The sequence below is a fragment of the Arthrobacter vasquezii genome (assembly GCF_029455255.1).
Classification (GTDB): Bacteria; Actinomycetota; Actinomycetes; order Actinomycetales; family Micrococcaceae; genus Arthrobacter_D; species Arthrobacter_D parietis.
This window is the reverse complement of the sequence record NZ_JAROKN010000027.1, coordinates 1-43735: the sequence shown is the minus strand read 5'-3', so window position 1 is coordinate 43735 and position 43735 is coordinate 1. Positions and strand designations below refer to the sequence as shown.

Here is a 43735-nt window from a genome sequence, read left to right as displayed (position 1 = left end):
GCCGGCCGCGGCTCAACCGCGCGAGGCACAAGCAAGACCCAACCGTTGCCGGCAGCCGAGGAAAAGCTGCCGCTGCCGCTGCGCGCCGTCCGTGGCTTCTGGATGGGCCTGGCCCACCTGGTGGCCGGCGCTATCCGCAAATTCGGCCACGATGTGCAGCCGCAAAAGGACCTCCGCAGGGACGGCACGGGTTTCTTCCTTTTCCTGTGCGCGGCAGCCGTCGCCACGGTTGAGTGGTGGGCACTGCCCGGGCCGGTTGCAGGCGTCGTGCATGCTGTGGCCGGAGGTTCTGTGGGCTGGATGGCGCTGCTGCTGCCCTTCGTCCTACTGATTGGCGCGGTCCGGTTGTTCCGGTATCCGGAAAATCCTCGTGCCAACAACCGTATCGGCATCGGGCTCACCGTCCTGACTTTCGCGGGCGCGGGCATTGCCCATCTGGTGGGCGGCCGGCCCGAGCTCGCCGCCGGACTTGATGCGCTGTGGCGGGCAGGCGGTGTCATCGGTTACCTCGTTGCCGGACCCGTCGCTGCAATTCTCTCGGTGTGGCCGGTTGCCGCTGTACTCGCATTCCTCGTCTTCGTGAGCATCCTAATCATCACGGCTACTCCGTTCCGCCATATTCCGTCTCGGCTACGCCAGCTCTATGAGCACCTCATGGGACAGGACCTGCACGAGGGCAGCGCGGACGGCGACGCTCACGATCAGAGCTACCTGTCCGACCGCGAGCGCGCGGCGGCCAAGCCCAGGAAGAAGTCCGGTCTGTTCGGTAGAAAGAAGAAGAACACCGATCAGGATGATGACCTGGACGGCTATGTCGGCGATGAAGCCTTCGAACGCGCAGTGCTCGACGACGACGAGGGGAACGACGACGGCGGCACAACGTCCCCGTCGCCGGCCGTCCGACCGGGCGTGCGCCGTCCCACCCAGCAGGAGCTTGCCACCGAAAAGATCAAGCGCAACCAGGGGCTCGGGGAGACAGAACCTGCAACCGAAGCCATGGCGGTGCTTCCGCCTGCAAGCGCACCGGCCGCCCAACCCGTTCCGGTCCCGTCCAATCCGGTTCAGCCCCAGGCGCCCGTTACGCCGATCCCGCAGCGCACTGAGCAACTGTCCCTCGCCGGAGACGTGACCTACACGCTGCCGCCCTCGGACTACCTGCCGCCGGGGACTCCGCCCAAGGAACGGTCGGAGGCCAACGACGCGGTCGTCGCCGCCCTCACCCACACCCTGGAGCAGTTCAACGTCGACGCAAAGGTCACCGGCTTCTCACGCGGACCGACGGTGACGCGCTACGAGATCGAACTGGCGTCGGGAACCAAGGTGGAGCGTGTAACCGCGCTGTCCAAGAACATCTCCTACGCGGTCGCCAGCTCGGACGTGCGCATCCTTTCGCCGATTCCGGGCAAGTCCGCGATCGGCATCGAGATTCCGAACACAGACCGCGAGACTGTGTCGCTGGGCGACGTCCTTCGATCCGGCAATGCCCGCAAGACGGATCACCCGATGGTCATGGGCGTAGGCAAGGACGTCGAGGGCGGGTTCGTGGTCGCGAATCTCGCCAAGATGCCGCACCTGCTCGTCGCGGGTGCCACCGGTGCTGGTAAGTCCTCCTTTGTGAACTCGATGATCACGTCCATCCTCATGCGGGCCACCCCGGATGAGGTCCGCATGATCATGATCGACCCCAAGCGGGTGGAACTTACTGCGTACGAGGGCGTACCGCACTTGATCACACCGATCATCACCAACGCCAAGAAGGCAGCGGAAGCGCTCCAATGGGTGGTCCGTGAGATGGACACCCGCTACGATGACCTCGCCAATTACGGTTACAAGCACATCGATGATTTCAACAAGGCGGTCCGCAACGGCAAGGTGGTTCCGCCACCGGACTCCAAGCGCGTGGTGCGGCCGTACCCGTACCTGCTGGTGATGGTCGACGAGCTGGCGGATCTGATGATGGTCGCGCCGCGGGACGTCGAGGACTCAATCGTCCGCATCACCCAGCTGGCCCGGGCAGCGGGTATTCACCTGGTGCTCGCTACCCAGCGGCCGTCTGTGGACGTTGTGACAGGTCTGATCAAGGCCAATGTGCCCTCCCGCATGGCATTCGCCACTTCGTCGGTGACCGACTCCCGGGTGGTCCTTGACCAGCCGGGCGCTGAGAAACTGATTGGCCAGGGCGACGCGCTCTTCCTGCCCATGGGTGCGTCGAAGCCCATGCGCGTCCAGGGTGCCTGGGTGACCGAGTCTGAGATCCACCGAGTGGTGGAACACGTCAAGGAACAGTTGAAAGCCGTCTATCGCGATGATGTGGCGGTGGAAGCACCCAAAAAGCAGATCGACGACGACATCGGGGACGATCTCGAGGTCCTGCTGCAGGCGACCGAGCTTGTTGTCACGACGCAGTTCGGTTCCACCTCCATGCTTCAGCGCAAACTGCGCGTGGGATTTGCGAAGGCGGGCCGCCTGATGGATTTGCTGGAGTCCAGGGGAGTGGTTGGGCCGTCGGAGGGATCGAAGGCGCGTGACGTCCTGGTGAAGCCTGATGACCTCGGTCCTGTTCTCGCTGCTATGCGTGGCGATGACCCGCCGGCGCCGGCCGCATCGCCGGAGGTTGATCAGTCGCGCTACCAGCCGGGCGCCGCGGACCTGGTGGCGGAGGACCTGGACTCGCGTCCGCAGGCCGTGGACTACAACGATGATGATGACGACGGCGGTGAAGACGCCTGGGAGCTGACAGGCAGGTAGCCTTGAGCAGTGAGTAATTCTGACGCTGGAGCGGTGCCAGTCCTGAACGTCGCGAATGTGCTGACGGTCGTGAGAATCCTGCTGGTACCGTTTTTCGTCTGGTTCCTGCTGGCCGACTCCGGCGAGGGCGGGCTTTTCCGCTGGCTCGCGGTAGCCACGTTCGCAGTGGCAATCTATACCGACAAGCTCGATGGTGACCTGGCGCGCAGCCGTGGTCTCATCACAAATTTCGGGAAGATTGCAGACCCGATCGCGGACAAGCTGCTCATCGGTTCCGCTTTGATACTTCTGTCCGTACTGGGCGAGCTCTGGTGGTGGGTGACCATCGTCATCCTTGCCCGCGAGCTCGGCATCACCCTGCTCAGGTTCGCGGTCATCCGTTATGGAGTCATGCCTGCCTCCCGCGGTGGGAAGTTGAAGACCGTCGTTCAGACGCTGGCTATTTTCCTCTACCTGCTGGTGCCGGCTCTCGGCGACTGGGCGTGGTGGCCCGCCGTCGTCGTCATGATGGCTGCCTTGGCAATTACCGTGGTGACCGGCGCAGATTATGTCCTGCAGGCGCTCCGACTGCGGCGCTCAGCACGTAACACCGCACTGTGACAGCTGCCGCTGGGGTGTCAGGCGGGTTGGGCAGGGCCGCCCTTGAACGGGTTGTACTCCTCGCGCAGGAGCGCGGGCTCACCATTGCTACCGGAGAATCGCTGACCGCCGGGATGGTTGCGGCCGCGCTTGCTTCGGTTCCTGGGGCTTCGACTGTGCTTCGGGGCGGCGTCGTGTCCTATCACCGGGACGTGAAGGCGGCCTTGCTCGGTGTTGAACCAGAACTTCTGGAACGTGCGGGCGCTGTTGACGCGGAGGTAGCACGGCAGATGGCTCTTGGTGCCAGAGACAGCTGTGGCGCCGACATCGGCGTGTCCACCACAGGAGTAGCAGGCCCCGAACCGCACGATGGAAAAGCGGTGGGTACTGTGTTCATCAGCGTGGTGGCGGTATCTGTCAACCTGGTTCGAGAATATCGCTTCCGGGGAAGCAGGAGCCAGATTCGGGAAGCATCCTGTTCGGCTGCGGTGATCCTGCTCACGGAGGCGCTTGAGCTTGAGTCCGCGGGAACAAACGGAGTTCCGCAATAGTTATCAATAGTGTCCAGCACGGAGAAGCAAGACGGGCTAGGCTTAAATCAGACGGCAGCGAAAGCGGCCAGCACAAGGGAGTTAGGCGATACACATGGTAAAGCAACCCGTATCCGTGAACGGTGTCATCCGTTGGCGGGATGTGGGGTTGGCAGAAGATCCGCAACGTAAGCCGAAGGAGCGCAAAATGGTCGTTTTACGCCACGAGATCGGGGACGTCCTGCGTGACGTCCGCCAGCGCCAGGGCCGCACACTCAGGGAAGTGTCGCATAGCGCCCGGGTCTCCCTCGGTTACCTCAGTGAGGTGGAGCGGGGCCAAAAGGAAGCGTCCTCGGAACTGCTGTCCTCTATCTGCTCTGCACTCGATGTACCGCTGTCGATGATGCTTCGGGAGGTCAGCGACCGGCTGGCCGAAGCCGAAGGTGTTGCTGTCCCTGACACAGTCCCGCAGGAGTTTGCCCAGCAGTTCGGCGGGGACATGCCGGAGGATTTCACCGGTGGTTTCAGCAGGGGACTGGCAGTCACCAAGAACTGATACCGGCACAACCCACGTTCCACAGGGAGGTCCGCCGAATGCGGCGGGCCTCTTTCTGGTCTGCGGCTACCAGTTGTCTCTCGTATAGGTCTGGTTCAGCTGGGAAATGAGCTCCCCGAGTGTCGTGAGATCCGAAAGGCTCCAGTCCTCCATCAGCTGATGGAACGCCTCCTTGCGCGCTTCCTGTGCTGTGGACAGCTGCGTCAGTCCAGCCGCCGTGAGGCTGATCGACTGGGCGCGGCCATCCAGCGGATCTGCGGTTTTCTGAACCAGGCCCAGGTGTTCGAGCATGGCGATCTGGCGGCTGACGGAGGGCTTGCCGACGCCAATGCTGGCGGCCAGATCGGTCAGGCGCATGGAGCCCTCCCGCTGTAGGATGACCAGCAGCCCGTAGGCAGCAGGTTCCATATCCGGATGGACCCGCCGCGCAACCTTGTAGGAGTTCGACCGCGCACGCCGCCACAGCATACTGAGTTGTTGTTCCAACGCCTGCACGGCAGCATCGACGGAAGCATCGGGTTCCTGGCGGTCAACAGTCATGCGTTTCATTCTAGGGTTTATCTGGAGAAGGAGGATGCAGCATGCGCACGAGCGACTTCTGGCGGCTCATGGACGACGAATTCGGGCCGGCCTATTCAAGGACGCTGGCCCAAACACTGCATCTGTCCGGGCTCGGCGACCGCACGCCGGCTGGAGCCCTGCAGGCGGGAGCTGACCCGAAGGCCGTCTGGCTGGCGGTCTGCGAGATGCAGGACGTGCCCGAGTACAGACGGCTCGGACGCGATGTGAAACCGCGCTAGCCGGTTCAAACACGCCGGGCGAATCAATCGAATATGTGTTCGGATCCGGACTATGCTGGAATCAGAAGATTCCCATGCCACTCGCCCTCCACAATCCCGCCGCTTCAAGTGGGATGTCCACATCGGATGCCCCGCGGGGCAAACTGTCGGAGGGGGACGCTACGGTCAAGGGGAAGAGAAAAACAGGCCCTGGCGGCCATGAGTATACCGAGGTGAATGATGGCCGTACCAGCCGATCGTGAAAAGGCTCTCGAAGCCGCACTGGCACAGATTGATAAGCAATACGGCAAGGGCTCAGTCATGCGCCTTGGAGACGAGGTCCGCGCTCCTATCGAGACCATTTCCACCAGTTCGATCGCACTCGATGCAGCGCTTGGCATCGGTGGTCTGCCGCGGGGCCGGGTGGTGGAAATCTATGGTCCGGAATCGTCGGGTAAAACCACCGTTGCCTTGCACGCTGTGGCCAACGCCCAACGCAACGGCGGCATTGCCGCCTTCATTGACGCGGAGCACGCGCTGGATCCCGAGTACGCCAAGAAGCTTGGGGTGGACACCGACGCTCTTCTCGTCTCCCAGCCGGACACCGGTGAGCAGGCCCTGGAGATCATGGACATGCTCGTGGGCTCTGGTTCCATTGACATCGTCGTGATCGACTCCGTTGCCGCCCTCGTTCCGCGCGCTGAGATCGAGGGAGAGATGGGTGACAGCCATGTGGGTTTGCAGGCCCGGTTGATGAGCCAGGCGCTGCGTAAGATCACCGGCCGTCTGAGCCAGACCAAGACAACTGCCATTTTTATCAACCAGCTCCGCGAGAAGATCGGTGTGTTCTTCGGCAGCCCTGAAACCACCACAGGCGGCAAGGCGCTGAAGTTCTACGCATCAGTGCGGATCGACGTGCGGCGCATTGAAACGCTCAAGGAAGGTACCAATCCGGTTGGTAACCGGACCCGGGCGAAGATCGTCAAGAACAAGATGGCTCCGCCGTTCAAACAGGCGGAGTTCGACATCCTCTACGGCTTCGGAATCTCTCGCGAGGGTGGGTTGATCGATGTTGGCGTGGAGAACGGTCTCGTGAAGAAGTCCGGAGCCTGGTTCACCTATGACGGAGACCAGCTGGGCCAGGGCAAGGAGAACGCCCGCAAGTTCCTGCTCGACAACCCGGACCTGGCGGATGAGCTCGAACAGAAGATCCGGCAGAAGCTCGGCGTCGGAGGTGCGGTGGAGGAGACACCGGAACAGGATGGTCCCAAGCTGAAGGCAGTCGGCGGCGGGGACCGCTAGCGGTCCATGAACGGATTCTTCGGAACTCCGGGTGCAGCAACGCAGCGCAGTGCCCGGCGTTCAGCACGGAAGAGCGGCCCGCGGGCTCCTACGCCGGGCTCGCCTGCTGATCTCACGCCCGAGGCCGATCCCCATGAGGTGGCACGCGCTATCGTCCTGCGCCAGCTCTCCATGGCCCCGCGCAGCCGCCACCAGCTTCACACTAAACTTCGTGAGCGGGGTGTCTCAGAAGAGGTGGCGGCGGGCATCCTGGATCGCTACGAGGAAGTTCAACTGATTGATGATGCCGAGTTTGCCCGCATGTATGTACGAAGCCGGGCACAGACCAGGTCGCTTGCGCGGTCCGCCATCAAGCGCGAGCTCGCTGAGAAGGGCATCACTGGAGAGCTGGCCGAGGACGCACTGCTCCAGCGGACAGACGAAGACGAGCGGTCAGCGGCCGAGGACCTTGTGCGGAGAAAGGCGAGGCCCCTTGCGGATCCTGGTGACCGTGCATCCCGTGACAAGCAGGTGCGCCGGCTTGTGGCAATGCTCGGACGCAAGGGCTATGCGCCGTCGCTCGCGTTCTCCATCGTCAAGGATGTCCTTGACCAGCAGGAGTAATCTCAACCGCCCGTCTTCCCCGGCGGTAGTTGGCCGGGTTGGGGCTGCTCTCGGTGGGCCGTACCCTTAACAGGTGAGTTCCACAGTTGCCTACCCCTCCCCGTCAGCACAGCCGGCCGAGCCCCTCTCTGCCACGCAGCGCACCTATGAGGTGCGCACCTTCGGTTGCCAGATGAACGTCCATGATTCCGAACGGATCTCCGGGCTGCTTGAGTCCGCCGGGTATGTGAGCGCCGGCGGCGACGAGGCCGACGTCGTCGTCTTCAATACCTGTGCTGTTCGCGAGAACGCGGACAATAAGCTGTACGGAAACCTCGGCCAGCTCGCGCCGGTCAAGCAGTCACGGCCTGGAATGCAGATCGCGGTCGGTGGATGCCTAGCCCAAAAGGATCGCGAAACGATCCTCCGCAAGGCGCCGTGGGTGGACGCCGTTTTCGGCACACACAACATCGGAGCCTTGCCCGCGCTCCTTGAGCGGGCACGCCACAACGAGGAAGCGCAGCTTGAAATCCTCGAATCCCTGGACGTTTTCCCGTCCACCCTGCCGACCAAACGTGATGCCGTGTACTCCGGCTGGGTGTCGATCTCCGTTGGCTGCAACAACACCTGCACCTTCTGCATCGTGCCCTCGCTGCGCGGCAAGGAAAAGGACAGGCGCCCCGGGGATATCCTCGCCGAGATCGAGGCCCTTGTGGCGGACGGCGCTATCGAAGTGACTCTGCTCGGCCAGAACGTCAACTCCTACGGTGTCGAGTTCGGGGACCGCGGTGCGTTCGCGAAACTCCTGCGCTCCTGCGGAAGCATCGACGGTTTGGAAAGGGTCCGGTTTACGAGCCCCCATCCGGCCGCCTTCACCGATGACGTCATTGATGCAATGGCAGAGACCCCGAATGTTGCTCCGCAGCTGCATATGCCGTTGCAGTCTGGGTCGGACCGGATCCTGAAGGCAATGCGGCGGTCCTACCGTTCTGAAAAGTTCCTCGGCATCCTTGACCGGGTCCGATCGCGGATGCCGCATGCGTCGATTTCCACCGACATCATCGTCGGATTCCCCGGAGAAACCGAAGAGGACTTCCAGGAGACGCTTCGGGTCGTGGAGCAGTCGCGTTTCGCGACGGCGTTTACCTTCCAATACTCCAAGCGCCCAGGCACGCCTGCCGCGGACCTGCCGGATCAGCTCCCGAAGGCCGTGGTGCAGGAGCGGTATGAGCGGCTCACCGAGCTGCAGGACCGCATCTGCCGCGAAGAGAACGCGGCGCAGGTTGGACGGCAGGTGGAGGTGCTCGTTACTGCTCATCAGGGTCGCAAGGACCATGAGACCCACCGACTGAGTGGGCGGGCGCGCGACCAGCGGCTCGTTCACTTCTCCGTGCCCGAAGGAGCAGACGCTCCGCGGCCTGGCGATCTCGTGACGGTGACTGTCACCGGAGCTGCCGCGTTCCACCTCGTCGCCGATCCGTCGGCGTCGGACTATCAGCTCCGCCGCTCACGCGCAGGCGACGCTTGGGACCGATCTCAGGCAGAATCGTGCGGGGCGCCGGCCCCCGGCGTCGGCGCTGCGGCAGGCAGGTCAGTAGTGCTCGGCATGCCCTCGCTTCCTCTCCGCAGCAACTGAGGTGAGCCGCGCTGTTGCTGCGCCCGCGACGCCGGTGATCGCCGTCGTCGGGCCCACCGGATCCGGAAAGTCCGAGTTGGGCATCGCGCTGGCCGAGGCGCTCGGCGGTGAGATCATCAACGCCGATGCCATGCAGTTTTACCGCGGCATGGACATCGGCACCGCCAAGCTGTCAGTCGGTGAACGCAGAGCTGTTCCCCATCACCTGTTGGACATCCTCGATGTGCGTGAGGAAGCAAGTGTCGCCCGTTATCAGGAGCACAGCCGCGAGGTAATTGCGCAGGTGCGTGCGCGGGGAAACGTGCCCATTCTCGTCGGCGGATCAGGCCTGTACGTCCGTGCGGTGCTCGACGAGCTTGAATTTCCACCGACCGACGCCGTCGTTCGAGCCGGTCTCGAGGCTGAAAGAGACAAGGTGGGCCTTCCTGCACTGCGGGAGCGCCTTGCCGCAGTCGACGCGGTATCGGCGGAACGGCTGGGGGACGAGCGGCGGGTGATCCGCGCCCTTGAGGTGCACGAGCTCACGGGCCGGCCCTTCAGTTCGTACATGCCGCGCCGCGTCTATCACCAGTCTGCCGTCCAGATCGGATTGCAGGCCGATCGGGACGTCCTCAAGGAGAGACTCGCTCAGCGGGTGTACTCGATGGTGGAGCGGGGGTTGCTGGAGGAGGTCCGCAGGCTGGACGACCTCGGGCTGCGAAGCGGCCGCACGGCTTCCCGCGCGCTGGGATACAGCCAGTTTCTGCGGGTACTCGACGGAGGCTGGTCAGCAGCAGAGGCAGCCGAAGACACCGTCGCGGCTACCCGCAGGTTCGCCCGCCGGCAGCTGACGTGGTTCCGGGCCGACGAGCGGATTCAGTGGTTCAACTGGCATGATCCGGAGCTCCTCACGAAGGCGCTGGGCGCCGTCGCCGCGCACGCCCCCTATCCTAGGTAACGTGACTTCACACACTGAACCAGCATTGTCCGCAAGGCCGGGACTGACGGGACTCTCCTTCTCCAAGGGGCACGGTACCGGTAATGACTTCATTCTGGTGGCAGACCCGAACGGCTCGGTCGATGTGACCGCAGCCGATGTGGCTGCCGCCTGTGACCGCCACCGGGGTATCGGCGCGGACGGATTGATCCGTGCCGTGCCGTCGTCGTTCCTTCCCGAGGGACGGGCCCTGCTTGAGGACACTCCTGAAGCGCAATGGTTCATGGACTACCGCAATAGCGACGGCTCGGTATCAGAGATGTGCGGCAATGGTGTCCGCGTCTTCGTCCATTTCCTCCTCGAATCCGGTCTGGTTGAGTTGGCGGATGGCGCCTCGATGGCCATCGGCACCCGCGGCGGCGTCAAAGTGGTGAAGCGGTCAGTCGATGGGTACTCCGTGGACATGGGGCCGTGGGAGTTCATCTACCCGGAAGCCGCGGCCGCGCGTGCAACCGACTCGCTGGTCGAAGCAGACGGGCTGCAGGTCGCCCGGCCTGGACTGTCAATCAGCATGGGTAATCCACACACGGTCGTCGCCCTTGCCGAAATCGCGGAGCTTCGCGCCACGCGGCTGTTCGACGCGCCTTCGGTGGACCCGGCACCGCCGCACGGAACCAACGTGGAATTCGTCGTCCCGCATGATCCACTCATGCACGACGGCGTTGGACAGCTGAGCATGCGCGTGCACGAACGGGGGGTTGGAGAAACCCTCTCCTGCGGAACCGGAGCCTGCGCCGCTGCAATTGCCACCCGCTACTGGGCGGGAGCGGACGCGCCCGACGTCTGGAGCGTGACAGTGCCCGGCGGAATCGTCGGCGTCCGCTTCACAGTCAGCGCACAGGGGGGAGAGCATGTGCATCTCAGCGGTCCCGCGGTGCTCGTGGCGCGAGGTACGTTCAGCTAGGCCTTCCGGGCGTTTTCCGGTGCGGTCCGCTCAACCCGCAGAATGCGGAAAGACTTCGACGTGGTAGGGCGGTCGACTTCATAGTCGGGCGGCAGCTGCGCTGCAAGCCAACGCTGCAGCGAATCCGCACCGAGGTTCTTCTGGACTACCAACCATGCGCTCCCGCCGGGAGCAAGGCGCGGGAGCCAGCGCAAGAGGAGTTCGTGAAGCGCCTCTTTGCCGATCCGAATCGGTGGATTGGACCAGATCGTGTCGAAGGCAATGTCAGGGTTGACGTCGTCGGGCAGCATGGCCGCCACATTGCCCAGCTCCAGCCTCCGGGCGTTCTCCCTCGTCAACTCCAACGAGCGTTCGTTCACATCGATTGCGATGACCCGGGCGTGCGGTGCCTGAACGGCCATGGTCAGGGCAAGCGGGCCCCAGCCGGAACCAATATCAAGCAGAGTGGAACCGGTGACGGGAGGCACCTCCGACAACAGGATAGCTGTGCCTTTGTCGATGCCGTCGGGACTGAAGATGCCACCTGAGGTGATGAGGTCACGTTCCTGACCCGCAATGGGTACCCGGAGCGGCCGGCGCTTGTCGGGTCCGGAGGGGGCGGCGCTGAAGTAGTGCTGCGAATCCATAATGCTCCAGCCTAGTGCTCCGGGCCGTACCCGTGCGGCCGGGGACCGCTGGCTGTGCAGGAGTTGTCCCTCCGCGCTGAGAGAATTTTTGCCCATGCCGCGGGGGCAACGGACTACCATGGAAAGACGATCACCAAGGGAGAGTATGACCACACATAACGGAGCGTCCGCAACGCCCGAGCCGGAAATGGGCCCGGATGAAATCCAGGCCGTCATTGATCGGATACTTGCCAAGGACTCCGCCTCGTCTTCGAGCGGTTCCCAACGGCGTTTCGGTAGCGGGCCCGGTGGCCGCGCGCAGGCGCTGTCTGATCTCGACGAAGAGCACACGGGTTACGACGGTGAACAGCAGGATCGTGAGGAGCGGCGCGCACTGAGGCGTGTGGCCGGGCTCTCCACCGAACTCGAAGACGTCACCGAAGTCGAGTATCGCCAACTTCGCCTTGAGCGGGTGGTGCTGGCCGGCATCTGGGGCGAAGGGACGGTTGATGACGCTGAAAATTCACTGCGTGAACTCGCTGCCCTGGCTGAGACGGCGGGATCGGAAGTGCTTGACGGCATCATCCAGCGGCGCCTGAAGCCGGATCCCGGAACGTTCCTCGGGGCCGGCAAAGCGGAAGAGCTCAAGAACATTGTGATGGCCACTGGTGCGGACACCGTTGTCGTTGACAGCGAACTGGCCCCCTCCCAGCGCCGGGGGCTTGAGGACATCGTCAAGGTGAAGGTCATCGACCGCACGGCGCTCATCCTGGACATCTTTGCCCAGCATGCAAAGTCCCGTGAAGGCAAAGCGCAGGTCGAGCTTGCGCAGCTTGAGTACCTCCTTCCGCGGCTGCGCGGCTGGGGCGATTCGATGTCCCGTCAGGCTGGCGGCCAGGTTGGCGGCGCCGGTGCCGGTATGGGTTCACGCGGGCCGGGTGAAACCAAGATCGAACTCGACAGGCGGAAGATCCGCACGCGGATGGCCAAGCTGCGGCGCGAAATCGCGGGCATGAAGCCCGCACGCGAGACCAAGCGCGCCAACCGTCGTCGTCATGAGGTTCCATCAGTGGCAATTGCCGGGTACACGAACGCCGGAAAGTCGTCTCTCCTCAATCGGTTGACCGATGCGGGCGTGCTGGTGGAGAACGCGCTGTTCGCGACCCTGGACCCCACCATCCGCCGGGCACAGACGCCTGACGGACTCGAGTTCACTCTTGCTGACACCGTCGGTTTTGTCCGGTCGCTCCCCACCCAGCTCGTCGAGGCGTTCCGTTCGACGCTCGAGGAAGTTGCTGATGCGGACCTGATCCTCCACGTTGTGGACGCATCCCATCCGGATCCGGAGGGGCAGATCACAGCGGTCCGCGACGTCCTGACGGAAGTCGACGCACGCAAAGTGCCTGAGATCGTCGTCCTGAACAAGGCCGACGCGGCAGATCCGTTTGTGCTTGAACGCCTCAGGCAGCGCGAACCCCGCCATGCAATTGTTTCCGCCCGCACAGGTCAGGGGATCGAGGAGCTGCTGGAACTGATCAGCCAGTCCATCCCGCGTCCAAGCGTGAAACTGACTCTGCTCGTGCCCTACCAGCGCGGAGACATCGTGAGCCGACTGCATCAGCCGGACGCAGAGATCCTCGGCCTGGAGCATGTGGAGGACGGCACTCGGGTAGATGTGATGGTCAGGGAAGGTCTGGCGGCAGAACTGGAGCCGTTCGTCACGCATGGCTGAGGGAAGCATCAGTCCCCTTCGACTGCTTGATGACGTCGTAGCGGCGATGGGCGGGCAGCAGCGTAGCGGGCAGCATGAAATGGTACGCCAGGTCGAGAAAGCAATCGGCAACGGCACACACCTGTTGGTGCAGGCCGGAACCGGAACAGGGAAGTCACTGGCCTATCTGCTTCCGCTCATCGCGCATGCCGTGAAGGGTGACACAACCTCGATCGTCTCGACGGCCACCCTTGCCCTTCAGTCCCAGATCGTCAACCGCGATCTGCCGAGACTTCTCGAGACCCTGCGTGGTTCGCTTCCTCGGCCGGTCGACGTAGCGCTTCTGAAAGGCCGGGGGAACTATGTCTGCAGGCATAAGACGGCAGGAGGTTTCCCCGACGAGGATGATTCGGGAGCCCTCTTCTCCCTCGACGGTGACACCGCGGCGCCGCATCCTGCGGCAGGACCTTCCACCCCGCTCGGACGGGAAATCGTGCGGTTGCGGGAGTGGGCGGAAGAAACGGAGACCGGGGACCGGGACGAACTCCTTCCCGGTGTCAGCGACCGGGCCTGGCGCCAGGTATCGGTGTCCAGCATGGAGTGCCTTGGTGCGCAAAAGTGTCCCGTTGCTGAGGAATGCTTCAGCGAGCGCGCACGGGAGAGGGCAGGAAAAGCGGACATTGTCATCACCAACCATGCGCTGCTGGCGATCAACGCTTTCGAGGGGCTGGCGGTCCTTCCGGAGCACGACGTAGTGGTCATTGACGAGGCGCACGAGCTACACGACCGCGTCACGTCTGCGGTGTCTGGGCAACTGTCAGGAGCACTGATCGGCGCTGCGGCCTCAGCGGCGAGGCGCCATCTCGGTTCCAACACGGACACATTGGCGGCCGCGCAGGATGCCTTCGAGAACGCGTTCGACGCTCAGCCCACGGGTCTGATGGCTGGGGGACTGGACGAGTTGCAGGAACTCGCGCTCGTGCAATTGCGGGAGTCATGCCGCCTGGCGCTGTCCGAATCGAGTTCCGACGGGTCCTCCCAGTCGGCAGACGGTGGCCGCCAGATGGCACGCTCACGGCTGTTGGTATTGCTCGAATTGTCCGAACGGATGGTCGCAGCAGGTGGCGCGGGCGAAGTGCTCTGGGCGAGTCGGCCAAGTACCTTTACACCGGGCTCCGGTTACTCCGCGGCTGATGACTCCTCGCCTGCCACGATCAGCATTGCGCCGCTGTCGGTTGCCGGGCGTCTGAGGCGGGGATTGTTCGAGGACCACACGGTTGTGCTCACGTCAGCTACGCTCGCAATCGGCTCGGAGTTCGGACCGGTTGCCGGGTCCCTCGGTTTGACGGGCGAGGGAGCGCCGTCATGGACCGGCGTGGACGTTGGCAGCCCATTCGACTATCCCCGTCAGGGTGTCCTGTACGTTGCCAAGGACCTGCCCAAACCGGGCCGCGGGACTTCCGGGGAACAACTGGATGAGCTGGAGGCGCTCATCAAAGCCTCCCGGGGAGGAGCGCTGGGACTGTTCTCTTCGCGGCGTGCGGCGGAGGACGCTGCTGACGCGTTGAGGGACCGGCTCGACGTTGAGATTCTCTGTCAGGGTGAATCTTCCATGTCCGCGCTGGTGAAGCAGTTTTCAGAGGAGCCCGACACCTGCCTGTTCGGCACTATGTCGCTGTGGCAGGGCGTCGATGTGCCTGGAACTGCCTGCCGGCTTGTCACCATCGACCGCATACCGTTTCCCCGACCTGATGATCCGCTCATGACTGCGCGGACCCGAGCTGTCGCAAAGGCCGGAGGCAACGGATTCATGAATGTTTCCGCTACCCATGCCGCCGTTCGTCTTGCGCAGGGAGCCGGCCGCCTCATCCGCGCCCACGATGATCGAGGCATGGTGGCAGTACTGGACTCCCGGCTGGCAACCGCGGGCTACGGCGGCTTCCTCAGGGCTGCGCTACCGCCGTTTTGGTCGACGACGGACCGCGCAACGGCGCTCGGGGTCCTCTCCCGGCTCGCTGAGACGCAGCGCGCCTAGCACCATGCCGCGCGCCTCGGTCAGAGCGCACGCATCACCGAGACAACTTTGCCCATGATGGTGGCGTGGTCACCGAGTATCGGCTCGTAATTGGTGTTCTGCGGCAGAAGCCAGGTGTGACCGTCACGCTGCCGGAAGGTCTTCACTGTGGCCTCATCATCGAGGAGTGCTGCCACCACATCGCCGTTCTCGGCTGTGCTCTGCTGGCGGACCACTACCCAGTCTCCGTCGCAGATCGCTGCATCAATCATGGAGTCACCTGAAACACGCAGCATGAACAGATCGCCGTGCCCGACGAGCTGCCGGGGCAGTGGCATGACATCCTCAACAACCTGATCCGCCAGAATAGGACCTCCGGCTGCAATCCGTCCGACCAGCGGGACCATTGCCGCGTCGACGGCCGACGATGCCCGCGCAGGTTCCTCCCTTTCGGCGGAGGAGGGCAGCGCACGCGGTGTGCTGTCACCGAGCGTGAGAGGAAGCAGGATTTCCATCGCTCGCGGGCGCTTGGGATCGCGGCGGATGTAACCCATGCGTTCCAGCTGTGAAAGCTGGTGCGTGACGCTGGACAGACTCGCAAGCCCTACGGTGTCACCGATCTCGCGCATTGAGGGCGGGTAGCCGTGCGCAGCTACGCTGCGCTGAATTGTCTCGAGAATTTTTGTCTGACGTGCTGTCATTCCCTTTGGCATGGCCCTGCCGCGCGGCCTTCCGCGTCCGCGCTTCGCATCGGGCGAAGGCACCTCTGCCATGTCCTTTGCCGCACTGAGATCTGCCACGAGATGCATCCCTTCCTCCGGCCGGGCCCGGACTGCCGGCTCGCCAACCATTTTTGTCAGTGGCGGGTGATGAGCTGGTTTGTGAAGCAGCCGGACCGTCACCCTTGACAGCAACGCTAGGGGAGGCGGGACGTGTTTTCAAACATTTGTTCGAGTGAGTCTCGACAATATTAGTTTACAAGTGCTAATAATAAGTGCAGAGGAATAGAACACAGCTTCGAACAAAGCTGTGGGAGATCCACACAACGAGAAAGGTGGACGCCATGTCTACGCTCCATATCGCAGGATCAGCTTCCGTACTTCACCCAGAGGACCGTGAGAATAACGGGCCGGCTGCGGCGCCGCGCCTTCATCTCACCCGTCGCGGCTGGGTGGTTCTGGTGGCAATTCCGGTCGCATTGCTTGTTGCCGTACTGCTGGTGGTTGCTTCGTTCTTCACCTCCCAGGCGCAGGCAGCGACAGCCGGCGGTGACCTCACGGACACTGTCCGGGTCAGTGTTGCATCGGGGGAGACACTCTGGGCTCTTGCTGCCGAGTACGCGCCGGAACGTGATCCGCGAGCCGTCGTTGAGGAAATCGTCGAACTGAATGTTCTAGGCTCGTCGACCGTGCAGGCCGGGCAGTCGCTTCATATTCCGGTTGGAAATCCATAAGGAGCGGATCTGCTTCCGCACAGCGGTAGGCGCGCTGATTCTTCACAGGTTGGCTCGTAACAGTTCGCCCGGCTTCAGCGGAATTCTTCGTGGCGGATGGGGCGGCCTTAAACTCTCATGGTGACCGATCCGCTAGAACGCCTTAACAGACTGCCGATCCGCGAGAATCTGCGCGGCCTTCGACCATACGGTGCGCCCCAGATCGATGTGCCCATTCTGCTGAACGTCAATGAGAACACCCATGGCGTTCCGGAGGATGTTCGCAGTGCAATTGTTGAAGCAGTCGAGGGCGCCGTGGCGGGGCTGAATCGCTACCCTGACCGGGAGTTCACCGTGCTTCGCGAACATCTCGCCACGTACCTAGGGCACGGACTCACCGCGGACAACATCTGGGCGGCGAATGGATCCAATGAGGTTTTGCAGCACGTCCTCCTCGCGTTCGGCGGACCGGGCCGGACTGCGTTGGGATTTCCTCCCACCTACTCGATGTATCCGCTGCTCGCAGGCTCCACCGGTACTGGATACCTGACAGGTTCGAGGGATGAATCCTTCGACCTGGACGCTCGTACCACCGCCAGCGAGGTAGCCGCCACGGGCGCAAACATTGTCTTCCTGTGCAGCCCGAACAACCCGACCGGCACAGCGCTTCCCCTGGAGGTGGTTTCCGAGGTCTACGATGCAGGCGAAGCGGCGCAGGCAATCGTCATTGTGGACGAGGCGTATGCAGAGTTTTCCCACTCCGGCACTCCGAGTGCGCTGGAGCTCCTGCCCGGCAGGGAACGGCTTATCGTCTCGCGCACCATGAGTAAAGCCTTTGCGCTGGCCGGAGCCCGTCTCGGGTACTTGGCCGCAGCGCCGGAAATTGCGGATGCGCTTCGGCTCGTGCGTCTCCCGTACCACCTGTCGGCGATTACGCAGGCCACGGCTGTCGCGGCGCTGACCCATTCGGCGAAGCTGCTCGCCAACGTGGATGAGATCAAGCGGCAAAGAGACCGCATTGTGTCCGGGCTGACGGGGATGGGTCTGCCCGTTGCACCTTCGGACTCCAATTTTGTGCTGTTCGGAGGGCTCGATGATCCGGGCGCCGTCTGGCAGGACCTGCTTGATGCCGGGGTTCTTATCCGGGACGTCGGGATTCCGGGCCACCTTCGGGTGACCGCCGGAACGCAGGAAGAGACCACAACCTTCCTGAAAGCCCTCGAATCTTTGATCCGGCCGCGTGTCTCCTAAACTGGACCGGGACGCACATGCGGGCCCGCCGCCCGTCTCGCTGCCGAAACAACCGTAAGGACCATCCATGACCGCGGAAGCTACTGCCAATCGCGCTGCCCGACGTGAGCGGACCACGAGTGAGTCGTCGGTGTTCGTCGAGGTCGATCTAGACGGCACCGGGCGCTCGGAGATCAGCACGTCCGTGCCGTTCTACGACCACATGCTGACGGCCCTGGCAAAGCACTCATTGATCGATCTCACCGTGAGGGCCACCGGCGACACCCACATCGATGTCCACCACACTGTGGAGGATGTAGCAATCACATTCGGTGAGGTTCTGCGCGAGGCTCTCGGCAACAAGGCAGGTATCCGGAGGTTTGGTGAGGCAACTGTGCCCCTGGACGAAGCTCTCGCCAATGCCGTCGTCGACATTTCCGGGCGCCCCTATCTGGTTCACTCAGGTGAACCCACAGGCCAGGAGTACCACCTCATCGGCGGACATTTCACGGGATCCCTGACGCGCCATGTCTTCGAGGCGATCACCCTGCACGCCCAGATTTGCCTGCATATGACGGTCCTTGGCGGCCGGGATCCGCACCACATCGTCGAGGCCCAGTTCAAGGCTTTCGCCCGCGCCCTTCGCGCCGCGGTTGAACCGGACCCGCGGGTGAGCGGAATCCCTTCCACCAAGGGAGCGCTATGAGCGCGCCGAAAGTGACAGTTCTCGATTATGGTTCCGGGAACATTCGTTCGGCGGTGCGGGCACTGGAACACGTCGGCGCTGAAGTCACACTGAGTTCAGCGGCTGATGATGTCCTCAACGCCGACGGGCTCGTCGTGCCCGGTGTGGGAGCGTTTGCCGCCGTCATGCAGGGCTTGAAAGAGGTAGACGCGCTGCGCATGATCGGCCGTCGTGTTGCCGGCGGTCGCCCCGTCCTCGGAATCTGCGTCGGGTTGCAGATCCTGTTTGAGGAGGGGGTGGAACACGGCGTACGGACCCAGGGCATGGGGGAGTGGCCCGGTACGGTCGAACGGCTCAAGGCGGAAGTTGTGCCGCACATGGGCTGGAACACCGTCGACGCCCCCGCCGGGTCGGTGCTTTTCGAGGGCATTGCTGAAGAGCGCTTCTACTTCGTTCACTCCTACGGTGTGCAGGAATGGAACTTCGACGTCACCCAGCCGGCTATGCGGCCGCCGCTCGTCACCTGGTCCACGCACGGCAGCCCGTTCATTGCCGCGGTGGAGAATGGCCCACTCTCCGCCACGCAGTTCCACCCCGAAAAATCCGGCGACGCCGGTGCGCAGCTGCTGCGTAACTGGACCGGCAGCCTTCGCTGATCCATGTGGAGCCTGATTCTCATGGGACTGGCGGGGCTGCTGATCGGCGGCGTCGTTTCATTCCATCGCCAGCAGATGCCCCGCGCGCTCACCATCAGCTTCGGCGTTCTCGCCGTCCTGGCGCTGCTCGCCGCGTACCTGCTCACCCTGACCCCCTAACTGTCCGGCTGCGCCGGCACCGATCTTAAGAACAAAGGAAGCGAATGAGTCCCTTCACCGAATCGCCCATCCTCGAACTGCTCCCTGCGGTTGACGTGGCCGACGGCCAGGCCGTCCGGCTGGTACAGGGAGCGGCCGGCAGCGAAACAAGTTATGGCGATCCACTCGATGCCGCACTGCAATGGCAGAACGACGGCGCCGAATGGGTCCATCTCGTTGACTTGGACGCGGCCTTCGGCCGGGGATCAAATCGCGATTTGCTTGCCCGCGTTGTCAAGGAACTGAGCATCAAAGTGGAGCTCTCCGGCGGGATCCGGGATGACGCGTCCCTGGACCAGGCGCTCGAGCTCGGAGCGGAGCGGGTAAACCTCGGCACCGCGGCCCTGGAAAATCCCGTGTGGACAGCCAGCGCAATTGCCCGCTACGGCGACGCCGTGGCCGTCGGTCTCGACGTTCGTGGCACCACCCTGGCTGCCCGCGGCTGGACGGAGGAAGGCGGTGACCTCTGGGAGGTACTCGCCCGCCTGGATGATGCCGGCTGTGCTCGCTATGTCGTGACTGACGTGACCAAAGACGGAACGCTTCGGGGTCCCAACCTCCAGCTCCTCCGGGAGGTGCTCGAGAAAACCGAGCGGCCCGTGGTGGCATCCGGCGGCATCTCCAGTTTGGATGACCTTGCCGCGCTCCGGCAGTTGGTCCCCGATGGGCTTGAAGGCGCCATTGTAGGAAAGGCCCTCTATGCGGGCGCCTTCACACTACCGCAGGCGCTCGACGTCGCGGGGCTCCCGGAGCGCTAGCCATGGCAGAGCGGAGGCTTCCTGCCCACATCGAAGCGGCGCTGAGCGGTAACATCGCTGACTCGGCAGGCCGCGCCTGGGAAGGAAGGGATCTTTCCGGCGGCGGGAACCCGCTGCACGCCTTCGACAAGGACGACGGCGCGGTGCCGGCGGTTTACGCCGCTGCCCTGCAGGCTCTGGTGCACGGCGCCGCTGATGAGGCCGCAGTGCTGCGGGCGCTGACGGAAATCCGTGTCTTCGTGCCGGTGATCGCGCAGCTTGGCGGCCCGGAAGCTGCTGATGATGTCACTGCAGCTCCCGGGGACCGGCACCATGAAGGTGACAAGGAAGCCGACATGGCGCTGGTAACCATCAAGGCGCCGGACGGGCGGAGCGCCCTGCCGGTCTTCACAGCCACGGCGCACCTCCAAAGCTGGCATCCGGAGGCCAGGCCCGTTGCGGTCTTCGCCTCCCGGGCAGCCCTGGCCGCGGTGTCCGAGAAAGCTGAACTCATGGTGGTCGATCCGGGCGCAGAAGTGACATTCGTCGTGCGCCGCCCCGCTCTCTGGGCGCTGGCGCAACAGGGCCAATGGTCGCCGTCGTACTCTGATCCGGACCTGGCCCGCCTCGTGGGGAAGGCGGTCGTTCCGGGCGGGAGCATTCGCAGGGTCGAAATCGCGCCCGGGGGAGGAATTTCAAGCCGCACCGCTGGCGGTAAAGTGGTTGGAGGCGGCGGTGCCGGTCCCGAGTTGCGCCTGACCCTCGTACTTGAGGAAGGTCTCTCACAGGAGGACGTCCGCTCCACAGCGGCGGCGTTCCAGGACCGCCTCCAAAACCTGCAGGAGTTTGTCGAGCGGGTGGACTCGCTCGAAATCCGGCTCACGCGTTGATCTTCCACGCGGTTGGGCCCGCGTGAAAGATGAAGAACGTTGAACTTTGCCGTTTACCGGGAGCTGCTCAGGATTGTCCCGGTCCGCCGACTGCTGATCGTGGGAATGATCGCACGCTTTCCCCACTCTGCCGCAGGGGTGCTGCTTACCCTCCACGTGGTGCAGACCCTCGAACGCGGTTATGCCGAGGCGGGGGCCGTAGCTGCAGTGATGACCATCGGTATCGCCGTCGGTGCGCCCTGGCGCGGCCGGCGTGTCGATACAGCAGGCCTGCGGGCCGCGCTGATTCCGTCGGTGATTGCCGAGGCCGTGATCTGGTCGGTGGCGCCCCACCTGTCATACGAGTGGCTGCTGCTGGCCGCGCTCGTTGGCGGCATCTTTACCCTTCCCGTGTTCTCCGTTGTCCGGCAGTCTTTGGGTGTGCTCGTGAGCGGAAACTCCCGCCGGACGGCTTTCACCCTCGACGCGGTGGCCACCGAGGTGATCTTCATGGGCGGGCCGGCGTTGGGGGCTGTGCTCGCAACGCAGGTGTCCACGGTGCTGGGACTGACTGTTGTGGGCTTTTCCACCGCCGTGGCGGGGCTGTTCCTCATGTGGTTCAACCCGCCGACACGCAGTACCCAGCCGGGAGCCGTCGGTGCCACGCTGTCCGGAGGGCAGGATGATGCAGCGGCCGTGGAAGTGTTGGTGGCATCAGCTCCAGCCCACGTCAGTGAAGCGTCAGCAGAACTCGTTCCCGGAGCGCGGCCGGCCCGTGCTGGACGGGCGCGGGCGCGGATGGCGCACAGTTTCGCATGGCTCACGCTGCCGGTGGCCGTGGTCATGATCGTGGCCGCCGGTGCCGGCCTTGTCCTTGCCGGCACGGATGTCGGCATCATCGCGGTACTGGAAGCCGATCAGCGGGCCTTCGAGCTGGGCTGGGTCTTCCTCGCCTGGTGCTCGGCGTCCGTTGTGGGCGGCCTCGTCTACGGTGCCATGCACCGACCGCTCTCGCCGCTGGTGCTCCTGCTGCTGATGGCGGTTCTCACCATCCCGATGGGCTTTGCGGAAAGCACGGTGGTTCTTGCGTTGCTCTCAATTGCGCCAGGGCTGCTGTGTGCTCCGGTTCTCTCCGCGGCCTCGGAGCGGATTGCTCATCTGGTCACCGAGGAACGCAGGGGGGAAGCCATGGGCTGGTATGGCTCAGCCCTCACCTCCGGAGTGGCACTGGGCGCGCCGCTGGCAGGCGTGATGATCGACTCGGTGGGCCCGTGGGGCGGGTTCGTCGCAGTGGGCGCAGCGGCCGCCGCCCTGAGCCTGGCGTGTCTGGGAGCACAACAGGTACTACGACGGCGGCGCTTCGCCTGATCTCTCAGATCCCGTTTCGCGAAGGACAGTCAGTTGACCGGACCGGTGAACTTCTCGCCCGGTCCCTGGCCTGGAGCGTCAGGGATGAGTGATGCTTCCCTGAACGCAAGCTGCAGGGACCTCAGGCCATCGCGCAACGGGCCGGCATGCTGGCTGCCGATCTCCGGAGCTGCGGCGGTGATGAAGCCGGCGAGTGCAGTAATCAGCTTGCGGGCCTCGTCGAGGTCCTTGTACGTTTCGGCGTCAGTGCCCTCAGCCAGTCCGCACTTGACGGCAGCTGCGCTCATCAGGTGCACTGCCGACGTCGTAATCACCTCGACGGCGGCGACTTCCGCAATGTCCCGAACGGGATTGTTCGCATTGCCGGACGCGGCGCGCGTTTCCTCCGGCGTCTGGAAGGTGTGGCGTGCGGCGTCGGGATTATTGTCTGCTGTGCTCATGCTGGTAAGCTTGTCACAGACCAACTGGGGGTCGTTATTTTTTGTGGCCGGGAACGGCATGAAAAAGATCACCAGTATGCAAGCGGAGTCCTCTCCCACCCGCGATTGCCGCCGTTGCCCCAGAGGCAGCCACAGGCAGCCGGGTTCAGGTCGGTGCGCTGGCTCTCCCTTTGGTAGGGAGCGCCGTTGATGCACTGATGCCGAGGCCTTCGATTGCGCATGCAGTTGGAGGCCTTCTCCTTTTGCAGGCGGTTCAGTTATTCAACGGATATCAGGAGCAGCACATTAGCGAGCCAAGAATCAATGATCGTATCCGCGTCCCAGAGGTGCGGTTGGTAGGCCCTGCCGGCGAACAGGTTGGAATCGTCCGCATCGAAGACGCCCTCCGCCTCGCCGCTGAGTCCGACCTTGATCTTGTTGAGGTGGCACCTCAGGCAAAGCCTCCCGTTGCCAAGCTCATGGACTTCGGTAAGTACAAGTACGAAGCCGCGGTGAAGGCGCGTGAAGCGCGCAAGAACCAGACGAACACCGTGCTGAAGGAAATCCGGTTCCGCCTGAAGATCGATACCCACGATTACGAGACCAAGCGGGGCCACGCTATCCGCTTCCTCGGTGCCGGAGACAAGGTCAAGGCCATGATCCAGTTCCGCGGTCGCGAGCAGCAGCGTCCCGAGATGGGCATCCGCCTCCTGCAGAAGTTTGCTGAGGATGTGTCCGAGGTCGGCGTGGTTGAGTCCACCCCCCGCATTGACGGTCGCAACATGGTGATGGTTATCGGTCCGGTGAAGAACAAGGCCGAAGCCAAGGCTGAAGCACGCCGTGCTGCCCAGCGCGCCGAGTCAAAGGCTGCCAATGATTCGTCGAGGGACAAGGTTGACACCTCTGGCTCCGCACCGATGACGCAGAGCATCGGAGACTTGCTGCCCGAGGAACTGCGTACGGCAGGATCAGCTTCGGCGTCTGAGACTCCTGTAGCTGATGCTCCTGTAGCTGAGAGTTCAGCACCTGTGACGGCAGTACCTGAGACCGCAGCGTCTGCTGTGGATGCGCCCGCTACTGATGCGCCGAAGGCTGCTGAGGCCACGCAGGTAGAGGAAGCGCCGAAGAAAGCTGCGCCGAAGCCCGCTGCCGCGCCCAAACCTGCAGCAACGCCGAAGCCCAGGCCTGCGTCGGCTGCACCAAAACCAACCGGCAAGGCTGCCCCGGCCAAGGGAACGCCAAGCCGATCGAAGCCGTCCGGCTCCAACTAGGAGTCGGCTGCCCACCAGGCAGCAAGGCAATACGTAAGCACCGCAGTCCGCTGCGGAGATCGCAAGAGCCGCCGGCAAAGTGCCGGCGGAGACCAAAGGAGATCGGTTTCCATGCCGAAGATGAAGACCCACAGTGGCGCCAAAAAGCGCTTCAAGCTGACCGGCAGCGGAAAGCTCAAGCGCCAGCAGGCCAACCGTCGTCACTACCTGGAGCACAAGCCCTCCACGTTGACGCGCCGTCTGGCCAGCGACCAGATCGTGTCCAAGGCTGACACCAAGGTCATCAAGAAGATGCTCGGCGTCTAACACACCCCCTATCACTTCCGGACACCCTCGCAGGCGGCTGTACTGCCGCCCACGGAACCTCTGTTCGGACGATCTATCTAAGGAGTACGCACGTGGCACGTGTGAAGCGGGCAGTCAATGCCCACAAGAAGCGTCGGGTTATTCTTGAGCGCGCCAAAGGCTACCGGGGGCAGCGTTCGCGCCTGTACCGCAAGGCAAAGGAGCAGCTGCTCCACTCGTTCGTCTACAGCTACGGCGATCGCCGCAAGCGCAAGGGCGACTTCCGTCGGCTCTGGATCCAGCGCATCAACGCTGCGTCCCGTGCCAATGGCCTCACGTACAACCGCCTCATCCAGGGCTTGAAGGCTGCCGGCATTGAGGTTGACCGCCGGATGCTCGCAGACCTCGCCGTAACTGACGCCAACGCGTTCGCGGCACTTGTGCAGATCGCCAAGGACGCACTGCCGTCCGACACCTCTGCGCCGGTCCACGCCTAGGCAGCGCACCCAGCCGGTTCCGTGAGCCGGTTGAAATAATCCATGAATACATCCGAACGCCCCCAGGCACAGCTACTGACCAATCCCCGATCAGATCGGGTCCGGGAGGTAGCGAAGCTTGCGGGGCGTTCGGCGCGTCAGCGGCAGGAATCCTTCCTCGCCGAAGGTCCGCAGGCTGTACGCGAAGCGTTGCGCCTCCACGAGGCCCGCCGTCTGGCCGGGGGAGCCGGCGTCGTGGAGGACGTGTATCTGACGGCTGAGACCCTGGCGCGCTACCCGGAGTTCGGTGCTGTGGTTCCGCCGCGGATGGTGACGGCCGAGGTGCTTGCAGCTATGAGCTCAACCGTCACGCCGCAGGGTGCCCTCGCAGTCTGCCGTTTCATCGACTCGTCGCTGGCGTCGGTGCTTGAGCGCAGTCCGCGGCTGATTGCCGTCCTGGTGGAGGTTCGTGATCCCGGAAATGCCGGGACTATCCTCCGTGCCGCCGACTCCGCCGGCGCTGACGCTGTGGTGTTGACCAGCGGAAGCGTGGACGTCTACAACCCGAAGACCGTCCGGTCGACTGTGGGTTCCCTTTTCCATCTGCCCGTGGTGGTCGGCGTCGATACCCGGGACCTGCTGACAGCGCTTGCCGGTCATTCCGTCACGGTGCTGGCGGCCGACGGCTACGGCGACTGGAACCTGGACGAGCTTCAGGACGCGAGTGCGGCCAGGCGGCTGGCGCCGTCGTCCCTTAGTGTAAATGAGCAGGACGCACGGAAGCCGTTCCTGGAGGCCTCCACAGCCTGGTTTTTCGGCAACGAGGCGCAGGGATTGGCGCCGGAAGTATTGGAGGCAGCCGGCCACCGGGTGTCAGTACCCATTTACGGCAGCGCTGAGAGCCTGAATGTCGGTACCGCAGCAACTGTGTGCCTCTACGCGTCCGCCCGGGCTCAGCGCGGTTAGACGGCTTTCTTCCGTCGGGTCCGCGGGAGGCGGCCAAAAGCTCAGCGGGAGGCGGCGAGAACCGGCTTCTCCGGAGTCGTGGCGGCGCGGTCCATCCGACCGCTGATCAACGCCACTCCCAGACCGAAGGCCGCAAGCACAGCACCCACCAGGGCCGGTGCCGTGTAGCCCCAGCCGAGCGCGATCACCGCGCCGCCGAGAAACGCGCCCAACGCATTCGCCGTATTGAGCGCCGCGTGGTTCATGGAAGACGCCAGCGACGGAGCGTCCGGGGAGACATCCATCAGGCGCACCTGCAGCGAGGGGATCAGAGCCGATCCAATCGCCCCGACGAGGAAGACGAACAGCAGGGCCGTCGGTGCCCACTGCACCGCCACGGCGAAAAGCAGAAGGCACACCGAGATGCTTCCCATCACCCAGTAGATGGTCCCCAATACGGAGATATCGGCGAGTCGCCCGCCTACGACGTTGCCTGCGACCATGCCAAGACCATAGAGCGCGACGACGATCGGCAGCACAGCTTCGGAGACACCGGCCACTTCCGTCATGGTCGGTGCAATGTAGGTGTACACAGCGAAGAATCCGCCGAAACCGACCGTGCCGATCAGCAGGGTCATCCATACCTGTCCCCGTTTCAGTGCCCCCAGCTCCCGGGTGATGCTCGCGCCGTCGCGTACGTCCTGATGGGGTACAAAGCGGGCGATCAGGAGCAGCGTGAGGATGCCGATGAACCCTACGAGGATGAACATGGTCCGCCACCCGAACTGCTGCCCGAGCCAGGTCGCAAAAGGCACTCCCACAACGTTGGCAATGCTCAGTCCCATCATGACCATCGCAACAGCGTGGGCACGCCGCGTCGGCGAGGACAGTGATGCGGCGATGACCGCGGCTACTCCGAAGAAGGCCCCGTGGGGCAAGCCGGAGATGAATCGGGAGACCAGGAGCCACCCGTAGTCGTGGGCAATGTAGGAGGAGAGGTTCCCTACGGTGAAGAGGGCCATCAGTGCCAGCGCTACCCGCTTGTGCGGGAGCCGGGCACCGAGCGTTGAGAGCAGGGGAGCACCAACGACGACGCCCAGCGCGTACGCCGAGATGACGTGCCCGCCCGCGGGGATATCCACGCCGAGGTCATCCACCATGTTGGGCAGCAGCCCCATGATGGCGAACTCGGTAGTGCCGATCCCGAAGCCACCCACCGCCAGGGCGAGAATCGCCAGGACAAGGGTGTGCGTTGGTCGTTCGGCGGGCATTGCAGGCACGGGACTCATTTCGACGACGGGAAGCGCCTAAGCGGCGCCGGTTATGTGGCCGCGCATCGTTGAGCAGGGACTTCTTGCACCTTCCACTTTACGGGTCCGAGATTGGATCGATGCCAAAAAGATCCCGAACCGGGCGGTGCAAAGTACGGCAGTCGGCTCTAAAATTGGACCGGCACGAGGAGCGCGGAGCCATGGATGGATCATCCCCTGAACCAGCAATTTCCCCCGGAACGTCTCAGTATTCGTTCCGGAGATCATCTGACTACGGGTCGCCCGCGCCGCCTTCGGCTGTCCACCGGCTGTTGACCACCTGCCTTCTGACGTTCAGCCTCATTGTGGGCATGCTGGGAGCTACCGTTCCCGCGGCTCACGCGGCGCCCCTTTTCGGTCATGACGTTTCCTGGCCACAGTGTTCGACGGCGCAGGGCGGCTTCGGGCTGCCTCTTCCGCCGCCGGCATCCCAGTTTGTCATCATCGGCCTGACCCGCGGGCTTGCCTTCACAGAAAACCCGTGCCTTGCAGACCAGGTAACCTGGGCGCGCACCAACGCCAAGCCGGCCCACGGCTACGCCATGGCCACCTACCCGACTGCGGCCCAGCTCACCACCTACGGCGGGCAGGGGCCGTGGTCGTCCACAACGCACGCCGGGCGGCTTTCCAACGTTGGCTATTCGGAGGCCCGCTTCGCCGTTCAGAGCCTCACTCGGATCGGATTCCGCCCGCCGGTGGTGTGGATCGATGTTGAACCGCGCCCTGCCCAACCATGGCCGGCTGCAACCGCCGCCCAACGATTGGACAACAGATACGTCGTCGAAGGGCTCATGCGCGGATTGCGTGACGCTGGATTCGCCTACGGTTTCTACTCCTACGCCGCCGGTTGGCAGGAAATCGTTGGCCAATGGCGGTTGACGGGCGTACCTGTCTGGGCCACGGCAGGCAGGCTGGACTACCCGACCGAAGCACTCGACAGGTGCTTTCCACCCAGCTTCTCCGCCGGCCGTGTCTACATTTCCCAGTGGTATGACGATGTCCGTGACTATGACCGCACGTGCGAACCGTATAACTTCACTGCGCTGCCCATCCCGGCCTCTACGCTGACCGGCTCCACCGCCGAGTTCAACGGGGACTGGCGTAACGACATTCTGGCCCGCGTCGGCGCGACCGGCGAGCTGAGACTGTATGCCGGAACCGGTGCCGGGCGTTTGAACTCCGGAATCCAGATCGGCAATGGCTGGGGGATCTTCAACGCGCTGGAGACACTCGGCGACTTCAACGGCGACGGCCCCGCAGATGTGATCGGTCGCGAAGCAGCTACCGGGGTGCTGTGGCTCTACAGGGGGAACGGCACCGGCGGTTGGTTGCCGCGTGTACAGGTGGGCCATGGCTGGAATGGAATGAGCAGCATCACTGCACCTGGGGATTTCGACGGTGATCAGCGGGTGGACCTGCTGGCACGCGAACGGGCCACGGGTGCGTTGTGGCTGTATCGGGGGAATGGTTCCGGTGGTTGGCTGCCGCGCGTCCTCGTGGGAAGTGGATGGAACTCGATAACCGCGATCATCACGCCGGGCGATTTCAGCGGCGACCGGACCAGCGACGTCCTCGCACGCGATGCCGCGGGCATCCTCTGGCTCTACCCGGGTAACGGTGCGGGCGGATGGTTGCCACGGGTCCGCGCCGGGCATGGCTGGAACTCGATGACCGCGATCGTTGGAACGGGTGACCTCAACGGTGACCGAATTGCTGACATCGCCGCACGTGATTCGAGCGGTGCACTCTGGCTGTACCCGGGCAACGGCAGGTCCGGCTTCCTTTCGCGCAGTCCCCTCGGCTCAGGCTGGAACGGAATCAACGCCATCTTCTAAGCCGTCGTTCTGCGCCCCTAGACTGGCTGGATGACCGATACCCAGCGCACACAAGTTGTCGGCGCCGCCATTGTTGATTCGCTCACTGTACCGTCCAAACTGCTCGCAGCGCGCAGAAGCGCTCCGGAGCAGTTCGCCGGGCAGTGGGAGTTCCCCGGAGGCAAGGTTGAGCCGGACGAAGATGACTTGGAGGCGGTCCAGCGTGAAGTGCGCGAAGAGTTGGGCGTGGACGTGCAGGTCGGGGCTGAACTCGTCGGCCCTGATCCCGACGGCTGGCCGCTGAATGCCTCAGCAGGAATGCGGGTGTGGCTGGCGGTCATCACCGCCGGCATACCGGCCGCATTGCAGGACCACGACGAGCTCCGCTGGGTCAGTCTCAGGGATACCGGCGAGCTCCGGGATCTTCCGTGGATCCCTGCGGACCGTCCCATCGTTGATGCTCTGCTCGAGACCGTGGTTCCGGTCGAAGATCTGACTTAGGAGCAGAAGAGGGTAGCCGGGCGCAGACGCGGGAAGTTCGGCTCAGAAGAGCGTGGGCTCGGCTGCTGACACCCCCTGTCCGGGCGATGCCGACGACGACGGCGCGTGCCCACCTGCTCCCGCTTCCTCCCGAAAGAAGCGTGCCCCGGCAGCCAATCCATGACGACGCCGGTGCACCTGCACGCGTTTCGAGAGCCAGGTGCGGTATTCACCGGAGGCATAAGTGCCTCCGCCATAGAGCCGGCGGTAGCGTCCGACCAGCGAGGGATGTTTTTTGGCCAGCCATTCCATGTACCACTCACGGGCTCCCGGACGCAGGTGCAGTGCTCCGGCGGACACACCCGTGGCGCCCGCCGCAGCGAGGGCTGCGAACAAGGCGTCCAGGGCTTCATCGCTGTCGGTGAGCCACGGCAGGATGGGCATGGCCATGACGCCGCAGGGCAGACCCGCATCCCGCAACCTGGTGATGAGGTCCAGGCGTGCGCGCGGGGTGGGAGTTCCCGGTTCCACCGTGTGGGCAAGCTCGGGATCGAGCACCGCAAGCGAAATTCCCATGCCGAGGCTGACCTGGGTGCCGGCTTCCTTGAGTAGCGGAAGATCCCGGCTGAGCAGCGTCCCCTTGGTGAGAATGGAAAACGGTGTACCGCTGTCTGCGAGCGCACGGATGATGCCCGGCATCAACCGGTACCGTCCTTCGGCCCGCTGGTAGGGATCGGTGTTGGTGCCCATCGCCACGTGTTCGCAGTTCCAGGAGGGTTTGGCTACCTCGCGCCGGAGGACCTCGCCGATGTTGGTCTTGACCACTACTTGCGAGTCGAAGTCGAGACCGGTGTCCAGGTTGAGGTAGCTGTGGGTCTTGCGGGCGAAGCAGTACACGCACGCATGCGAACACCCACGGTAGGGGTTGACGGTCCACGAGAACGGCATTCCCGAACTTTCCGGGACTCGGTTCAGGGCCGATTTGGCCAGCACCTCGTGGAAGGTGATACCCGCGAACTCCGGGGTTCTAACGGACCGCACAAGCCCGGCGAGCGGCACCAGCGGCTCCGGTTCTCCGGCAGCGGCCACCGTCGTCGTCGTCGTTTTTTGCGCATCCCATCGCATTCTTTTATTAGAACATACGTTCCTATTGAATTGCGGAAAGGCCGGAGGGATAGGCTGGTGAAATGATCCTGCTCACCGGCTTTGAGCCTTTCGGCGGCGAAACCGTCAATCCCTCCTGGGAGGCGGCTCAGCAGGCCGCAGCCATCCTGGCGGATGAGGGCGAGGCGGTGATAGCGGTTCGGTTGCCCTGCGTCTTCGGCGCAAGCATCGATGTGCTTGCTGATGCCGTTCGTGCTCACCAGCCGCAGCTGGTGCTGTGCGTGGGGCAGGCGGGAGGCCGGTCGGAAGTCTCTCTCGAGCGGATCGCGATCAATGTCGATGATGCCCGGATTCCGGATAATGCGGGCAACCAGCCGGTGGACGATGCCGTGCGCGCCGGCGGGCCAGCGGCTTACTTCAGCACTCTTCCGCTCAAGCGGAGCCTGCAGGCGCTGGTGGAGGCCAGGCTGCCCGCGGCGGTGTCCCAGACGGCCGGCACGTATGTCTGCAACCACGTCTTCTACGGGCTCATGGATCTACTGGCCCACGGTGACGGTGCGCCGCGCGGCGGCTTTATCCATGTGCCGTTCTCGACCGAACAGGCACAGGCTCACGGCGCGTCCGGGATGCCGATCGGGGAGATGGCCCGCGCGCTGGTTGTTATTGCCCGGACGAGTGCCGACGCCGGAGCGGATCTGAGGATCGCAGCCGGCGCGGAGCACTGACACGCCGGGTCAGCGCGGCGCGCAGCGGGCGCTCCACGTAGCCGCCCTCCTGGAGACCGGCCCCGCGTTCGAAGACATTGCGCGACGCCGGATCACCAGTGAGGAGCCAGGACGCCCCCGCGGCAAGAAAGTAGGCCGGCAGGAACGGCAGGCCGAAGCACAACGCATACTGCGTACAGTGGCGTGCTTCATGTTCGACGAGCCGCGGTCTCCGGGCCACCACTTCCGGTCCCGCACGGAACAGCACAACATTTCCCACGGTGAACGCAGACGCCTTCGGCAGCCGGGGGGAGTAGTGATGCGCGAAGATGAGGCCGCAGGAAGCGGGGCGGAGCTCGCAGCCCACCAGCTTCGCGGCGGCCAGGCCGAGCAGCGTAGATCCGTTCATCCAGTTGAGTGCCGAGCGCAGGCGGTCGCGGCGATGCATAGGCCCAAGTCTAAAGATATGGTGCAGGACATGCCCGGCCGTGGTTGGGGCCATTCGGGGCACCCGCCAACGGTCCTTTAGACTGGCAAGGCCGCCGGAGTACTGGATCATCAGTGCCGCCGGCACCCATCGCGCTCACGACACCAAGGTAAAAGCACACTCATGTCTGAACCCACCACACCCGCGGACGCTCCGGACACCGCCGCCGCCCCGGATCCCCTGGACGCCGACGCCATCGCGGCCGCGGTTGACCGCGCGCTCAGCGAGATCGCCGCCGCAGGGAACCTCGACGAGCTCAAATCGGTACGGCTTGCCCACACGGGCGAGAAGTCGCCGATGAGCCTCGCAAACCGGCAGATCGGCTCGCTCGCGAAAGACCAGAAGGCCGCCGCCGGAAAGAACATCGGCCCCGCCCGCGGACGCATCAACCAGGCCCTAGCCGCCCGGGCAACCGAGCTGGAAGCTGAGCGCGACGCGCGCATCCTCGTGGAGGAGGCAGTCGACGTGACCGCTGCTCCGCGCCGTCGTCGTGCTGGGGCCCGGCATCCGTTGTCCATCCTCCAGGAGCGGGTCAGCGACATCTTCGTCGGCATGGGCTGGGAAATCGCCGAAGGGCCCGAGGTTGAATCCGAATGGTTCAACTTCGACGCGTTGAATTTCAAACCCGATCACCCTGCGCGCGAAATGCAGGACACCTTCTTCGTTGAGCCGCCCGAGGCGCACCTGGTGATGCGCACCCACACTTCACCGGTGCAGGTGCGAGCGATGCTCGAGCGCGAGGTTCCCATCTATGTCCTGTGCCCCGGCAAGGTGTTCCGCACGGACGAGCTGGACGCCACCCACACTCCCGTGTTCCACCAGTTCGAGGGCCTGGCCGTCGACAAGGGCCTGAGCATGGCGGACCTGCGCGGAACGCTCGAACACTTCGCCCGGCTCATGTTCGGCGATGATGCCGGCATCCGCCTGCGTCCCAACTACTTCCCCTTCACCGAACCCTCGGCCGAGCTGGATATCTGGCACCCGGGTGCCAAGGGCGGCCCCCAGTGGATTGAGTGGGGCGGTTGCGGCATGGTACACCCGAACGTGCTCCGAGCCGCCGGCATCGATCCTGACGTGTACTCGGGATTCGCGTTCGGCATGGGCATCGAGCGCACCCTCATGTTCCGCAACGAGGTAGGCGACATGCGGGACATGATTGAGGGCGACGTACGTTTCAGCGAGCACTTCGGGATGGAGATCTAACCGTGCGAGTACCACTGTCCTGGCTGCGTGAGTACGCACAGGTTCCTGGCGAGGCATCCGCCGAAGACGTCATGGCCGAACTGGTGAAGGTCGGCCTGGAGGAAGAGGCCGTCCATCGTCCCACCGATACCCTTTCCGGGCCGATCGTGGTGGGACAGGTGCTCTCGGTCGAGAAAGAGCCGCAGACCAACGGTAAGACCATCAACTGGTGCCAGGTCCGTGTGGTGCCCGAGGGCGCTGAGCAGACCCTGACCGCGGACGGCATCGATCCGTCCGGCGTGCAGGGAATTGTGTGCGGCGCACACAACTTCGTCGAAGGTGACAAGGTGGTGGTCACCCTTCCCGGCGCCGTGCTTCCCGGCGATTTCCGCATTGCCGCACGTAAGACCTACGGCCATGTGTCTGCCGGGATGATTGCCTCCGTTCGTGAACTGGGTATCGGTGAGGACCACGACGGCATCCTTGTGTTGTCCACTCTCGGGCTGGACCCGGAGGTCGGATCGGACGCCATGGAGTTATTGGGACTCTATGACCAGGCGGCCGAAATCAATGTGACCCCCGACCGCAGCTACTGCTTCTCAATCCGGGGGATCGCGCGTGAGTACGCCCACGCCACGGGGTCGGCGTTCACCGACCCGGCTGCCGCCGTCGTCGTCGATCCGGCGGACGGCGCGGGGTACCCGGTGCGGCTGGAAGACCAGGCTCCCATTTACGGGAATGCCGGCTGCGACCGTTTCGTGGCCCGCGTGGTGCGCGGGGTGGATGCCACCCGGCCGACGCCGCAGTGGATGGTCTCGCGGCTGCGCCTGGCGGGCATCCGATCCATCTCGCTGCCGGTCGACATTTCGAACTACGTCATGCTCGAGCTCGGCCAGCCGACGCACTGCTACGACGTCGCCAGGCTCACCGGTGAGGTTGTGGTGCGCCGGGCCAACGCCGGCGAAACCATCGTGACCCTCGATGACCGCAAGCGTGAGCTGCACCCTGAGGATCTCCTCATTACTGACGCTTCGGGCGCCATCGGCATCGCCGGCGTCATGGGCGGAGCGGCCACGGAGGTCTCGGACTCCACCACGGACGTTCTCGTGGAGTCCGCACACTTCGACGAGGTGTCAATCGCCCGCGCACGCCGCCGCCACAAGCTGCCGTCGGAGGCGTCCAAGCGCTTCGAGCGTGGGGTGGATTGGCACGTTGCCGATGTCGCGGCCCAGCGCGTCGTGGACCTGCTCGTGAGGCTTGCCGGCGGTACCGCCGATGCATCGATCACCGACGTCGGAACCGCGCCCCAACCCATCCTGATCGACCTGCCGGCCGGCTATGCCTCGGAACGGATCGGTATGGATTTCGCGCCGGAACAGGTGGTCGGTGCACTCACCGACCTCGGTGCTGATGTGGCGGAGTACGACGGCGGCTGGCAGGTTACCGCCCCCAGCTGGCGTCAGGACCTGACCATCAAAGACGACCTCGCCGAGGAAATCGCCCGGCTGGTGGGCTACGACCAGATCCCGTCGCGCCTGCCGGTCGCTCCTCCCGGGCGCGGCCTCACGCGCACCCAGCAGCAGCGGCGCCGCGTTCTGGCTGCGCTCGCCGGCGCAGGGCTGACCGAAGTGCTGTCCTATCCCTTTGTTTCAATGGAGGCCAACGACACGTTCGGCGCAGCGGAGGGAACGGGACCCGCCGTCAAGCTGGCCAACCCGTTGAGTGCCGAATTCGGCTACCTGCGGCGCTCCATCCTTCCCGGCCTGATCGAGGTGGCCAAGCGGAACTCCTCGCGCGGCTTCCGCGATCTGGCGCTCTTCGAGGCCGGTTTGGTGTTCCTGCCGCAGGAGACCCTCGGCACCGCAACCATCCCGCCGCTCGGAGCCCTGCCCGACGACGCGACGCTCGAGACGCTGTACAACGGCCTCCCGCTGCAGCCGCTGACTATCGCCGCCGTGTTCTTCGGCAAGGACTCACCGGCTGCAGCCGGCCACTCTCCGCGTGCCTGGGACTGGGCGGACGCCCTCGACACCGTCCGGTTGATGGCTGACGTCGTCGGCGTCGACCTCGTGATCGAACAGGGTGAGCACCGAGCCTTCCATCCCGGACGCACCGCACGCATCAGTCTGCGCAGCGGTGAGGAGCTCGGCTACGCGGGAGAACTGCATCCGAAGCTGGTCGCCGCGCAGGACCTGCCGCCGCGCACGGTTGCACTGGAAATCAACGCAGACCTGCTGTTCGACGCCGCGCCGGACGTCATCGTGGCCCGGCATCTCTCGACCTTCCCCGCGACCACGCAGGACGTAGCCCTTGTGGTGGACGCGGGTCTGCCGGCCGATGAGGTTCTCGCCACGCTGCGCGAAGGCGCCGGTGAACTGCTGGAGGAGGTGCACCTGTTCGACGTGTACTCAGGACAGGGGATTGGCGACGGCAAGAAGTCACTCGCCTTCGGTCTTCGCTTCCGCGCCACCGACCGCACCCTGACCGCAGATGAGGCGAGCGCCGCCCGCGACCAGGCCGTGCACCTCGCAGCCGAGCGCCACGGAGCCGTGCAGCGCCGCTGACCCGTGTTGAATCCGCGCGTTGAATGTGCAGGACACACCCCCTATGGACAGCCAAAAGGGGTGTGTCCTGACAAATGAACGCTGGTTGGGGGACTTAGCGCGCGGGATCAGGGGACGAGGAGAAGTTTGCCCGTCGTCCTGCGCGACTGGAGGTCCTCGTGCGCCTGCGCGGCGTCAGCCAACGGGTAACGTGCACCGATCCTTACGGTGAGCGATCCGTCAGCAACCGCGCCGAAGACCTCTCCTGCTCGCCAGCGCCGCTCCTCGGCGGACCGCAGATAGAAGGCGAGGCTCGGCCGCGTCACATAGAGCGAACCGGAGCTGTTCAGCCGCTGCAGATTGAAGTCGGGAACCGGCCCGGATGCAGCGCCGAACAGGACCAGCATCCCGCGCACGCGCAGTGACTCCAGCGACCCGTCGAAGGTCGCCTTGCCCACTCCGTCATAGACCACATCCACACCCGCGCCGTCGGTCAGCTCCCGCACCCGCTCCGAGAAGCCCTCGTAGCGAAGTACGACGTCGGCTCCCGCCTCCCGCGCCAGTGCTTCCTTCTCGTCGGTCGAGACGGTTGTGATGACCCGGGCTCCCTTGGCTTTGAGCATCTGCGTCAACAGGAGCCCCGTTCCGCCGGCCCCCGCGTGGGTCAGCACAGTTTCACCGTGCTGTACCGGGTACGTGGAATTCACCAGGTAGTGCGCCGTCATTCCCTGCAGCGGAAGCGCGGCGGCGGTCTCAAGGTCCACGCCGTCGGGCACCGGCAGTGCCCTGTCCGCATCAACGAGTGTGTAGTCGGCGTAGGACCGGGAACCCTCGGCGAACGCTATCCGGTCGCCAACCGAGAAGCCGTGGGCCTCCGGCCCTATCCCGATGACTTCACCGGCTGCCTCACCGCCCGGAATGAACGGATACTCAACCGCATAGATCCCGGCACGCTGGTACGTCTCAATGAAGTTCACCCCGACCGCGGCGACCCCGACCAACAGTTGCGAACCGGACGGTGCAGGCCGTTCGATGGACACGGGTTTGAGGACCTCGGGTCCTCCGGCGCGCTCAGCGACAATGGCAATGGGCATGTCAGTGCTTCCTCTCATCGGTGTGCTCTTACTGCGTGCAACCGGTCCCGTGGTGAACTCATTCCGACCACCAGTACCTATTGGATAAATATGTGCACCAGTGAATAGGTTTGCTGTACGATGAATCGCATGAATATTTCCGTCGCGGTATCCGGAGCAAGCGGCTATGCCGGAGGCGAGGTCCTGCGCCTGCTTTCGACCCATCCCGAGGTGAGGATAGGCGCGATCACCGCCCACAGCAGTGCCGGCAGCAGGCTGGGCGAGGTGCAGCCGCACCTGCACTCCCTCGCTGGCCGCATTATTGAGGAAACCAATCCCGCCAACCTCGCCGGGCATGATGTCGTCTTTCTCGCCCTGCCCCACGGAGCCAGCGCCGAGGTGGCCGCACAGCTGCCGCCGGAAGTCCTGGTCATCGACGCCGGAGCTGACCACCGGCTCGAAGACGCCGACGCCTGGCACCGCTTCTACGGCTCCGAGCATGCCGGCACCTGGCCCTATGGACTTCCGGAGCTGCCCGGTGCCCGCGACGCGTTGCGGAACGCCCGCCGCATCGCCGTCCCCGGTTGCTACCCGACCAGCGCACTCTTGGCCCTCACCCCGGGATTCGCTGCGGGGCTGCTCCAGCCGGACGACGTCGTCATTGTGTCTGCCTCCGGTGCCTCCGGCGCCGGCAAGGCGCTGAAATCGCATCTGCTCGGCTCAGAGATGATGGGCGGGATGAGCCCATACGGAGTCGGCGGCAGCCACCGGCACACCCCGGAGGTGGAGCAGGGGCTGGGCTGGGCTGCCGGTGCGCCGGTCACGGTCTCCTTCACACCGACCCTCGCTCCGATGTCACGCGGCATCCTGACGACGGCGACTGCGCGGGTCACACCCGGTACCACCGCTGAGCAGCTGCGTGAGGCGTGGGAAACCGCGTACGACGACGAACCCTTCGTCACGCTGTTGCCGCTTGGTCAGTGGCCCGCCACCAAATCCGTCCTTGGGTCCAACTTTGCGCAGCTCCAGTTGGCTTTCGACGAGCATGCCGGCCGGGTCGTCGTCAGCTGTGCCATCGACAACCTCACCAAGGGGACTGCCGGTGGTGCGGTGCAGTCTATGAACATTGCCCTCGGTCTGCCGGAGATCACGGGCCTCACCGGATCAGGAGTAGCACCATGAGCGTTACCGAACCGCAGGGATTCCGCGCAGCAGGCGTGGCGGCAGGACTGAAGTCGACCGGGGCACGGGATGTCGCCGTCGTCATCAATGATGGTCCGCACCACCAGGCAGCGGCGGTTTTCACCTCCAATCGGGTCGCCGCTGCGCCCGTTCACTGGTCGCGTCAGGTGGTCTCGGACGGGCGGGTGGATGCCGTCGTGCTCAATTCCGGTGGTGCAAACGCCTGCACCGGGCCGCAGGGCTTTCAGAACACGCACCGCACCGCGGAGTTCGCGGCGGAGGCGCTTGGCGTCTCAGCCAGCGATGTCTTCGTCTGTTCCACCGGGCTCATCGGAGAACAGCTGCCCATGGACAAGCTGCTGCCGGGCGTCAACGAGGCAGCCGCACACCTGTCCGACGGCGGCGGCCGGGCTGCTGCCGAGGCAATCATGACCACTGACTCGGTGCCCAAGACCGCAACCTACCCCGCCACGCAGGATGAGCCGAGCGAGGGCTACTCCATCGGCGGAATGGCAAAGGGTGCTGGAATGCTTGCGCCGGGCCTCGCCACCATGCTGGTTGTCCTCACCACTGACGCCGTCCTGGACGCTGCAGTCCTCGATACCGCGCTGCGTGCCGCAACCCGAGTCACCTTTGACCGCGCTGACTCGGACGGTTGCATGTCGACCAACGACACGGTGGTGCTGCTTGCCTCGGGCGCGAGCGGAGTCCGTCCGGATCCGGCCCAGTTCACCGAAGCTCTCACCGGCGTCTGCTCTTCACTGGCTCATCAGCTCATTGAGGATGCGGAAGGAGCGAGCCACACCATCGCGATCCGGACCATCAACGCAGCCACCGAGGAAGACGCCGAAACCGCTGGTCGTGCCGTTGCCCGGTCCAACCTCTTCAAGGCTGCCATTTTCGGCAACGACCCGAACTGGGGCAGGGTCCTGGCGGCCGTCGGCACCACCGACGCCGTTTTCGAGCCCGATCGCCTCGATGTAGCGATCAACGCGGTGCAGATCTGCCGCGACGGCGGAATCGGTGAACCACGGGAACTGGTCGACCTGACCGCCCGCCTGGTCACCGTCGAGATCAACCTCAACGCCGGCTCCGAATCGGCCACAATCTGGACCAATGACCTCACGCACGACTACGTGCATGAAAACTCGGCCTACTCGAGCTGAACTTTCCAGGTGAAGATGCTGCCGCTGCAGACGCCGAGTCGAAGGACAAAATGAACACTCTCAACGCCGCCCAGGACAAGGCGGCAACCCTGATCGAGGCGCTTCCCTGGATCCAGCGGTTCGCCGGCACCACCATGGTCATCAAGTACGGCGGCAACGCCATGGTCAACGATGAGCTGCGCCGTGCCTTCGCCGAGGACATCGTGTTCCTCCACCACGCCGGGGTGCGCCCCGTCGTGGTGCATGGCGGCGGCCCGCAGATCAACGGGATGCTGGACCGGCTTGGCATCACCTCGGAATTCAAGGGCGGCCTGCGCGTCACTACCCCGGAAGCCATGGATGTTGTCCGCATGGTGCTGACCGGCCAGGTGAGCCGTGAACTGGTCGGCCTCATCAACTCCCATGGGCCCTATGCCGTTGGTCTCTCCGGTGAGGACGGCGGCCTGCTCCGGGCCGTCCGGACCGGCACCGTGGTGGACGGCGAGGAAGTTGACCTCGGGCTGGTCGGCGAAGTGGTCGGAGTCAACCCGGCCGCAATCCTCGACATCCTCGAAGCAGGACGCATCCCGGTCATCTCCACCGTGGCACCCGAGACTGACTCCACAGGCAATGGAACGGGACAGGTCCTCAACGTCAATGCCGACACCGCCGCTGCGGCGCTCGCCGAAGCGCTCGGTGCGTCGAAGCTCGTCATCCTTACCGACGTCGAAGGTCTCTACTCCAACTGGCCGGACCGCACGAGCCTGATTTCTTCACTGACGGCTGCCGATCTGCGAGGCCTCCTGCCCGAACTGGAATCGGGGATGATTCCCAAGATGACCGCCTGCCTCAAGGCCGTTGACGGGGGAGTGGAGCGGGCGCACATCGTCGACGGACGACTGCCGCACTCGATGCTGCTTGAGATTTTCACGGCCGCTGGAATAGGCACACAGGTAGTGCCGGACGAGGACGAAGCACTGTGACCAAGGAAACCGCCCTCGAATCCGCAGCGGCGCTCATTGACCCTGCACAGGGGAAAGAATGGCTGCAGCGCTATTCGAACGCCGTGCTGGGTGTTTTCGGCACGCCGCAGCGCGTTCTGGTGCGCGGAGCTGGCTGCCACGTCTGGGATGCCGACGGCAAGCAGTACCTCGACCTCCTCGGCGGAATCGCCGTCAACGCGCTGGGCCACGCCCACCCCTTCGTCACGTCGGTGATTTCCTCCCAGCTGGCCACCCTCGGGCATGTCTCGAACTTCTTCACCAGCCCCACGCAGGTGGCGCTCGCCGAGAAGCTCCTGTCCCTGTCCGGTGCCGGCGAAGGATCGAAGGTGTTTTTCGCGAACTCCGGCACCGAGGCCGTCGAGGCAGCCTTCAAGCTCGCCCGCCGCAACAGCGCCGGCGGACGCAAGCGCATTCTCGCGCTTGCTGGCGGCTTCCACGGCCGCACCATGGGCGCTCTCGCCCTCACCGCGAAGGAGGCGTACCGCGAGCCGTTCGAACCGCTGCCCGGCGGCGTCGAGCATCTGCCGTTCAATGACACCGCGGCGCTGGAGGCAGCGCTCGATGAGTCTGTTGCCGCCGTCGTCCTCGAACCTATCCAGGGCGAGGCGGGCGTGCGCCCGCTCAGTATCGACTACCTGCGCAAGGCACGTGAACTGACCAGTGAAGTCGGCGCGTTGCTCATCCTGGACGAGGTACAGACCGGCGTGGGCCGCACCGGGCGCTGGTTCGCGCACCAGGCAAGCGGTATCACCCCTGATGCCATGACCTTGGCCAAAGGACTGGGCGGCGGTTTCCCCATCGGTGCGCTGGTGACATTCGGTAGTGAGGTGTCCTCGCTGCTCACGCCGGGCCAGCACGGAACGACCTTCGGCGGGAATCCAGTCGCGACGGCCGCTGCGCTGGCCACCCTGCACGCGCTTGAGGCGGGTTCGGTGCTGCAGAACGCGAACGACGTCGGCAGCTACCTTCGCAGCAAGCTGGCCGGCGTGAGCGGCGTGAGCGAGGTCCGCGGAGAGGGCCTGCTGATCGGTTTCGACCTCGACGGCGACTACGCCCCGGACGCCGTCACGGAGGCCCTCACCCAGGGGTTCATCATCAACGCGCCCACGCCGCACACACTCCGGCTCGCGCCGCCGCTGATCCTGACGCGCACCCAGGCACAGAGCTTCCTCAATGCACTGCCGGCGATCCTCGAGACGGCACGAAACTGCGGTGCAGCCGGAAACAACGCAGCCGGAAACAACGCAGCCCAGACCACGGAGGCATCCGAATGACCCGCCACTTCCTACTCGACACCGACCTCACCCAGGCTGAACAAAACGAGGTCCTCGACCTCGCGCTTGAACTGAAGAAGGCACCGTACTCGAACCCCGCCTATGCCGGTGATGGCTCGGGACGCAAGACCGTCGCCGTGATCTTCGACAAGACCTCCACCCGGACCCGCGTGTCCTTTGCCACGGGGATCGCGGACCTCGGCGGGGTGCCGCTCATCATCGGTGCGGGCGAGTCGCAGCTCGGTCACAAGGAATCCATCGCTGACACGGCCAGGGTCCTTGAACGGATGGTCTCCACCATCGTCTGGCGCACCTATGCGCAGGCCGGGCTCGAGGAGATGGCCGAGGCATCCTCCGTGCCCGTCATCAACGCGCTCTCCGATGACTATCACCCGTGCCAGCTGCTCGCCGACCTGCTGACCGTCCGGGAACACAAGGGCGCGCTGGCAGGCCTCACGCTCGCTTACTTCGGTGATGCCGCGAACAACATGGCGAACTCTTACCTGCTTGCCGGGGTCACCGCCGGTATGCACGTACGCATCGCGGGTCCCGAGGGCTACCTGCCGGAACAACACATTGTCGACGCCGCCAACAAGCGCGCCGCGGAAACCGGCGGCTCGGTGCTGATCACCACGGATGCAGGCGAGGCGGCAACCGGGGCCGATGTCCTTGCCACCGACACCTGGGTATCCATGGGGCAGGAGATCGAGGACGACGCCGCGAAGACTGCGAGATTCGAGCTGTTCCGTCCGTACGCCCTTGATGAGGCGCTGCTGGCGCAGGCGGCGGCCGACGCCGTCGTCCTCCACTGCCTGCCGGCTTATCGCGGCTACGAGATTTCCGCCGCGGTCATCGACGGGCCGCAGTCTGTTGTGTGGGACGAGGCGGAGAACCGGCTGCATGCGCAGAAGGCGCTCATGGTGTGGCTCATGGAGCGCTCGTGACTACTGCGGCGTCACCAGGTCAATCGGCCGGCCAGCCTCCTAGTCAGCCGACAGGTCAGCCAACGACGAAGATCGCCCGCCAGGCCCGGATCACTGCCCTGCTCACCGCACAGTCGGTGCGGTCCCAGTCTGAACTGGCCGAACTGCTGGCGGATGCCGGTCTACAGGTGGCGCAGGCCACGCTGTCCCGTGACCTCGTCGAGCTGGGAGCCGTGCGCGTCCGTGGTAAGGACGGCGCACTGGTGTACGCCGTGCCCGGTGAAGGCGGCGGGCGGGCACCGCAGAGCGGCGTCACGCAGGAAATCCTGGACAGCAGGTTGTCCCGGCTGTGCGGGGAGCTCCTCGTGACGGCCGAGGCATCCGGGAACCTGGTGGTCCTGCGTACGCCGCCGGGAGCCGCGAACTTCCTGGCGCTGGCCATCGACCATTCGGTCATGCCGTCGGTGCTCGGTACGATCGCCGGAGACGACACGATTATGCTGGTCAGCCGCGATCCTTCCGGCGGCGCCGAGGTGGCTGCCCGATTCCTGCAGTTCGCGCACGAAGCGTCCTGAACACCAGATTTTCTCCACATCACCGAAATACCCCAACACACAAGAGGAGCTACCCAAGTGACTGAACGCATTGTCCTCGCCTACTCAGGCGGACTGGATACGTCGGTGGCCATCGGCTGGATCGCCGAGGCAACCGGAGCAGAAGTGGTGGCTGTCGCCGTCGACGTCGGACAGGGCGGGGAATCGCTCGAGACCATTCGCCAGCGCGCACTGGGCTGCGGCGCCGTGGAAGCCTACGTCGCGGACGCACGTGACGAGTTCGCCAACGAGTACTGCATGCCCACGCTGCGTGCGAACGCCCTGTACATGGACGCCTATCCGCTGGTCTCCGCCATCTCCCGGCCGGTGATCGTCAAGCACCTCGTCGCCGCGGCGCGTGAGTTCGGCGCCTCCACCGTTGCGCACGGCTGCACCGGCAAGGGTAACGACCAGGTCCGGTTCGAGGTCGGCATCCAGACCCTCGGCCCGGATCTGAAGTGCATCGCACCCGTCCGTGACCTCGCACTCACCCGCGACAAGGCCATCGCCTTCGCTGAGGAAAAAGGCCTGCCGATCGAGACCACCAAGAAGAACCCATTCTCGATCGACCAGAACGTCTGGGGACGCGCCGTCGAAACAGGCTTCCTTGAGGACATCTGGAACGGCCCCACGAAGGATGTCTATGACTACACCGATTCGCCCGAGTTCTCACCGGCGGCCGATGAGGTGGTCGTCTCCTTCCGCGAGGGCATTCCGGTGGCGATTGACGGCCACGCCGTCACGCCGCTGCAGGCCATCGAGGAACTGAACCGCCGCGCGGGCGCACAGGGCGTAGGCCGGATCGACATTGTCGAAGACCGCCTGGTGGGTATCAAGAGCCGCGAGATTTACGAGGCGCCCGGAGCCATGGCCCTGATCACCGCCCACCGCGAACTGGAGAACGTCACGGTTGAACGCGAGCAGGCCCGGTTCAAGAAGACCGTTGACCAGCGCTGGACCGAGCTGGTGTATGACGGCCAGTGGTTCTCCCCGCTGAAGCGCTCGCTGGAAACCTTCATCGACGATACCCAGCGCTACGTGTCCGGCGACGTGCGGATGGAGCTGCACGGCGGGCGGGCAACCGTCACCGGCCGCCGCTCCGACGTCGGGCTGTACGACTTCAACCTGGCCACCTATGACACCGGTGACACTTTTGACCAGTCGATGGCCCGCGGCTTCATCGAAATCTTCGGGCTGTCCTCCAAGGTGGCCTCAGGCCGCGATCAGCGCGCAGGAAGCTGAACGGTGACAGAGGCACACGGTACTGCCGCACACGGGACGAACGAAGGGTCGCTATGGGGCGGCCGGTTCTCGGGCGGCCCCGCGGACGCCCTCGCGGCGCTGAGCAAGTCGACGCATTTCGACTGGCGACTCGCCCGTCATGACATCGCCGGCTCACGTGCGCACGCACGCGTCCTTCACCG

Annotated in this window: 44 protein-coding genes and 1 pseudogene; 37 read left to right on the top strand and 8 right to left on the bottom strand. The window is 64.6% G+C overall.

Translation table 11 applies throughout. The features are described from left to right. The 4 genes from P4U43_RS10920 to P4U43_RS10905 form a co-directional block, all read left to right on the top strand. The coding region (locus P4U43_RS10920) for an FtsK/SpoIIIE family DNA translocase (RefSeq protein WP_277358759.1) at window positions 1-2748 on the top strand (2748 nt) is incomplete at its 5' end. Window positions 2749-2757: 9 nt separating this feature from the next. Beyond that, the gene (pgsA, locus tag P4U43_RS10915; protein WP_277358758.1) at window positions 2758-3348 is read left to right on the top strand and encodes a CDP-diacylglycerol--glycerol-3-phosphate 3-phosphatidyltransferase; all 591 of its coding nucleotides are present in this window, start codon (window positions 2758-2760) and stop codon (window positions 3346-3348) included. Continuing rightward, complete coding sequence (locus tag P4U43_RS10910) at window positions 3345-3878, top strand: CinA family protein (protein WP_404800726.1); 534 nt, start codon at window positions 3345-3347, stop codon at window positions 3876-3878. The genes pgsA and P4U43_RS10910 overlap by 4 nt, the downstream gene beginning before the upstream one ends. A gap of 94 nt (window positions 3879-3972) precedes the next feature. Continuing rightward, window positions 3973-4413 carry a helix-turn-helix domain-containing protein gene (locus P4U43_RS10905; protein ID WP_056548454.1) on the top strand — a complete coding sequence of 147 codons (441 nt, stop codon included), beginning with the start codon at window positions 3973-3975 and terminating at the stop codon, window positions 4411-4413. 66 nt (window positions 4414-4479) lie between these two features. Here the strand turns inward: P4U43_RS10905 and P4U43_RS10900 are convergent, their stop codons facing one another. Beyond that, window positions 4480-4953: a MarR family winged helix-turn-helix transcriptional regulator gene (locus P4U43_RS10900; protein ID WP_056548452.1), complete on the bottom strand. Its 474-nt coding sequence runs from the start codon at window positions 4951-4953 to the stop codon at window positions 4480-4482. 41 nt (window positions 4954-4994) lie between these two features. On the opposite strand from P4U43_RS10900, the gene P4U43_RS10895 reads away from it, so the two are divergent. The 6 genes from P4U43_RS10895 to dapF all read left to right on the top strand — a co-directional run bounded on the left by P4U43_RS10895 (window position 4995) and on the right by dapF (window position 10592). Further along, the gene (locus tag P4U43_RS10895; protein WP_277358757.1) at window positions 4995-5213 is read left to right on the top strand and encodes a DUF3046 domain-containing protein; all 219 of its coding nucleotides are present in this window, start codon (window positions 4995-4997) and stop codon (window positions 5211-5213) included. Window positions 5214-5432: 219 nt separating this feature from the next. Beyond that, a complete protein-coding gene (gene recA / locus P4U43_RS10890; RefSeq protein WP_277358760.1) occupies window positions 5433-6494 on the top strand; it encodes a recombinase RecA in 1062 nt (353 codons plus the stop codon). Between the two features lie 6 nt (window positions 6495-6500). Continuing rightward, complete coding sequence (locus P4U43_RS10885) at window positions 6501-7097, top strand: regulatory protein RecX (RefSeq protein WP_277358756.1); 597 nt, start codon at window positions 6501-6503, stop codon at window positions 7095-7097. Between the two features lie 73 nt (window positions 7098-7170). After that, on the top strand, window positions 7171-8712 hold the full coding sequence (gene miaB / locus P4U43_RS10880; protein WP_277358755.1) for a tRNA (N6-isopentenyl adenosine(37)-C2)-methylthiotransferase MiaB: 1542 nt from the start codon (window positions 7171-7173) through the stop codon (window positions 8710-8712). Between the two features lies 1 nt (window position 8713). Next, window positions 8714-9649 carry a tRNA (adenosine(37)-N6)-dimethylallyltransferase MiaA gene (gene miaA, locus P4U43_RS10875; RefSeq protein ID WP_277358754.1) on the top strand — a complete coding sequence of 312 codons (936 nt, stop codon included), beginning with the start codon at window positions 8714-8716 and terminating at the stop codon, window positions 9647-9649. A gap of 1 nt (window position 9650) precedes the next feature. After that, on the top strand, window positions 9651-10592 hold the full coding sequence (gene dapF / locus P4U43_RS10870; RefSeq protein ID WP_277358753.1) for a diaminopimelate epimerase: 942 nt from the start codon (window positions 9651-9653) through the stop codon (window positions 10590-10592). On the opposite strand, the gene P4U43_RS10865 is transcribed toward dapF, so the two are convergent. Then, complete coding sequence (locus tag P4U43_RS10865; RefSeq protein ID WP_277358752.1) at window positions 10589-11218, bottom strand: class I SAM-dependent methyltransferase; 630 nt, start codon at window positions 11216-11218, stop codon at window positions 10589-10591. The genes dapF and P4U43_RS10865 overlap by 4 nt on opposite strands. A gap of 145 nt (window positions 11219-11363) precedes the next feature. On the opposite strand from P4U43_RS10865, the gene hflX reads away from it, so the two are divergent. Then, on the top strand, window positions 11364-12929 hold the full coding sequence (gene hflX / locus P4U43_RS10860) for a GTPase HflX (RefSeq protein WP_277358751.1): 1566 nt from the start codon (window positions 11364-11366) through the stop codon (window positions 12927-12929). Then, window positions 12922-14943, top strand: coding sequence for an ATP-dependent DNA helicase (locus tag P4U43_RS10855; protein ID WP_277358750.1), 2022 nt, complete (start codon window positions 12922-12924; stop codon window positions 14941-14943). The genes hflX and P4U43_RS10855 overlap by 8 nt, the downstream gene beginning before the upstream one ends. A 20-nt stretch (window positions 14944-14963) precedes the next feature. Here P4U43_RS10855 and lexA read toward each other — a convergent pair whose 3' ends face one another. Next, window positions 14964-15695 (bottom strand): transcriptional repressor LexA, encoded by a 732-nt coding sequence (gene lexA / locus P4U43_RS10850; RefSeq protein ID WP_056549196.1) that lies wholly within the window; start codon window positions 15693-15695, stop codon window positions 14964-14966. A gap of 290 nt (window positions 15696-15985) precedes the next feature. On the opposite strand from lexA, the gene P4U43_RS10845 reads away from it, so the two are divergent. The 8 genes from P4U43_RS10845 (at window position 15986) to P4U43_RS10810 (ending at window position 22097) form a co-directional block, all read left to right on the top strand. Beyond that, window positions 15986-16375, top strand: a complete 390-nt coding sequence (locus P4U43_RS10845; RefSeq protein ID WP_277358749.1) for a LysM peptidoglycan-binding domain-containing protein — start codon at window positions 15986-15988, stop codon at window positions 16373-16375. 120 nt (window positions 16376-16495) lie between these two features. Next, window positions 16496-17605: a histidinol-phosphate transaminase gene (locus P4U43_RS10840; RefSeq protein ID WP_277358748.1), complete on the top strand. Its 1110-nt coding sequence runs from the start codon at window positions 16496-16498 to the stop codon at window positions 17603-17605. Window positions 17606-17672: 67 nt separating this feature from the next. Further along, the gene (hisB, locus tag P4U43_RS10835) at window positions 17673-18290 is read left to right on the top strand and encodes an imidazoleglycerol-phosphate dehydratase HisB (RefSeq protein WP_056548436.1); all 618 of its coding nucleotides are present in this window, start codon (window positions 17673-17675) and stop codon (window positions 18288-18290) included. Next, entirely contained in the window at window positions 18287-18925 is a 639-nt protein-coding gene (gene hisH, locus P4U43_RS10830) for an imidazole glycerol phosphate synthase subunit HisH (protein WP_056548435.1), read from the top strand. Before hisB ends, hisH begins: the two co-directional genes overlap by 4 nt. 21 nt (window positions 18926-18946) lie before the next feature. Beyond that, window positions 18947-19084 carry a hypothetical protein gene (locus tag P4U43_RS10825; protein WP_277358762.1) on the top strand — a complete coding sequence of 46 codons (138 nt, stop codon included), beginning with the start codon at window positions 18947-18949 and terminating at the stop codon, window positions 19082-19084. A gap of 44 nt (window positions 19085-19128) precedes the next feature. Further along, the gene (gene priA, locus P4U43_RS10820) at window positions 19129-19881 is read left to right on the top strand and encodes a bifunctional 1-(5-phosphoribosyl)-5-((5-phosphoribosylamino)methylideneamino)imidazole-4-carboxamide isomerase/phosphoribosylanthranilate isomerase PriA (protein ID WP_204535329.1); all 753 of its coding nucleotides are present in this window, start codon (window positions 19129-19131) and stop codon (window positions 19879-19881) included. A 2-nt stretch (window positions 19882-19883) separates the two neighbouring features. Next, the gene (locus P4U43_RS10815) at window positions 19884-20750 is read left to right on the top strand and encodes an SseB family protein (protein WP_277358747.1); all 867 of its coding nucleotides are present in this window, start codon (window positions 19884-19886) and stop codon (window positions 20748-20750) included. 39 nt (window positions 20751-20789) lie between these two features. Continuing rightward, window positions 20790-22097, top strand: a complete 1308-nt coding sequence (locus P4U43_RS10810; RefSeq protein WP_277358746.1) for an MFS transporter — start codon at window positions 20790-20792, stop codon at window positions 22095-22097. 29 nt (window positions 22098-22126) lie between these two features. Here the strand turns inward: P4U43_RS10810 and P4U43_RS10805 are convergent, their stop codons facing one another. Beyond that, on the bottom strand, window positions 22127-22537 hold the full coding sequence (locus P4U43_RS10805; RefSeq protein ID WP_157359090.1) for a DUF1844 domain-containing protein: 411 nt from the start codon (window positions 22535-22537) through the stop codon (window positions 22127-22129). A 326-nt stretch (window positions 22538-22863) separates the two neighbouring features. On the opposite strand from P4U43_RS10805, the gene infC reads away from it, so the two are divergent. The 4 genes from infC (at window position 22864) to P4U43_RS10785 (ending at window position 25514) form a co-directional block, all read left to right on the top strand. Beyond that, on the top strand, window positions 22864-23787 hold the full coding sequence (gene infC, locus P4U43_RS10800; protein WP_404800725.1) for a translation initiation factor IF-3: 924 nt from the start codon (window positions 22864-22866) through the stop codon (window positions 23785-23787). 111 nt (window positions 23788-23898) lie between these two features. Then, the gene (gene rpmI, locus P4U43_RS10795) at window positions 23899-24093 is read left to right on the top strand and encodes a 50S ribosomal protein L35 (RefSeq protein WP_026545492.1); all 195 of its coding nucleotides are present in this window, start codon (window positions 23899-23901) and stop codon (window positions 24091-24093) included. 92 nt (window positions 24094-24185) lie between these two features. Then, window positions 24186-24569 carry a 50S ribosomal protein L20 gene (gene rplT / locus P4U43_RS10790; protein ID WP_056548429.1) on the top strand — a complete coding sequence of 128 codons (384 nt, stop codon included), beginning with the start codon at window positions 24186-24188 and terminating at the stop codon, window positions 24567-24569. A gap of 42 nt (window positions 24570-24611) precedes the next feature. After that, window positions 24612-25514: a TrmH family RNA methyltransferase gene (locus P4U43_RS10785; protein ID WP_277358744.1), complete on the top strand. Its 903-nt coding sequence runs from the start codon at window positions 24612-24614 to the stop codon at window positions 25512-25514. A 41-nt stretch (window positions 25515-25555) separates the two neighbouring features. On the opposite strand, the gene P4U43_RS10780 is transcribed toward P4U43_RS10785, so the two are convergent. Further along, window positions 25556-26782: an MFS transporter gene (locus P4U43_RS10780; RefSeq protein ID WP_277358743.1), complete on the bottom strand. Its 1227-nt coding sequence runs from the start codon at window positions 26780-26782 to the stop codon at window positions 25556-25558. Window positions 26783-27075: 293 nt separating this feature from the next. Here P4U43_RS10780 and P4U43_RS10775 point away from each other — a divergent pair, with 293 nt between their 5' ends. Both P4U43_RS10775 and P4U43_RS10770 read left to right on the top strand, forming a co-directional pair. Next, window positions 27076-28638, top strand: a complete 1563-nt coding sequence (locus P4U43_RS10775; protein WP_277358742.1) for an FG-GAP-like repeat-containing protein — start codon at window positions 27076-27078, stop codon at window positions 28636-28638. A gap of 30 nt (window positions 28639-28668) precedes the next feature. Further along, on the top strand, window positions 28669-29118 hold the full coding sequence (locus P4U43_RS10770) for a (deoxy)nucleoside triphosphate pyrophosphohydrolase (RefSeq protein WP_277358741.1): 450 nt from the start codon (window positions 28669-28671) through the stop codon (window positions 29116-29118). 42 nt (window positions 29119-29160) lie between these two features. On the opposite strand, the gene P4U43_RS10765 is transcribed toward P4U43_RS10770, so the two are convergent. Then, window positions 29161-30222, bottom strand: a complete 1062-nt coding sequence (locus tag P4U43_RS10765) for an Rv2578c family radical SAM protein (protein ID WP_277358740.1) — start codon at window positions 30220-30222, stop codon at window positions 29161-29163. 62 nt (window positions 30223-30284) lie between these two features. Here P4U43_RS10765 and pcp point away from each other — a divergent pair, with 62 nt between their 5' ends. Then, a complete protein-coding gene (gene pcp, locus P4U43_RS10760) occupies window positions 30285-30926 on the top strand; it encodes a pyroglutamyl-peptidase I (protein WP_277358739.1) in 642 nt (213 codons plus the stop codon). Here pcp and P4U43_RS10755 read toward each other — a convergent pair. Then, window positions 30862-31353: a hypothetical protein gene (locus P4U43_RS10755; protein WP_277358738.1), complete on the bottom strand. Its 492-nt coding sequence runs from the start codon at window positions 31351-31353 to the stop codon at window positions 30862-30864. The two genes, pcp and P4U43_RS10755, sit on opposite strands and share 65 nt — an antisense overlap. A 162-nt stretch (window positions 31354-31515) precedes the next feature. Here P4U43_RS10755 and pheS point away from each other — a divergent pair, with 162 nt between their 5' ends. Both pheS and pheT read left to right on the top strand, forming a co-directional pair. Next, window positions 31516-32595, top strand: a complete 1080-nt coding sequence (gene pheS, locus P4U43_RS10750; protein ID WP_277358737.1) for a phenylalanine--tRNA ligase subunit alpha — start codon at window positions 31516-31518, stop codon at window positions 32593-32595. 2 nt (window positions 32596-32597) lie between these two features. After that, entirely contained in the window at window positions 32598-35138 is a 2541-nt protein-coding gene (gene pheT, locus P4U43_RS10745) for a phenylalanine--tRNA ligase subunit beta (protein WP_277358736.1), read from the top strand. Between the two features lie 107 nt (window positions 35139-35245). Here the strand turns inward: pheT and P4U43_RS10740 are convergent, their stop codons facing one another. Continuing rightward, complete coding sequence (locus P4U43_RS10740; RefSeq protein ID WP_277358735.1) at window positions 35246-36211, bottom strand: quinone oxidoreductase family protein; 966 nt, start codon at window positions 36209-36211, stop codon at window positions 35246-35248. A gap of 129 nt (window positions 36212-36340) precedes the next feature. On the opposite strand from P4U43_RS10740, the gene argC reads away from it, so the two are divergent. From argC to P4U43_RS10700, 8 genes and pseudogenes are all read left to right on the top strand, one after another. Then, window positions 36341-37372, top strand: a complete 1032-nt coding sequence (gene argC / locus P4U43_RS10735) for an N-acetyl-gamma-glutamyl-phosphate reductase (RefSeq protein WP_277358734.1) — start codon at window positions 36341-36343, stop codon at window positions 37370-37372. Next, window positions 37369-38538 carry a bifunctional glutamate N-acetyltransferase/amino-acid acetyltransferase ArgJ gene (argJ, locus tag P4U43_RS10730; RefSeq protein WP_277358733.1) on the top strand — a complete coding sequence of 390 codons (1170 nt, stop codon included), beginning with the start codon at window positions 37369-37371 and terminating at the stop codon, window positions 38536-38538. The genes argC and argJ overlap by 4 nt, the downstream gene beginning before the upstream one ends. A gap of 50 nt (window positions 38539-38588) precedes the next feature. Then, window positions 38589-39500 carry an acetylglutamate kinase gene (argB, locus tag P4U43_RS10725; RefSeq protein WP_277358732.1) on the top strand — a complete coding sequence of 304 codons (912 nt, stop codon included), beginning with the start codon at window positions 38589-38591 and terminating at the stop codon, window positions 39498-39500. After that, window positions 39497-40795, top strand: a complete 1299-nt coding sequence (locus tag P4U43_RS10720; RefSeq protein WP_277358731.1) for an acetylornithine transaminase — start codon at window positions 39497-39499, stop codon at window positions 40793-40795. The genes argB and P4U43_RS10720 overlap by 4 nt, the downstream gene beginning before the upstream one ends. Continuing rightward, window positions 40792-41739, top strand: a complete 948-nt coding sequence (gene argF / locus P4U43_RS10715) for an ornithine carbamoyltransferase (protein WP_277358730.1) — start codon at window positions 40792-40794, stop codon at window positions 41737-41739. The genes P4U43_RS10720 and argF overlap by 4 nt, the downstream gene beginning before the upstream one ends. Beyond that, window positions 41736-42293 (top strand): arginine repressor, encoded by a 558-nt coding sequence (locus P4U43_RS10710; RefSeq protein ID WP_277358729.1) that lies wholly within the window; start codon window positions 41736-41738, stop codon window positions 42291-42293. Before argF ends, P4U43_RS10710 begins: the two co-directional genes overlap by 4 nt. A gap of 57 nt (window positions 42294-42350) precedes the next feature. Further along, a complete protein-coding gene (locus tag P4U43_RS10705) occupies window positions 42351-43553 on the top strand; it encodes an argininosuccinate synthase (RefSeq protein ID WP_277358728.1) in 1203 nt (400 codons plus the stop codon). A 3-nt stretch (window positions 43554-43556) separates the two neighbouring features. Next, a pseudogene (locus P4U43_RS10700) lies at window positions 43557-43735 on the top strand (argininosuccinate lyase); the annotation flags it as partial.

Bases quoted from the DNA above. Each gene is read 5' to 3' on its own strand.
- pheS (WP_277358737.1), top strand. From the start codon at position 31,516: ATGTCTGAACCCACCACACCCGCGGACGCTCCGGACACCGCCGCCGCC.
- P4U43_RS10770 (WP_277358741.1), top strand. From the start codon at position 28,669: ATGACCGATACCCAGCGCACACAAGTTGTCGGCGCCGCCATTGTTGAT.
- P4U43_RS10885 (WP_277358756.1), top strand. From the start codon at position 6,501: ATGAACGGATTCTTCGGAACTCCGGGTGCAGCAACGCAGCGCAGTGCC.
- priA (WP_204535329.1), top strand. From the start codon at position 19,129: ATGAGTCCCTTCACCGAATCGCCCATCCTCGAACTGCTCCCTGCGGTT.
- P4U43_RS10865 (WP_277358752.1), bottom strand. From the start codon at position 11,218: ATGGATTCGCAGCACTACTTCAGCGCCGCCCCCTCCGGACCCGACAAG.
- P4U43_RS10825 (WP_277358762.1), top strand. From the start codon at position 18,947: ATGGGACTGGCGGGGCTGCTGATCGGCGGCGTCGTTTCATTCCATCGC.
- P4U43_RS10780 (WP_277358743.1), bottom strand. From the start codon at position 26,782: ATGAGTCCCGTGCCTGCAATGCCCGCCGAACGACCAACGCACACCCTT.
- P4U43_RS10755 (WP_277358738.1), bottom strand. From the start codon at position 31,353: ATGCATCGCCGCGACCGCCTGCGCTCGGCACTCAACTGGATGAACGGA.
- P4U43_RS10740 (WP_277358735.1), bottom strand. From the start codon at position 36,211: ATGCCCATTGCCATTGTCGCTGAGCGCGCCGGAGGACCCGAGGTCCTC.
- hisH (WP_056548435.1), top strand. From the start codon at position 18,287: ATGAGCGCGCCGAAAGTGACAGTTCTCGATTATGGTTCCGGGAACATT.
- P4U43_RS10895 (WP_277358757.1), top strand. From the start codon at position 4,995: ATGCGCACGAGCGACTTCTGGCGGCTCATGGACGACGAATTCGGGCCG.
- argF (WP_277358730.1), top strand. From the start codon at position 40,792: ATGACCCGCCACTTCCTACTCGACACCGACCTCACCCAGGCTGAACAA.
- hflX (WP_277358751.1), top strand. From the start codon at position 11,364: ATGACCACACATAACGGAGCGTCCGCAACGCCCGAGCCGGAAATGGGC.
- rpmI (WP_026545492.1), top strand. From the start codon at position 23,899: ATGCCGAAGATGAAGACCCACAGTGGCGCCAAAAAGCGCTTCAAGCTG.
- argJ (WP_277358733.1), top strand. From the start codon at position 37,369: ATGAGCGTTACCGAACCGCAGGGATTCCGCGCAGCAGGCGTGGCGGCA.
- P4U43_RS10845 (WP_277358749.1), top strand. From the start codon at position 15,986: ATGTCTACGCTCCATATCGCAGGATCAGCTTCCGTACTTCACCCAGAG.
- P4U43_RS10785 (WP_277358744.1), top strand. From the start codon at position 24,612: ATGAATACATCCGAACGCCCCCAGGCACAGCTACTGACCAATCCCCGA.
- lexA (WP_056549196.1), bottom strand. From the start codon at position 15,695: ATGGCAGAGGTGCCTTCGCCCGATGCGAAGCGCGGACGCGGAAGGCCG.
- pcp (WP_277358739.1), top strand. From the start codon at position 30,285: ATGATCCTGCTCACCGGCTTTGAGCCTTTCGGCGGCGAAACCGTCAAT.
- P4U43_RS10900 (WP_056548452.1), bottom strand. From the start codon at position 4,953: ATGACTGTTGACCGCCAGGAACCCGATGCTTCCGTCGATGCTGCCGTG.
- P4U43_RS10855 (WP_277358750.1), top strand. From the start codon at position 12,922: ATGGCTGAGGGAAGCATCAGTCCCCTTCGACTGCTTGATGACGTCGTA.
- P4U43_RS10905 (WP_056548454.1), top strand. From the start codon at position 3,973: ATGGTAAAGCAACCCGTATCCGTGAACGGTGTCATCCGTTGGCGGGAT.
- argC (WP_277358734.1), top strand. From the start codon at position 36,341: ATGAATATTTCCGTCGCGGTATCCGGAGCAAGCGGCTATGCCGGAGGC.
- P4U43_RS10805 (WP_157359090.1), bottom strand. From the start codon at position 22,537: ATGAGCACAGCAGACAATAATCCCGACGCCGCACGCCACACCTTCCAG.
- recA (WP_277358760.1), top strand. From the start codon at position 5,433: ATGGCCGTACCAGCCGATCGTGAAAAGGCTCTCGAAGCCGCACTGGCA.
- hisB (WP_056548436.1), top strand. From the start codon at position 17,673: ATGACCGCGGAAGCTACTGCCAATCGCGCTGCCCGACGTGAGCGGACC.
- argB (WP_277358732.1), top strand. From the start codon at position 38,589: ATGAACACTCTCAACGCCGCCCAGGACAAGGCGGCAACCCTGATCGAG.
- P4U43_RS10815 (WP_277358747.1), top strand. From the start codon at position 19,884: ATGGCAGAGCGGAGGCTTCCTGCCCACATCGAAGCGGCGCTGAGCGGT.
- P4U43_RS10765 (WP_277358740.1), bottom strand. From the start codon at position 30,222: ATGCGATGGGATGCGCAAAAAACGACGACGACGACGGTGGCCGCTGCC.